This window comes from Candidatus Eisenbacteria bacterium, assembly GCA_018831195.1.
Taxonomy (GTDB): domain Bacteria; phylum Eisenbacteria; class RBG-16-71-46; order CAIMUX01; family JAHJDP01; genus JAHJDP01.
This window is the reverse complement of sequence record JAHJDP010000096.1, coordinates 1-47,182: the sequence shown is the minus strand read 5'-3', so window position 1 is coordinate 47,182 and position 47,182 is coordinate 1. Positions and strand designations below refer to the sequence as shown.

Sequence of the window (47,182 nt, the reverse complement as noted above, 5' to 3'; positions counted from 1 at the left end):
TTTTATAGCTCCACCCCTCCGGTTTCTTGTGATACCGGCAATGCGGATTGGGACAGTGCGGCGGCTTGAAATAGGTTCGACATTTCGACATACCCTGCTAGGTGAGCAGGAAACACGCCAAATGCAATCTTCGAAGCACAACCTAAAAATTATCAAGCCGCATCATCCAGCTGTTTCCCACCCAATAACCGCCGAAGGGCGGCTTTTGAGGCGCATGGTCCGGTGATCCTTCCAACGCGAGGATCGAGAGCTCATAGACACGGGCGATGTTGCGGGGCCGCAAATCGGGATCGGTCACGGCCACGTGAATCGGCAGGCGCCAGCTGATCACCCGGCCGAAGATATCACGCTCGGCCACTTGCCAAGGGCCGCGTACGCAGACATCGAGCACCTCGATCTTTTTGTCTTTGCGACCGCCCCATCCATCATGCGCCCGGAAGAAGCTCAAGGCCTCTTTGGCCAGAGCGCCGGTGTCACCGGGACCGGGAAAGCTCTGTACATTCCCCGCCCATGCCGCTGCGTTAATCTCCGCCTCCATCTGAAGCGATGCCCCACTGATCTGATCGTCGATTTCGGCCAGCATCGTACCCACTTTATCATTATTGGGATCAAGCTCATGGCCGACCACGAGCAGTTTTTTGACATCCTCGAGACGCTTCAAACGCGCGTCGGTGATGGGGCCGGAGTGGTTTCCCAGCAGGGTCTCGGCATTCTGGGCGCACGAAACAGCGCTCGCCTCACGCGATTTGCGCACCTTGCCGGTGGCCTCGATCAGGTAGGCCAAGCGGCCGCCCGGATCGCCGGAGATCTTCACGCCCTTGCTATGGAGATTGTTTCCGATCTCCATTGATTCGGTTCCATAGGTGTCGGCCAGGCGGCCCAACTCACTTGCAAATTCCGGCAGGAGCGCCTCTGCCGCCTCGACATCGGCGAGCGCCTTCTTGGCATCTGACTCCTGGATCCCATAAACAAGGGAATTGCCGTGGATCAGATCGAGCTGTGGATAGTATTTATCATAGAGCGCGATCATAAGCTCGGCATCGGCCTGCGCGGTGGCCCCGGCGGCCGCCGCGGCATCAGCGGCTTCGGTTTCCGGCGGACCTGCCGCCAGCGCTTCCTGATATCTCTTCTGAACCGCGGCGAGCCTTGCGGTCATAGGCCGAACAGCACGGTGGCGCGGGTCGGCGGTTTTGAGTTCCGCCAGCTTCTTCTCCGCCTCGGCGATCTTCTCTGCGGCAGGAGCCAGCTGGCCGGCAGTGATATCTTTATCCGCGGCGCGGAGAAGCTGCTCGACATCCTGGGCCAGTGTCTCGCCTCCACCGGCAGTTGCGGAGAAGGCCAGCCCCGCGATCATAAAAGTGATCACCCAGAGAGCGATCGGGATAGAAATCATGTTTGGATCGAAGATTGCCTTGACCCGCATAGTTGCCGTGTGAATCACCGCCCCTCCTCCTCTTCTTGACTGCCACTTGGCTAGATAATCATGAAAGCCGGATCGGTTGCAATCCGGCTTTTCATTCCCCACGGAAAATCGATCATGATGTCAAGGGTTTATGGTTTTGGCGATCCTGAAACCGACAATGTGAAAGCTAGCGTACGGGTTGCTATAGAAACGTCCGGCAGAACGCAGATTGCTCGCCGAGCTATACCAACAACCACCGCGCATCACCCGGTAGGTCCCGGTGGGTTGCCCGATGGGGTCAATTACAGGGGACGAGCCCAAGTTGCAGAGCCACCAATCGTTACACCATTCAAACACATTCCCCGCCATGTCCTCGAGGTTCATCGCCATTGGGGCGTCCGGATAACTTCCGACCGGTGAAGTCCAGCCGATACAGAGATCCGTTGGATTGCTGGGTCCGTAGTTTGCCCGGCCGCAATTAGTTTCTACAATTCCCCACGGATACGCCCGCTCATCATTCCACTGAGCCGCGTACTCCCACTCTGCGTCGGTCGGCAGACGGTAGCCTTCTGCGGCGTAGGGATCTCCTCCATTGCACGACCAATCACCGCTGTGCTCGTAAGCCCGGGATAACCCCATTTGAAGACTTAACCAATCACAATATCGAGCCGCTCCAAACCAACTTACCGCCTTGACTGGATGAAAAGTGGGATCGTACCCCTCGGGATAGGCGCTTTGAGCAAGCTCCGACGGCGCTTCCCGCAGGTAAAAGGTTCCAGCGCCATCGAACAAGATCTCTCCGTAATCGTTGTCAAAATCCAGAAGTATTTCAATACTTCCATCCAGATTATCCTGCACCGACATAGAAGTCACCGTGACATACCCGTTGTCATAGGCCCACTGGAGCGCCTCAAGAAACTCCTGGTTCGTTACCTCATGACGGCACAGCTGAAATCCGCGTGTGAGGGTGACTTCGAGTTGATTCGTCCCACAATAGGCGGCGCCATCACCCATTGTGAAAATTCCCGATGGAACAATCGTCATCAGCGGCGCGAGATCCTCGGTAAAGGAGAGGCTATCCATTGATGATATGCAAATGCGCTCAACATTCCCGTCCTGATGGATATCCATCTTCCAATCACCAGGACTCGGGGTTATGTTCGCTGTCAAAGCTAATCCTGCCAGTAGAAGAATGGTTTGTTTCATCTCTGTCTCCTATCCACTGTCGTTGATTGATCGTGTAAATAGTATATCGTAGCGCCGTTGATTTTGCTATCTATAAATATGGTGATGCGGACAGCGGCCACCTGAAACTCCAGAGATTCCATAAAGCGGGTCCAGATGCGTACTTACCTCGAATGCGTGGCTTGTTTCCTGCGGCAGGCGCTCGATGCATCCCGGATGGCCACCGACGATCCGGCGATTCATGAGCGGGTTCTTCGCGCGACTTTACAGTTGGCCGCCGATATGCCCTTTGACCGACCACCTCCTTGGATGGGACAGCAGATCCACCGTTTACTGCGCGAGGCCACTGGTAACCCGGATCCCTATCGCAAGATCAAGCAGGATTCCAATGACCTGGCCCTCTCGCTCTACCCCGATCTTCATAAGCGCGTCAACAGCTCATTGAACCCTTTAGCCACCGCCGTCTCGCTCGCCATCGCCGGTAATGTTATCGACTTCGGCTGCCTGACCAACCTGACCCAGGATGAGATCCGCCAGGCCATGGAGGATGCGCTCCATACCTCCCTCGACACAACCGCCGTCGAGAAACTTCGCCGCCGCGCCGCTGCGGCACGCGATATTCTCTATCTGGCCGACAACGCCGGTGAGATTGTCTTTGATCGACTGCTGATCGAGCAGTTGCCATGCGCGCGCATGACCCTCGTCGTCCGCGGCGCTCCCGTGATCAATGACGCCACACGAACCGATGCGGAAGTCGCCGGGCTGAGCGCCCTGGTTCCCGTGATCGACAACGGCAGTGATGCTCCGGGCACCATTCTCGAATCTTGCTCGGCTTCATTCCAAGCCCGCTTCGCGCAAAGCGATTTGGTGATCGCCAAGGGCCAGGGCAATTATGAAACCCTCAGTGGCGATCACTCCCATACAATCTTTCTATTCATGGCCAAGTGCCCCGTAGCGGCGGCGGATGCGGGATGCCGCGTCGGGGAACGCGTCATCGTTCATGATCGGCCGCATTGTTCCCGTTAGTATTTTCTTAGAATATTCTTCCCATTCTAACTCTTTCTTAATCACTTCCTCACATCCTCCTGATCTTATCCTATCCATCGTTTTCTATATTTTGACCTGGGTCGCTGAATGAGTGAGATCCAGGCCTTGATGACCTGGCAGCGCCCGCAACCGGTTTGGGCTTTGCAACCTCTACTCCGCTTCATCCAAGGAGGAGCATCATGAGACATTCTTTTGTCAGTAAGCTTCTACTGTCAGCGTCCGCTGTCGTGATTTTGACCGGCACGCCGGTCGTCGCACAGCACACACTTGATGGCTGCATATTTTATGACAACCTGCCCGTGAATGGCGAAGTCGGCGGCTGCGCCACTTTCGACGCAGCGACATTGATCAGCACATTTTTGTACAACGATGAAGCTGTGATCAATCCGCTGACCGGCGCCGCTTACAATGATCCATATAACACCCCTGGCATCCTGCCCGACTTTATGCCTCCCGCAGGAAGTATCGCTCTCGGCGCCTTTGATGACATTGCTTCACCGATTCTCTGGCAGCGCGAATGCGAGATCGAATGTGCGGGAACCCCACCCTGGATGCAGATAGAACCTGTCTGTTTTCGCGGCGCGATGGCCCCCGTATCCTTGGATCCCATTCACGGCGGTGACTGGACTGAAGGCTGGACCTATTACAATTACGACGGCGCCGATAGAACAGATCTCTCCGCCGCCCCGCCCGACACCCTGCGCGGTTCTTACTACACCCCCGTCACCATCGGTCCGGACAAAGCTTGGTGGCTGGACGGCAAAGTCCTGATTGAGCCCGGATCCAGCATTACGATTCTTCCGGGAACGGTTATCCGCGGCGTACCCTTCTCCGTCGGAACGCTGGTCATCAAGCGCGGCGCTCAGATCTTCGCCGAGGGGACGGCGGAAGAGCCGATCATTATCACGAGCGGTTTTGAGCCCGGCCTCATGGAGAACGGCGATATCGGCGGGTTGGTCGTGACCGGCCGTGCTATCTCAAACTGCGCCGACTGCTGGGCCGGCGATTCCTGCCTCGTCGAGGGATTCATTCCTCAGCTCGAGGACGTCTTCTACTGCGGCGACAACGACTGCGACAACAGCGGCGTCATCAAGTATTTGCGCGTCGAATACTCCGGTGAAGAGATCGAGCCGAATAATGAGCTCAACTGCATCGTTTTTGCAGGTGTCGGTTACGGCACTGAGGTCGATTACATTGAGGCATTCCGCGGCAGTGACGATCTTGTCGAGTGGTTCGGCGGTTGTGTCTACGTTAAACACATCTTTGCCGCCGGGGGCTGGGATGACGGGATTGATTGGCAGATGGGTTGGCGCGGTGGCGTCCAATTTGCGATTGTTCAACAATGGGCGGATGAGTCTTCTGAGCGTGGCATCGAGGCTGACAACAACGAAGACGGATATGACCGTCCCTGTCGTTCGAACCCAATCCTCGCCAACCTGACACTGGTACGCTCGACCCATGACGGGAACGCTGGAAGCGGTATCAAGCTTCGCCGCGGTACAGATGCTCAGATCTACAACAGCATTGTTATGGGCTGGAGCTCCAAGGGTCTGGACATCGACAACGACGCTACCTGTGCGCGTGGTTTCAATCCTCAGGGTCCGGCGATTAATTGCCAGGATGCTTCGAATGTCGATGAGATCGTCGCCTCGAGTCAGCTCAAGGTCGATACCTTTCCGAGTCCCATCACGAATAATGCGAGCTTCGCCTTTAGCCTGCAGAAGGCCTCCCATACAGCGTTGAGTATTTTTGACCCTGCGGGCCGTCAGATTGCTTCTTTGATTAACGAGAGCTTAAACGCTGGTCAGCACAGCGTGACCTGGAATCTTCCGCGTCACGCCGCTGCCGGAACTTATTTCTATAGCTTAACGAGTGGTGGCGAGACCAAGACAGGCCGTCTCATCGCCGTTCGGTAATTTGAACTCTATGCCGTCGTGATCGACGCCGTTCGAACCGGATCCCGTGCGCCGGTTCGAACGGTGAAACGACGCGAAGATTGTGGAGTCGGTACGATTGAGTCATCAAAGTTGAAACATGGGGGTTTCATACTATGAAAAGTCAGAAAGCCTTGGAATGGATTGCAGGGCACAGGTTATGGGTGATGACATCCATAATCCTTTTGTCAATCTTTCCTCTCCTTCATACACATCCTGCCATTGCCCAAGATCACTCAACAACTCAGATCATCGGTAAAATCGTCAGCTCTGAAACGGGTGATCCTCTCCCCTTCGCCAATATTATTTTGAAGCGTCTCGACTCCAAATCCGACACCATCGGAACAGCGGCCGGCGGCACCTTCGCCATGGATGATGGTATCTACCGGATCGCCACGACACCAGGCCTGTATATGATCCATGCGAGCTATATTGGATATCACCCAAAGAAGGTCATCGGCATCGAGATCAAGGAAGGGCAATCCATCACGGCCGAGATCACGCTGGTTCCATCTGCCATTAAAATCGAGACGGTAAAGGTTAGAAGTTACAAGGATGAAACAAGCGAGGCTTCTATCCTTCAGCAACAGAGAAAATCGCCGGCGGTCAGTGACGGCGTTAGCGCGGAGCAAATCGCTAAAACAAGTGATTCCAACGCCGGCGAGGCTTTGCAAAGGGTCACTGGTCTCACGCTCGTCAGCGGCCGCTATGTTTATGTCCGTGGTCTCGGTGAGCGGTACAGCTCCACGCAAGTCGACGGTTCAACTATCGGCACGCCGGAACCCAACAAGCGTGTCGTGCCACTTGATCTCTTTGCCGCCGGCCTGCTCGACAATATCGTCGTTCAGAAGACTTACACGCCGGACAAATCAGGCGATTTCGGCGGCGGTATTGTGAATATCAATATCCGTGATTTTCCAGGCCACAGGATCTGGAGTGTCTCGGCGTCGAGTGGCTACGCCAATATGACAACCGGTAAGAGCTTTATGTCCTATGCCGGCGGAAGGTATGATTTCCTCGGTATTGATGATGGGACCCGCGGTTTGCCCGATCTGGTGAAGGAAATCGCTCCTCACACAATTATCAGGGATCGCGGCGTCTTTTCCGCCGACACCCTTGAGTTGCTGGGCGAATCATTCAAGAACACTTGGAAGACAAAAAACAAAAAGGCGTTCGCGCCGTATAGTTTTCAAGGATCCTTCGGGAATGAAGTTCAGCTCTTTGGCCAACCTTTGGGTTTCCTCGGTTCTATCTCCTTGTCACAGAGTTTCAATTCAAGCACAGGCAAGGAAATCTCAAACGCCGTCGATTTAGGATATCTGGTACCGCAGCGAAATTATGACGCCAGAAGATCTCAGGCGAAGACACTCTGGGGTTTGATTGGAAATGCCAGCTATCGTCTCAACAGCCACAACACTATATCCCTGCGGACCATGTTGAATCGCAGCTCTGAAGATGAGGTCAGGCATCTGCAGGGTCCCAATTTCGACACCACCGGGGATGATTGGTTGAATGTCCGTTACCGCTATGTACAGAGAGGAATCTTGACCAACTCGATCGCCTCACATCACAATATCGCCCCTCTCGGCGGCATCTCCGTTGATACAAAATTCAGTTATTCCCGATCCACTCTGGATGAACCGGATCGAAGGGAATACAACTATGAGATCAAAGAGAAATACACCACGAATGACGACGGACAGATCATCGAAACCTACCATATCTGGCGTTTATCGACAAAAGATAACAGTCTGCGCCCGACCCGGCAATTCGGCTCGATGGTTGAAGATCAAAGAATTCCGGAGCTGACGGTGACGATTCCCTTTCGCCAGTGGGACAGCCTCGATTCCAAATTCAAGATGGGTGTGAGCTACGAAAACAGGGATAGAGATTTTTCTTGGCGCCGTTTCTATTACAAAGAACCCTCCCGTGTTTCGCCGGTGCTCAGCGATTCGCTCTATGCGCTCCCGCCCGAAATTCTTCTGTCGAATGAGTGGGTCGGGGGATCATCAAGCGACTTCCGATTGAACGAAAACACTTCTCCCGGCACTGATAACTACCGCGGCCACCAAGATATTACCGCCGCATACGCCATGGTGGATATGCCCCTTCATCACAAGCTAAGAATCGTCGGTGGATTCCGGGTTGAGGATGCCGATGTCGTTGTGGAAACATATAATCCATACGATGACACCGTGGGTCCCATCTATCGCAGTGAGCTGAAAAACACCGATTGGCTGCCGTCTATCAACTTGACTTATTCCCTTTCGAAGAAAACAAATCTCCGCCTGGCCGCCAGCAAAACGATCAATCGGCCGGAGTTTCGCGAAATCAGTCCCTTCAATATTCTGGATATCGAAGGCGGCTACACGCAGACCGGCAACACCAACTTGAAGCGGGCGCAAATCTACAACTACGACGCCCGCTTTGAAGCATTCCCCGGATTCAGCGAACTGGTCGCCTTCAGCCTCTTCTACAAGCATCTCAAGGATCCAATCGAGAGAACCATTGTCCCCGGCGCTCAACCCTTGATCCAGCCTCAGAATGTCAAGGTCGGAAAGCTCTATGGCGCCGAAATTGAAGCGCGGTATGGGCTCGGGCATATGGCGGGATCCTTCAGAAATTTCGCGCTGAGCGGCAACCTTACGCTTGTCAAATCCGAAACCGATGTCGGGGATCTTGGAATCCAGCACACATCCAAGCCGCCGCTGCAGGGCCAATCCCCCACCGTTGTGAACCTCGGTCTCACTTATGTCTCAAGCACGGGTCAAACGAGTGCGGCTCTCATCTACAATGCCTTTGGGAGAAGACTCGATGCTTTGGGCGCATTGGACGAACCGGATATTTATGAAGTGCCCCGCCATCTGGTCGATTTCACCATTCGTCGTCAGCTGGGCAGATACACATTTAAATTCGCGGTTGAAAACATCCTTGACGAGGATATTCGCTTTGAGCAAAAGCAGCCCATTGATGGAGCGGATAAACCCACAACCATCATCGAGATGGGGCGCGCCGTTTCCTTATCGGTCTCGCTCGGTTCTTGACGGGTTTGAAACAGAAGGATCAGGAGGGGAAAGAATATGCAATTTCGGAATCGCTTCAGAACCCGGATTAGCTGCAGTCCTTTGCTGCAGGCGCTTGCGGTCCTATTCCTGGCCGGCTGGCCGGCACAAGCCGACATGCGCGAGCCCCTGCCGGACCCGGCAGACTATGGTGATGAGTGGTTTGACAATCAGGTCCCCGAAGCAACGATGGGCATAGCAAAAGCCCGCGGCATGTCTCCGCGCACAGATGATCCGGAATGGGAATCTGTTATTACCGGCAAGCGGGAAGTGGCCGTTCATGATCGTGAATTCAACGGCGGTTCTACATCCCCTGTGGCGCTGGCCCGTCGAATTCTTGAACTGATGGAGGTTGATTCCCGTGATGGACTTCGGGATCTGGCCATCGATCGGTATGAATTCGGAACCCTATTCTGGCCTGAGTTTCCAGCGAGCCGGCCGATTACCAATTGGAAACCGGATGAGGCCTGGTTCTTCCATGCCGGCAAGGTGGAATCAGGGATCTCAGAAGGGCTGGATTACCGGGGCGTGAAACTTATTCTCGACCGCGTGACATGCGAGGGTGGGCACGCCCCCTACACAAACTTCGATCTTTACCATGGGATCCGGATTTATGCTCACAATGAAAAGACGGGAGAATCCGTCAAGTTGGATTTTGTGAAAACCTTCGCCTGCCGTTTAGGCAAGTGGAAGGTTTTCATCTACGACGATTGATCTTCCTCAATATGTTGGGAAGGGCTGATGCGTTTCGCATTCTCCTGTAACCCCCATGCGCATTGCCCTTCCCGCAATTACTACCTTATTCTCGTATGCCGACCCGTCACACTTCTTTCCGCCGTCGTAACCCGCACGAAGTAGACGCCCGCCGCCGTTTCTCCCCCGCTGTCATCGTGTCCGTCCCACGTAAGATTGTGGAAGCCCGCACCGAGCGCGCCGCGATACAGGTCCCGTACTCTGCGGCCGGCGGCGTCATAGACACCGACCTGTACATTGCCGCGGCCGTGCGTGCTGAATCGAATCACTGTCGATTGGGAACTCGGATTCGGGATGAAATGCAGGGGCATTTTGTTCATAAGCCCATCAAGCCCACCCAGCCCTTCAAAATCATCAACCGCCGAAGGCTCGACCTGCGCCGGCAGGATCTGAAATCCGCCGTAGATTCCGAGGTAGACATTCTCGCCTGAAACCGCCGCGCTGAAGCCGTAGGCCGGCGAGCCGGCGCTGCCTGTGATGCGGGGGTTTTGGGGATCGCTGATGTCGATCACATACAATCCGGAACCCCATTCCGCGACATAGGCATGGGTGCCTGAGATCACCACACCGTTGGCGTCACCGGGGGTTTTTACGCCGCCCACGATCTGGGGATTCTGCGGATCGGCAACCTGTATGACGATGAGACCCGAATCACGGTCGGCGATACAAACATAATCGCCGTAGAGGGCCACACCGCGGGCCTCCCCCGGCGTATCGGCGCCGCCGATTATCTGCGGATGCAAGGGGTCCGTTATCTCGATCACTTGAAGACCGCAGCTGCCATCCGCCACGTAAGCGATGGAACCGCAAACCACCACGTCATAAGCCTCCCCCGGTGTGTCGGCGCCGCCGACCGATTGAGGATCCAGGGGATTGGCAATATCGATGATCTGCAGCCCCGCATAGTGGTCCGCGACGAACGCATACGCGCCCGAAAGCGCGACAGCATAGGCCAAATCCGGCATGTTCTCGCTGCCGATAATCTGCGGCGTTTCAGGAATGCTCATGTCAATGACCTGAAGACCCTCCCCCCATTCCGCTACATAGGCGTAAGGACCTGAAACCGCCACACCATAGGCATCGCCCGGCATCGGCGCGGCGCCTATGACTTGAGGCGTCTGCGGGCTTGAGATATCGATCACCTGGAAGCCGGCATAGCCGGTCACGATAGCGGCATACTCTCCTGAAATCGCGACATCCAAGCCATCGCCCGATAGATCAACAGCGCCGATCGGCTGCGGGCTCTCGGGATTTGTGCTGTCGATCACATGCAGACCAAAGGCGCCGTCTGCGATGAAAGCATGGTTGCCGGACACGCAAACACCATAGGAATCCCCCGGCGTATCCACCCCACCCACAATTTGAGGATTCTCCGGATCCGCCACACTGACGACCTGCAGTCCGGCAGATTGATCCGCAATGTATAAATAGTCGCCTGAGACCGCCACGCCAAAAACCCAGCTCGGCATGCTGAGATGAGCCACACATTGTGGATTCTCGGGATCGGTGATCTCAATGACATAGAGACCCGAATAGACATCCGCGATGTAGGCATAGGCGCCTGAGATGGCCACGCCATAGGCATCAAGCGGCGCGTCCTCGCAACCCACGATCAGGGGATGCTCCGGATCGGTAATGTCAACAACCTGTAGACCGGAGCCAAAGTCTGCGATGTAAGCATGGGAACCCAAAATGGCGACGTCATTCGCGTCGGCCGGTGTGCTTACGCATCCAACGATTTGGGGATCTTCCGGATCCGTGATGTCGATCACTTGCAGGCCGCAGTTCCAGTCGGTGACGTAGGCATGGGTCCCTGAGACGGCCACGCCGTAGGAGTCGCCGGGCGTATCCGCGGAACCCACAATTTGGGGATTGAGGGGATCCGTTATCTCAACAACTTGGAGACCCATATAAAGATCCGCGACATAAGCATAAGCGCCGGATATCACAACGCCCCAGGCCTCCCCCGGCGTGTCGGTATACCCCACGATCTGCGGATGAAGCGGATCCGTAAAATCGACGACCTGCAATCCGGAAGCGCCGTCCGCCACATAGGCATAGGTACCGGATGCCGCCACACCATTGGCGATCTCCGGCGTATCCACGGCGCCCAGTCGATGTAGATATTCTCCGTAGTCGATGCTGTCGGCGCGGGTCGAACCGGGGGTGCAGGCGCTGTAAAGGCCGATAAACACATACATTACCGATAGCCGTCTCATGACCTACCCCTCCCATTGGCATCCAATGTTCACGGTGGACTAGACTCAACGAGCTATCTACTAGTACGAAAACAGATACAACAACGGTTCCTGCAATCGCAATTATAATAGCACAAAAGGAGGGTTTTGTCATGAAATCAAGGTCATAAAGCGTTCGATTCGCCCCCGCCCGTCATCTTCGCCGGATCGAGAATTTCCTCGATCTGCTGCCCGGTGAGAAGCCCCTTCTCTCTGACGAGTTCTACAATTCCGCGTCCGGTCTCAAGGGCCTCCTTGGCCAGTTTTGTAGAGGTCTCATACCCGAGGAGAGGATTCAGCGCCGTCACAAGGCCGATGCTGCGCTCCACCATCCCCCGGCAGATATCTTCGTTGGCCGTGATCCCGTCGATGCAGTGCTCACGAAGGGTGCGGGCGGAGTTCATGAACATTGTCTGCGAGCTGAGAATACACTCCGCGATGACCGGTTCCATGACGTTGAGCTGGAGCTGGCCCGCCGCGGCCGCCAGCGTCACGGTGAGATCGCTGCCGATAACGCGATAACAGACCTGGTTCACCACCTCCGGAATTACCGGATTGACCTTTCCCGGCATGATCGTTGAGCCCGGCTGTTTCCGCGGGAGATTGATCTCATTCAGTCCCGCCCGCGGTCCGGAAGAGAGAAGCCGGATGTCGCTGCAGATTTTGGAGAGCTTGATCGCCAGGCTCTTCAGTGTGCCCGAATAAAGGACGAAGGCCTGCGTGTCCTGTGTCGCTTCAACAAGATCCTTTGCCAAATAGAACGTCTTGCCGGCGATCGCCGCCAGGTGCTTTATACATTTCGCTGCGTAACCTTTGGGGGCATTCAACCCGGTGCCGATCGCGGTGCCTCCCATGTTGACTTCCAGAAGCCAGCCCTCCGCCTGTTTTAGGGCGTCCACCTCGTTGTCGAGACTCGCGGCCCAGGCTTCGAACTCCTGCCCGAGCGTCATCGGCACCGCGTCCTGAAGCTGCGTTCTACCCATCTTGATGATGTGGCTGAACTCCCGCCCCTTGGCGCGAAGTGATGCGACGAGCCGTTCCATTTCCAATATAAGATGATCATTGATAAAGACCATCGCGATATGAAGGGCTGTCGGATAGACATCGTTGGTCGACTGCGAGAGGTTCACATGGTCATGCGGATCGCAGAATCGATACTCGCCCATGGCGTGCCCCATCAGCTCCAGGGACCGATTCGCGATGACCTCATTGGCGTTCATATTCGTCGAGGTCCCCGCCCCGCCCTGGAACATGTCGACCAGAAATTCATCGTGCAGTTTTCCTTCGATGATTTCCTGACAAGCGCCCTCGATTCCCTTGAAGATCTCGTCTGGGAGCTGCCCGCAATCATGATTGGCGCGCGCCGCCGCCAGCTTGACCAAGGCCAGTGCGCGGATCAGGTCGGAGTAATGGCTGATCGGCACACCCGAGATGAGAAAATTCTCCATCGCCCGCGCGGTTTGGATGCCATAGTAGGCGGCGGATGGGATTTCTTTCGAACCGAGCAGGTCGTGTTCGGTGCGGGTTTTGTGCTCAGTGAACATATCTGGCTCCATTGATTCTTTGAATCGTGTCATAGGGGAAAGAAAATGGTACCCCGGATCAGTACGGAATCCAGAGTATAGGAGTTTTTGCCCCGGGGTCAAAGGGATGGATGCAGGCTGGGAATTCAGCTGGCGGAGGCTATAAACAGGGCTGGATAGCTACTGACCCAGCGTCGCGTCATGCTCGATCGTTTCCAATCTCATGTTGGTGGACAGCGTCGCCGGTTCAGGATATGTACCCCCAGGGAAGAACAACAGCCGGCCGCCCGGCACTTGCGCGTCATGTGCCGCCTGAACCGTATAAAATGGATAACCACGATCATCGGCATAGTTTTCATAGGACCGCGCAACCCAAATCGTGTGTTCCACATAGTCCGTTAGAAAGAGACCTCCCCACCCATAAACATTGTCTTCTCCGTCAACCCCCCAATCCCGCCAGAGGTCCGCTTGTCTTAGCGTGAGCCACCAAACGCCACGCTGAAGTAGTTGCGTGTCAGCCGACCAGAAAGCGCACATGGCCCCCGCGCAATTCGGCGTCGCGCAGCTTGTGCCACCGAATCCCTGAATGGGGTCGTCATAGGTAAAACCAATTGTATGTGTCGGGCCGCAAATATCGGGCAATGTCATACCGGAGTTGCTGGGGCCTTGACTACTATAACTCATTATAGTGTTAAATCCGTTTGGATAGTCGTATAATCCATGATGGACAGCACCGACCACAATGACGTTGGGGTGAGTGCAATTAGTGGGCGATATGGTTGATCCTGCTGCAATAATATGCTCATTCCAAGTTGCAGAACCTTTCATGAAGATTTCCATTTCCGTCGATCCGCCGCTTTCCCGTTCGATTCGCAATTCGACAACCCTATCCGAACCCGTGGAATTGTCGTAACTCACCTCCTCAAAGGTATTCCCACCAAAGTTCGAGTAGTCCAGCAACATGGAACCGCCATTTCCCCATAGTGACAAATCGTAGTCATAGACCTGCCCGTTTGTATGGTCCCATGACAAGAAAAAGGAGACGGTCTGACCGTCGGGAACCGTCACGCTGAGCATTTCGTCGCCATCGATCCAATCGTGCACATTGGGAGCATCAGGCCCGGCATTATAGAATCCTTGCCAATGCTCAGTTGCAGAGTTACCAGCGGCGGTGAAAAAGAATATTCCGGCTTCCGCCGCATTTCTTGCCTCATTGCAGGCATCCCCACTATCATCTTCCCATCCTGTATTGTACCAAGCGATTGAGTGAGAAATTATATCGACTCCATAGCCAATGGCGTCGTCTACCGCATTCCCAAGGTCCACCAGGGTATGGTATTTATATATTCTCCAAGTCGCACCAGGGCAGTGATCATAAGCTGCTTCAACACAACCAGTACCGTGCGTCCCATCATCCGGCTCTTCAAAATCGGTTGAGGTGAGGTTAATCCGGGTCGCCTGGCCTGGAGGCGGTGCGTCACCGTTATTCATCGCTTCGGTGAGGTTGTCAAACCCACCATCGAAGATGGCGATTGTAAGACCGGCGCCATCCGCACCCCCGTCACGGTATGACTGGGAATTTGTTTCCGCCGGCCCCTCCCCCATCACCGAAGTTGGCGTACCGTACATCGCCTTTTGCAACCTATAGTTTGGTGCAAGACGGCGCGCCAGATTGACAACCTGAGGGAGCGGAATCCAGGCGTCGGCGCGATTGCGCCAGGCATTCTCAAGTTCGGCGCCATAGGGTGTCAAAGCGGAGGCCGTAATGGCTGGCCCGCCCTCCGGTCCGATAATCTCTACATGAACCCGTCCGAGATCATCAAGGTAGACAGATCTACGGCGCATAACATTTTTCAATTCCGACCTTGAAAAGTCACCGGATGCTTCCATCTCGATCGCATCATAAAGTGCAGTATGGATTGTAAGATCCGGATCCTTGGGACGCATGGTCACAGCCTGGCCCAAGGTCGGAACGGTCACCATACAGAGACTTATCATGAAGCAGGCCAAAAGCATCCCTCCCATCATGACTCTGTATCCCTCATTTATCCGTCTGGTTGTCATTGTTCTACCCTCCCCGGTCTTGAGCAGCGAAACCTATCGGATACAGATAAGCCTCTGACTTTTCCTGTAACCCGGCGCATTCATTGCAACGAAATAGACTCCTGCGCCGACCGGTTTGCCCCAATCGTTCCTGCCATCCCAGACAATGCTGTGCTGTCCTGGTGTTTTTTGAGCATCGACAAGTGTCTTGATCCGCCTGCCGGTCACATTAAAGATATCGATTTTGACGGATCCACCCAGCGCCGGCACATCGTAACGAATCGTTGCCGATGGCGTGAAGGGATTGGGCATGATTCGTGATAGGGCAAAGCAAATTGGCAAAGGGATATCCGGATCGCCCACATCAGTCGTTGGTGTGCCGCCATGCCAAAATCCACTTCCAATAAAGAACTCATGATGCCTCGCCTCGCCGGCGACATCCTGGCTGAGCGTTGCAATCAGGCCATAGTTGGCAGAAACCGCCGCGCCGCCGCCTAATCCGAAAACATGGCGTGTGATCAATGTCGATGCCGAGGTGGGATGGCAAAGTATCAATGCCAGCAAGAGTGTCGGAATGACAAGCCTGTAACTTATCCTTCCAATTTTACGTTTCATGATTCCCTCCAATTAGAGATCCGGCTATTGCAGGCTGATAAGAACCAAAACCAGACCGGTTCCACTATCGAGGGAACTCATGGCTTTGCCGATGACCGCGCCGGTGCGTTTTCCCGTATCCGCCGCCTTCATCGCATGGCCGGGCATATCGGATGTCGTCAAGAGATCGCCGGGTCTTATCGATCCACGCGATGCATCCGCTTTCACATAAGCCCTGCCGGTTAGAGCGACATGCTGGCCGCCATTGACCTTGCCTTTCTGTTCCAACATCAGGCCGGGATTGATCCCGCCCGCGCCGCTGATGATTCCCGCGACCCGGCGATCATAGGCCCGGTCACTCAGCTTCAACTGACCCGGATGCTTTTCGTCGATGACTACCACAGAGCCCTCAGGTAGAAGTTTTGCGTCGCTCATCTCAAACGGTTCCGCAAGATCCAACCCAGCAGTGATCACGAGAGATTCTGTGCGGATCGTCCCCGTTTCAGGGAGCAGACGGATTCTATTGTCGTCGTTGGAATCGGCGATGAAGATGCCGCCGGAGGCTCGAAAACGAACAGAGTTGTCGCCCCAGGAATCAAAATCATTCGAATTGGACTTGTCCGCCCAAACAAAGGAACCCTCGGCAAGTGCCCGCGCCTTGTTGCCCGCGGCAAAAGCGCCATCGCCTAAAGCATGACAATAGTATCCACCAGGAACAGTGCTCGAAGTTCCGCCGGCCCTGTTGCCCAACCCACCGCCAACGGTCGCATAACTACCATCGGCTTCATTGGAGTACCCCCCGCCGACCGTGGAATTATGAGCGGCTTTATTGACAAAGCCGCCGCCGATGGCGCCTAAAACACCTGTCACTTCATTTCCATATCCTCCACCGATGGTGGCATGCGAATGCCCGGCTGTATTGTGCTCGCCGCCGCCAACGGTGGCGCTCTGTGCATCGTTATAGGTGGTATTTCCATCCCCCGCGGTATTGTCATACCCGCCCCCGACCGTCCCGAAGTTGTCGGTGACCCGGTTCGGTTGGTCGACATTCCCACCGCCGCCGATCGTCGCGCCGATCACACCATCCGTCACATTATTGTTAAAGCGGCCGCCGATGATATTTCCCGGATTCGGGACACCCTCGTCTTCTCCGGTCGGCTTCAGCCTGAGGATATTGCGCCCGCCGACCTTGATGCTGAGCTGGGTCTCGTCGGAGGTGCCCAGATAGTTCGTTCCCGGCGTGGTTCCGGCGTTCCCGCTGAGACTCCAGTAGGAACCCGCCGTCGTCGCCATGCTGTACAGGGCGCCGCCGATCGGCTGGTCGGTAAGCATCTCGTAACCATCCCCCGTGTCGACCCAAACGCGCAGGACCGGTTCATCCGATCCGGCCAGATTGGCGGGCACGAGCGGGACCATGGGCGACATCCCCAAAAAGACCGTGAAGACACCGTCGCCCACGGAAACGCTGACCGCCGCGGCCGGCTCGCCGCCATCGACACTCGATCCATCATTCGACCAAAGGCTGGCGCCTGTCGTGAGATCAACGATGGCGAACTTCATCTGGGCGGTCCCCGTATACGCCGCCCCGTCCTTTTCTAAAACCCCCTGGTAGCTTGTGAAAGTCGGCTCCGCCAAGACAGCGGACACCGCGCACAGAGTCAGGGTAAAAAAGATGGCGAACGCCATCAGCGCCGCCGCGACGCGGGCGCCCTCTGCTTTCTGTTTCAATTTCAAAGTCGCCATGTCCCATGCTCCTTTCATAACCTGCTTCCCCTGCCTCAGTGATCCATGCGGGATCCACCTGGACTTCTATCCTCCTACGCCTCCCAACGGTGAGTTCTCGTGGGCAAAACGCGCCTGGCGCCCGAAAATTGAATGGTCTATATTCCTTTGCGGAGAGGAGACTTTTAGATGCCGATAGAAAGGCCGCCGCAGAATCCCGAGGACGATCCCAAAATTAATCCTTCGAACCCAGAGCATCCCGAGCGGGACCCGTCGCTATCCGAGTTCCCCGAGTCCGAATCGCTCTTCATCGGCTCCGCGCAGCCACCATCCGGCAGCACGCCATCCGGCATTTCGCCTTCGGATGGTGCCAACGGCGTCATCGCCGGCTATCGCATCATCCGCAGAATCGGCGCCGGCGGTATGGGCGTGGTCTATGAGGCCGAACAGCAGAATCCCCGGCGCCGGGTGGCGCTCAAGGTGATCCGCGGCGGCGCGGTGGTCGATGAACACCATGTGAAACTCTTCCAGCGCGAGGCGCAGGCCCTGGCGCTCCTGAAGCACCCGAACATCGCCGCGATTCACGACGCCGGGCAAACCGAAAACGGACAACATTACTTCGCGATGGAGCTGATCACCGGCGTCCCGCTCGACGCCTATTTGCAATCGCGGCCCCTGGGAGATTCGCCCACCCGCCATCAGATCCGCGAACGCCTCGCGCTCTTCCTGCAGATCTGCCGTGCGATAGCCTATGCGCATCAGCGCAGCGTCATCCACCGCGATCTGAAGCCCTCGAATATATTTGTCATTCCGCCGGATGGTGAAGACGCGGGCGCCTCGCGGCGTGACGCGCAGGTGAAGATCCTCGACTTCGGCCTCGCCCGCCTGACCGATGCGGATGTCAGCTTGACAACCATGGTCTCCGAAGTGGGAAAGATCCGCGGGACGCTGGCCTATATGAGCCCCGAGCAGGCCCGCGGGAATCCTGATGCGATTGATCTGAGGAGCGATGTCTATTCGCTCGGCGTGATCCTTTACGAAATGCTCACCGGGCAGCGGCCCTACGACGTTCACAAGGCGATGATCCATGAGGCGATTCGCGTCATCTGTGAAGAGGATCCGGCAAAGCCAAGCGGTTCATTCAAATTGCTACGCGGTGACCTCGAAACTATCACCCTCAAAGCGCTGGAGAAAAATCCGGCGGATCGGTATCAGTCGGTCTCGGCCCTCGTCGACGATATCGAGCGACATCTTGCAAATCAACCGATCCTCGCTTCGCCCCCCAGCGCGGTTTATCAATTCCGGAAGCTGGTTTCTCGTCACCGGGGACCCTTCGCATTCGCTGCCACCCTCTTCATTCTCTCCATCGTTTTTGGGATCACAATGTCGGTACTGTTCGGCCAACAGCGGGTCCTGCGGGCGCGGGCGGAAGCGGAAGCTCAGAAGGCCGATCAGATCAATACCTTCCTTCGGGATATGTTGGGTTCGGTCAATCCCTCCGGCATGGGCAAAGATGTCACGGTTCGAGAGGTCCTCGATGAGGCGGCCAAGACGATCGATGAGGGCTTGGCTGATCAACCGGAAGTAAGAGCCGCGGTTCAAAGCACCATTGGGGATACTTATTTCGCACTGGGATTCATCGAAGAAGCGGCCCCCCATCTTGAAGGGGCTTATGCCGTCCAGCGGGAGATACTCGGCGAAACACATCCCGATGTCGCCATGAGCCTTTTCAGGCTGGCCAGGCTGCGCATGGCGCAGTCGAAGGAAGACAGCGCTGAGGTCCTGGCGCGGCAGGTCCTTGAAATCGAGCGCGCTCATTATGGCGAGGAACATCCGACGATCGCGACTCATCTGTGCTTTCTAGCCAGCGTCTTGGATGGGCGCGGGAAATACGAGGAGGCGGAACAATTATATCTTGAGGCCCTTGCCATGCAGGAAAAACTGCTCGGCAAGGAGCACCTTGATATGGTGCCGCTCCTCGAAAGCTATGCGATCTTTCTGGGGGGCCAGGGACATCCCAGCCAGGCGGAAAAGCGGATGCGGGCCGCGCTGGAAATCCAAAGAAAGCACCATGGTGATAACCATCCATCTTTGGCGACAAACCTTATTAATCTGGCCTATTTCCTTAGTTCTCAGGAGAAGTATGAAGAGGCGGAGGCAACGGCCCGGGAGGCGATCGATCTGTGGCGTGAACACATGGGGGAAGAACACGAGTCTTACCCAGCGCTCCTTAACATTTTGGGCAGCATCCTCTCCGGCCAGAACAAGAGAGACGAAGCCGAATCGGTATTTCGACAGGCCTTGGACCGGCGGATTCAATTGTATGGAGAAGAGGGGCACGTCTCCATTGCGGCAAGCCTTAACAACCTGGCATTATTCCTCTTTAAAGCAGGGAAATACCAGGATTCGGAGGATATGTACAAGAGGGCTGAAGTTATTTGGCGCGAACATTTTGGGGATGAGCACCTGCATATTGCATCGCTCATGGGAAATCTATCGCTGGTATTAAAGGCCGAGGGGAAACTACAAGAAGGCGAAGCTGCGTTGGCTGAGGCCGTTCGATTGAATGAAATACTTCTCGGGAATGATGCGATCAACACGATCTTCACGCGGATGGAACATGCCGTCTATGCCATCGATCGTGGTGAAGGAGATGGGTGCGAGTCGATGTTGCGCGACATTGCAGACTCCTTACGCGCGAAACTCCCTGAAAAAAGCTGGATCCCCTATCTCGCCGATAACATCTTGGCCAGCTGCCTGGCGGCGCAGCGGCGCCATGAAGAGGCTGATTCACTTTTTACCCGCAGCCGCCAACCAATCCTCGATTCAACCATTGCGGCCGCCCGAAAAGCCGACGCGCTCGACCGGATGGTCCGGCACTACACGGCATGGGAAAAGCCGGAGGAAGCGGCGCGGTATCAGGCCGAGATTGATTCCTTAATGAACTAAACCCCACGAGAACTCCACCCCTTGAAGCGTAGACCCCACAGAGGGGGGATTCCGGCTCTTCGCAGCGCAGACTTTTCGAGCCCCATCCCATGCGTTTGTACCCATTTGCCGTATCCAAATTTATTTCATGGAGGTGTACCATGTTGTCACTTCGTTCAATCTGCACCTTGGTCGTCCTTGTGATAATGGCCGTCTTACTCCAGACAGGGGCTCAGGCGGATATCTTCACAGTGACCGATCTGGCCGATTCCGGCCCCGGAACGCTGCGCGAGTGCTTGATCCAGGCCAGCAGCCACGTCGGCACACCACACAAGATCGTTTTCGATGTTGAAGGAGGGATCACCCTTACCTCACCACTACCCGCTATGACGGTCAATGAAACTGAAATACGGGGCGAAGAGAATTCGAGCGGCCCGGTTGCTTGCGATCCCGGCGATCCGCCGCGAGTAACGCTGCTTGGAATAGGAACGGCCGCCTGTCCTGGTCTCCAGCTCGCGGCAAACTTCTGCGTCATTACCGGTCTACGAATCATGCTCTTTGATCAAGCGGGAATCTTTATACATCCGGGCTATCACAATAATGAAATCGGGCAGCCGGGTTTTGAAGGATGCGAAAGGGTTGTCTTGAATAGCAATAATATTGGCATTGATATGGGTGGACAGGATACCAATTGGAACATTATCCGAAACTGCGATATTTATAACAACTCTGCAGATGGTATCTTTGTCCATTCGGGACCCAAATACAATGTTATAGGTGTAGACGCCGATGGAGAACGAAATTACATCTACAACAATGGAAACAACGGCATCCATTTCCTTGCAGATGAAACCGGGCCCGTTGAAGATGATTCCATCAATGGAAACCGCATTTATAATAATCAGGAAAACGGCATCTTCTTCAACACCAGCGGCAATGATGTCTTTAATTGCCTGATTTTCAAAAACCATGTCGGAATGGATTCCAACGTCTCCCCCGCAGGAAATCTAATTGACGGGATTCGCTGCGAGGGCTCCAGCCACGACAATGACATCCTGGATAATATTATTAATGGCAATGTTCATCATGGGATTAGCCTATGGCAGCAATCTGACAATGACTCGATTGCTGGAAATTTTGTCGGCGTACTGGAGTCCGGCGATCCAATGCCTAATGGCGATCACGGGATCTATATAGAGACCGCCCACAACACAATCGGCCCGGACAATGTTATTATGTACAACTGCCCCAATGGATCGTCTTTCGCCGGTCTTTCTTTTGAAAATGGCGCCGACCATAACGCTGCCTGGCATAATACGATTTCGGCTAATAGCGGCTATGGCGTTAAATTCACCGGTACCGGCACGAGTTTCAACAATCTCGGAGGCAATTATATCGGGACCGATGAATTTAACGGTGTTTTCGGAAACGCTGAGGATGGAATTGTTCTTGAATCGGACGCCGGCGGAAACACGATCCATCACAATGTCGTCGGATTTAATAATGCCCATGGGATTGGCGTCGCAATAACCGCGGGCAATCAGACAATCTACGGCAACAAGATCGGTACCGACTCCGCAATGACCGCTGATCTGGGCAATGGCCAGTCGGGCATTAAACTCTCATCGAGCAATAATACAATCGGTGGACTCTTTGAGGATGAAGAGAACATCATTGTGAATAATAGCAATTATGGCATCAACGCTGCATCTAGTTCACAGCAGGGCGGCAACTATATCGTCGGCAACTTCATCGGAACAAACGAAAACGGCGACGTTATGGGGAACGGGAGTTCTGGAATTCGTGTTGGCGGATACATGATAAACAATGATATCGGCGACTGGGCAGATATAGACGGCGCCGGGAACACAATCATGTACAATGCAGGACCGGGCGTCATTGTTGCGGGGCAGGGCACAGATCCCGCCAATCCGGTTCAAAACCGGATTCTGACAAACCGGATCTGCTCCAATCTTGCTTCACATGAAGAGCAAATTAAACTTCTCAACGAAGGAAACGATGATCTGCCGGCGCCGAACGTAGGCGCTGCTTACAATGCGATCCTGATCACAAGCGGCGAACTTATTGGCGTCGTTTCGGGAACGATCGGATATCCCCATCCACCAAATGTTTCGACACGCATTCAGGTCTTTTACGATACGGAAGACAGCTGTGGTCTCTACTACGGGCACGATCATGTGCTGACCAGCGAAACAACATGGTTGGTGCAGGGAGCCCCTCTTCGCTACACATCCAACGTTTATGCGACGGAAACAACCCGGGGCCCCGATGCCCCTCCAGAACCGGAATCGCAGACATCCCCCTATTCCGGGATGGAAGATGTGGGCTTGTTTTTCAATCTGGCGGACGCCTGCAGCTCTTCTGTTTGCCCTTGGTTGTGCACCGATGATTCGGGAGGTTCTTCAAGCTGGATCGATTACAACAACGACGGGCTTGAGGATCTCTTCATCTGCAATGCGGGCAGCGCGAACCTGCTGTTCGAGAATCTAGGCGATTATAACTTCGACCTTGATGACGCCCAGTGGCTGTCGGCAGCGGGTGACGTGACCTTCTCCTCCGCCTGGGCCGATTATGATAATGACGGGCTGCTGGATTGTTATCTGGTCAATAGCAATTCGTCCAACAAGCTGATCAGAAACACCGGATCGGGATTCGAGCCCGTTTCGATGCCTGTGATTGAAAATGACGGTCCCGGCCGCACGGCGGCATGGGCTGATATCGATCTCGACGGCGATCTCGATCTCTTCCTGGCGAATCACGGCACCGTGGACGGCCTATACCTTCAAGACGGCGCGGAGTTCGAGGAGATTATACATTCGATCTTGGGGTATGATTTCCCCGCACTGCCCACTACCTGCGCCGCCTTCGGTGACTATGACAATGATGGAGATCCAGACCTCTATCTCGGCGTCAGTGGCCAGGCCAACATGCTGCTCCGCAATAACGGCGATTTGACCTTCACCGACGTGACTTCCGGACTGCTGGGAGACACCGGAGAAACCCGGGCTGTCGTTTGGGGTGATTTCAACAATGACCAACACCTCGATCTCTTCTTCTGCAACTACGACGGGGGCAGCAAGCTGCTCTACGGCTCAGGCGACGGGGCCTTCGAGGATGTCACGCCGCAGTCGGTCGCCGATATCTTCTATATGGTGAGTGTCGACACGGGAGATCTCGATCAAAACGGCCACCTCGATCTCGTGACTTATGCCGAAGGGATGCCGAAGCCTATTGTTTGGTTCAGCGACGGCCTCACCTACATTCCGGAAGAAGGTCCAAGAGAGTCGTCGATTGTCTCTGGTCCGATGGGTGATATCGACGGTGATGGAGACTTGGATATTTTCACGGTCAGCAACCAGGTTGGCGAAGACAACAGTTTCCTTGTGAATACGCTGACGGAAGAGGAAGGCTGGGTGCTCTACAAGCTCGTCGGAACCCAATCCAACCGCTTCGGCATCGGTGCGCGGATTGAGGTGACAACCGGCCGCGGCACTCAGATCCGCGAAGTCCAGGCGGGTACCGGTTCGCGTGGCCAGAGCTCAATCAAAGCGGCGTTTGGCTTAAGCGATGTCGAGACGATCGATTTGGTGCGTGTCTACTGGCCCAGCGGCGCCATCAGTGAGTTGGAGGATGTCACGATCAATCAGGTCTACACGATCGTCGAACCAACGACGGATGCCGTGGAGCCCCTCCCCGCTCTCGTCACGGTGATCAGCCTGCATTGCGCGCCGAATCCCTTTACGGGACGCACGCAGGTGCAGTATCAGCTTGTGCAACCGCAGGAAGTCACACTGCGGATCTATGACTCGGCCGGTCGTGTCGTGAGAACACTGGTCAATGATCAACGATCTGCCGGCGTCCACCAAATACCCTGGGATGGACGGAACCAAGCGAACGAACCGGTGGCCGCCGGCGCCTACTTTATGAGCCTCGAATTCGGCGGAGGGCGAGTTCAGGAGAAAGTGATGTATTTGAAATAGAGATCCATAAGTTCATCGCGAGGTTGGAAGCGGCCCGCTCTCCGCTTTAACGTAGCCCCACATAATCCCCCCGGTCCCTAGGAGACCGGGGGGATGCTTATTGTTTGCGCTGTAACATTAATCCCTTAGGTGATTGCCCGCCGGTAGATTGGCCGGTTAAAAAATGACTTGTTGATAGTCCCTGCAGATTGTGTTATCTTTCCCCCGCATCGGAGATGAAGACATTATTCTTTCTGCTCCAGTTCATAAATATCCACGGACCCAGTATCAAAATCATGACAGGAGGGCAAGAAGATGAATCACCACGCCCGACTTCACGCTTTGATAATCACACTCATTTATAGTGGTTTACTTTGTACAATGTTCAGCCCTGCGGCGGCCTACACGTGGTATATCGACCCGCATGGCACGGGCGACTTTGCCACGATTCAGGATGCGATCGATTTTGCCGCGGAGGGCGACGTCATCGAACTCATTGACGGCACTTACCGCGGCGATGGAAACCGCGATCTCGATTACCTGGGCAAAGCGATCACGGTGCGATCCCTGAGCGATGATCCGTCTCTTTGCGTAATAAATTGTGAGGGGACGTACACCGATGCCCATCGGGGATTTTTCTTCCACTCGGGAGAAGGATCTTCGTCAGTTCTACAGGGGATCACCATAGAGAATGGATACGCCGCACACGATCCCTGGCCCTATGGAAACGGCGGCGCTATCTTCTGCGAGGGTTCTTCTCCCGTCATCAGCAATTGTGTCATGAAATACAACGAAGCCGCCGCGGAAGGCGGGGCGATCTATTGCTTTGATTCCGACATCGCGGTGAGTGCGTCCGTTATCCAAAACAACACGGCTCCCGATGGCGCCGGCGGCGTGCGAATCGAAGGTGGATCCCCCAGCTTCACCGACTGCCGAATTCTGTCGAACACCGTCACGGAAATGTATGGCGGAGGCGGGATCTATTGCGAAGCTTCGACCCCCACCCTTTTTGAATGCGAACTCAGTGACAATACGGCCTACTGGGCGGGCGGAATTGAACTCAGGGACAATAGCGATGCCGATATTACATTCTGCACCTTTTCCGGCAATGCCGCTACCAGTCCCTATGGTGGCGGCGGCTTGCTCTGTTTCGACTCTTCGCCGACATTGGACAATTGCACCTTCTTCCAAAACAGCGCGCCAAGTATGGGGGCCGGCATCGCCTGCTGGACTGTCTCCGCCCCTGTGCTCAACAACTGTATTATCGCTTTCTCGGATCATGGAGAAGCCGTCGGATGCGATGTCGACGCCGATCCCAGCTTGGCCTGTTGCGATCTTTTCGGCAATGCGGGCGGCGATTGGGTTGGCTGTCTCGCGAACCAGCAGAATGCAAACGATAATATCTGGATGAATCCCCGCTTTTGCGATCCGGGAAATCGGGATCTCACCTTACGCTTGGACTCCCCATGCGCACCCTTCTCCCCTCCCAATAATGATTGCGACTTGATCGGCGCCCGGCCCGTCGCCTGCGGGGCCGAGCTTTACTGCGGCGACTATGTCTGGGATTTCGATAGCTGCGAATTCTGCGGTTACGATGCCTACTTCGAGACCGGATTCACCGAAATGAATCACGATTGCTGGGTCGACCTCATTGATTACATCCTCTTCGTCGAGGCCTTCCAATCCCCGCTATATGATCCCAGCGGCGATTATAACGGCGACGGTGAGGTTACCGCTCAGGATGCCTTCATTTTTATGCAATCATATCATCAGCATGGTCCCGTCGAACCCTGTGAAACCTGCGGCGTCGTCGACGCCGGTTTCGGGGGTAAGATCAGGGTGAACTTCAGCGCAGATCCCAATGAGGATATCGATCGGATCGACATCGATCCCTTCGTCCCAACCGAAGGATACGCGGTTGTCGAGAATTGCGCGGGCCTCGCGGGGATAACCGCCTGCATCTGGGCGACGTGGAATATCGCCATCGATGACATCTGGTATGTGATGGGCCTAAGCCTAGGAGATGGCTCGGCCGTCATCACTTCGCCTCTAAATGGCGGAGCGCATTCGATTTTGGAAATAAGCTTTCACACTACCGACATCAATCCCGGCTACATTTGGTTCGACGCTTGCGGCGATCATGAACTCGGGTGGATCGAGTACTCGCAGCTGCGTCGCATGGGATTCGAGCTCATCAACGGCGGAGGCGTCAATGGCAACGCTCCCCCCGACTCGATCGCGGGCCCCGCGGCCGGCATCGAGGATTTACCGGAATCGCTTGAACCCCGCGCGATCATTTGCTGGCCCAATCCGGCCACAGGACAGTTCTCGCTGGCATTGGGGATCGAATCCGCAGAGCCGGCGACGGTTGCAATTTATGATGCCGCGGGACGGATCGTCCGGCGGCTCTATGACGGTCCCTTGCTGGCTCGTCAAAGACTTCAATGGGATGGCAGAGCAGACGCGGGGCACTTGGCGCCGTCGGGTATTTACTTTGTTCGGGTCGAGACTCCCAGCCTGTCTCGGAGCACGCGATTGGTGATGGTGAAATGATGTCGTGAAGTCAGCGCAAAAGGTGTCATCCGCCGGATGACTCTGTGCGGCGAGGAGTACCTGGGTGAAAATTAAGTTAGCTCGTCGGCCGCGCTATCTCCAATCCGACTGAAAACGGCCCATCCGGCACATTCTCGAATTCGGCGAGCCAGTAGGCCGCGCCTTCGACGGCCTCCAGCCGCAGCCGGCGTGGCGCGCCCGCGCCATCAACCGCAGCATCCAGCAGCCGCAGCACGGCGGTGGCCTGTGAAGTCCCCAGCAGAGCGGGATAAACCAGCACCGACACCAGCCGGCTCCGGGATTGAACGATCACCTCCCCTACAACATTCTCGCCTGAGATTAGATCGAGCTTGGCCGTCTCGCTGACGATCGGGTCGGTCTCGGAGATTTTCGCCAGTTTCTTCAGCGCCTCCTTGTCATCGGCCTGACCGCATTTCTCGGAGGCCTCCTCGGCCAGCCGGCGCGCGTCGGGATCGGTTTTAGCGTCGCCGACCCCGGTATAGGTCGGCACGAAAACAGCCTCGAGCACACGGCCGGCATCCGTCACATCCGCGAATTTTTCCGCGACTCGAACCATCGCCGCCGTGGCCAGCCGCCTGGAGCCGTTCAGAAACCCGCGAATCACCACGGCTGGGGCATATGACCCATCCGCCTGAGATTCGGCGGCAAATGCTTCCAGTCGCAGCTGGAACTCGGCGAGAAAGTCATCCCATGAATTGTCGAAGTCGCAGTGGATCTTCCGGAGGGCGAGGAAACGCTGGGTGCAGGGATCGCATTGGGCGAGATGGGCGTAGATGGTCATCGCCTCTTCGTCGCCGAGCTCCCCGGCCACAAACGCCGTGAGGCGCTCCTGCTCAGGATGCAACATTTCGCCTCCTTTGCGCCGGTGTCATCCGTGAGTCCTCATACCCTTCTACGCCCCCCGGAGCGGAGTTCTCGTGGCTTACTCCGTAAATGGAAGCGGGCTCCGCTTGCGGGACGACGGATGCAGATAGGCCTTCTTGACCCGCTCCTTCAGCGACCAGGTCCAGTCGGCCACCGAGCGCCGCTGATCCTTGCCGAAATACTCCCGCAGCGCCGACCCGGCGATGACGCGCTCGATGAGATGCGTGAAAAGCTTCAACGACGTCTTGTCTTTCTCGAAAAGCTCGCCCCCTTTAAGGACAAGACGCCGATCAAGCGGACGGCGGACCTGTTGTACATAGTCGGCATCGAGCCTCTGCACCCGCGTGATCTCCTCCAGCATCTCATCCGCGGCGGCGCTCAGCTCCAGCGGACCGACCTCGCGCACGACGCGGTCGGGATCGCCGGTCACGGGGGCCTTCCCGGCCAACGCGCCGGCCGCCTTCGCAGGACCCGCCGCTTCCCGCTTCGGCTTCCCCCATAGGAGAATGCTGTACCCAAACGAAATCTGCTGATGCGGATAGCCGCCGTAGCGCAGGAAGATCGCAAAGAGCTCCAGGAAGGTGCGGGATATGGGCGGATGGTCACCCGCCCGGCCGCTTCCGGCGGCGCCGAAGGGGTCGAACCGCCCCTTCCCCATGATCTCGGCGAGGGAAAGGGGATGATCCTGCAGCTCCAGCAGACTGAGTTCCCCCTGAGGATAGCTGCTTCCGTATAACGCCGAGTTCTCGGAATTATACTGCGGCGCCAAGTCACTCTTGCGGTGAAGGAATCGCTTGACCACATTCTTGGCGAGCCCGATGGCGAAAACGCGCAGGGGGTATTCAGGATTGAACCGGTCGAGGCGCCTATACAAATATATTCGGACTTCCTGCAACGCCTCGTCGACCGAGACATCGGACCGGGTTCTCAGCTGCCCCTGCAAAAACGATCGCAACGCCGGTTCGATTGGCTCCAACAATGTTTCAAAGGCGGATGCGTCTCCGGCCAAAACCTGCGCAACCAATGCTGCTTCCCTTTGTTGCTGCTCGGCGCTCACGCTTGGATTATTCCTCACTTCATTGGAATGGCCGGCCGATCATTCCCGCACCGATAAATCTTGCCGGCCGGGCCCGTCCGATTAAAGATGCCTGATCCCCGACAAGTTTACCTGAATTTCATCCCGCCGCCAGGCTGAATTCCCAGGCCGTGCGGCGAAATTCGGCAATAATCTTCAGTTGGCAGTCTGCCATGCTTGCAATTCCAGCCTCAGCCTATTTAGTCTGCTCTAAACAGTGTTTGGGGAGATGTGTATGTTTGGAAGAAGCAAAAAAAACCAGGTTCCGAGCGACGGGAAATTAGGCACTTTCCTGGGAGTCTTCACGCCGACAATTCTCACTATTCTCGGCGTGATCATGTATCTTCGATTCGGCTGGGTGACGGGACAGGTAGGTCTTGTCAAAACCCTCATCATCGTCGCCCTCGCCAACGGTATTACACTCATAACAACATTGTCATTTTCCGCCATTGCGACCAATATCCGATTGGGCGGCGGCGGCGCCTATTACATTATATCCAGAAGCCTCGGCCTGGAATTCGGCGGCGCCATCGGACTTCCCCTCTTCCTCTCACAAGTATTCTCCGTGACGCTTTACGCCTTTGGTTTGGCCGAATCGATGCGGATTCTTTGGCCCGACGTTCCTGTTCAACCAGCCGCATTTGTTATCGTGATCGCCGTCGGAGCTCTGGCCTACCGCGGGGCGCGCTTGGCCCTAAGCGTGCAGACGCCGATCCTTTTTTTCATCGCCCTATCCCTCGGCGCCTTGGTGTTCGGAGTCCTTTTCGGACCCGGCGTGACCGCGGTGAGCGATCTGCCGGCGCCTCGCTCTGATTTCTGGGTCGTCTTCGCCGTATTCTTCCCGGCGGTGACCGGCATTATGGCCGGTTTGGGACTTTCCGGCGATCTCAGAGATCCCATTAAATCGATTCCGCGCGGCGCCATCGGCGCAACCTTGGTCGGATTCATCGTCTATTTGTTGATCCCTTTCATATTGATCAAAGGCGCATCGTTTGAAGCCCTGCGGCAGGAGCCCCTGATCTGGACGAAAATAGCCCCCTTGGGCGCTATCCTGATTCTTCCCGGTTTGTGGGGCGCCATATTTTCATCCGCCGTCGGCTCAATACTCGGCGCTCCCCGCACCTTGCAGGCCATGGCTTCCGACGGATTGGTCTTGTCATTTCTCGGACGAGGATCCAAAGGAGGGTCCGAGCCGATTGTTGGACTTATCGTATCGATCATCATCGCGCTTGCCGCGGTCATGCTCGGCGATCTCAACGCGGTCGCTCCCGTCGTGACGATGTTCTTTCTGACCGTCTATGGGATGGTGAACCTTGTCGCCGCCGTTGAATCGATTTCGGGCGATCCTTCATGGCGCCCGCGTCTGCACGTTCATTGGGCTTTTTGCCTCCTTGGCGCGGTAGGCTGCTTTGCCGTGATGTTCCTTATCAATGCCAAGGCCGCCGTCGCGGCGATTATTATTGAAATTCTCCTCTGGGCCTTCTTGGCCCGCCGCGAACGTCAAGCCGGATGGGGTGACGTGAGGCGGGACATTTATGAAGCCCTCATCCGCTGGTCGCTCGTACGTCTTTCCCGCCGCCCGATGACCGCCCGCAATTGGAGGCCGCATGTCTTGGCCTTTGTCGACAGCGCCGAACGGCACCTCGATCTTATCCGCTTCGGCACCTGGTTCAGCCAGGGCCGCGGCGTGGTCACCGTTTGCGAGCTTGTCGTCGGCGATCTCATCATGGAAAAGATTGACTTCCGCGAAAAAGAAGAAAAGATCAGTCGAACTCTAAAACGCGAGCGTCTTGTCGCATTCGGTGAAGTGGACATTGTTCCCGATGTCATTTCCGGAATCACTGATGTTTCGCAGGCGAATGGCATCGCCGGCCTCAACAGCAATACCATTCTGCTGGGCTGGTCACGGAATCCGGAGAAAAGGGTCGATTTTCTGCGTGTCGTCAACCGACTCGAGAAACTCGGCAAGTCGGTCATTATCGGTCGGATTCAGCCCGGCCTCATTCCGCGGGAAAATGAAGAACGCATTATTCATGTTTGGTGGGGCGGTCTAAAGCACAACAGCGATCTCATGCTGTTGCTGGCGCATCTCATTACACGCAATCCGGAGTGGCGCAGCTCGCAAATCGTGATTCTCAGCGTGGCTTCAAATGAGCATATGAAGGCGAATACCGAACATTACCTTGAATCCCTCATCCCCGCTATTCGGATCGTGGCGGAAGTACAGGTAATGATTGCCGAAAAGGACAGGACCATTAAAGAAATCATCAGCGAGAAAAGCGCCGAGGCCGATATCGTCTTTCTAGGATTGGACCCTCCGGAAAACGACAAAGATATTATTAAATATGCGACATATTTGGAGGAATTTTCTGAACCACTTCGTACCGTCTTTTTTGTAAAGAATTCGAGCCTGTTTGTCGGTCAACTTGTACAGACGTGGGATGAGGTCGCGGCGGTGTCACCTGAAACAGAGAACAAAAACAGCGCACCACAAAATACAGATCCCGGGGTTTGAATTTGAGGCCGGCCCCAATTGCGACGGCATAACCGACCGGGGCAATGCGGACCGGATTTCATCATCGACGCTCCTCCTGATCCGCCTCAGGGCCCGGATCCTGCTCCGACTCACGGCCCAGGTCCGTGGCCGACCGCAGTGTCCGCGACTCGGTCATCTCGCCCGGACGCCGGAAGCGCCGGTGCAATGTCTCAATCGCCACCAGGTGCGGGCATCCCGCCGCTTCAAGAATCCGCCCCACATTGCGGCTGGGATTTTCGAGGATCGCCCAGAGCAGATCCGACTCGCGCACGACGGAGCTCCCCGCGATGCGCGCATTGGAGCGCGCCGTGTTGCGGCAGATCTCGGCATTGCGCGTGTCTTTACGGGAAACCGCTCCTTTACCCCCACTCTTGCCCCGTGGCAAATGTCTCGCGATGATCTCCCGCACGTTTTCCGCCGAGCTGCCGCACGATGCCATAAGCCAGCTCGTGATCTCCCCCTTCGCCGCGCAGAGACCGTACAGGATGTGGATCGTCTCCCCATGTTTCAGCGCAAACTCATCCGCCAAATCCCGCGCCTGCCCATAAGCCTGCCGCACCACCGGTTCGTCAGGAATCAGCATGGGTCGCACCGCGCCGTACGGCGGCCGCGCGGCGGCGATGTCAACGGCGTGAATCTCATCCGTCTTGTTAAAGAAATCCTGCGACCTCTTTTGTGCCGCCTCAAAATCGAGGCGGCGCGGCCCCTGGCAGACACCCGTCGATTCCAGCACGAGAATCTCGCCCCGCTCCACCCTCTCTTTCAAAGCGCGATGGCCGGTGAGAATCGGCCGGAAGCGATGCGTGCGCTCACGCCAGCATCCGAGGAAGCCGTGGTTCGGCGCCTCTTCGATGCCGCCGGTGAAGAATACCAGCGGCTTCAGCCCCAGCGCTTCAAGGACGGATGCGAGAAACACTGTCATGTCGAGGCAATTCGCGGCCCCTTGCAACTCCCACGGATGAGTGATCAGCCGGTGCGGCGGACGGATCTCCTGATAGCTCGCCTTGCACCATTCATCGAAGACCGGCCGCGGCGCGTCGTAGGCGATCGATGTGTTTTCAATGAGCCAGTCGTAGACGGCTTTCATGCTTGTGCGAGCGGCGTCCGGCTTGCCGGCGCCGATAAGATCTGAGAGTGGCGAGGATCCCGTCTTTTTTGTGTATGTGGCGGATGCCGCATTTGCGATGCGCTGGATCATCTCCTCCCCGGGCAGCACATGCGCCGCCACGGAGATTCTCGCCTCGCGGCTGTGCGGCCAATGCCAGCATGGGATAAGGGTGATGGGGAGTTTAACGAAGGTTTTATTGACGGATTGGAGTTCTAGCGTGGCGCGGGTCGGGGTTGTGAGGCGTTCGAGATAGACATCGAGGCCTTCGGGGAGTTCCGGGAACACGTCCAGGCCCAGAAGGCCGTTCTTCCAGCTGGTGGATGTGGAATAGCCGATCTCGCTGATCTTAAATTGCAGGACCGTATCAGAAGCCGACTGATCGAGTGAGTCATCGGTCTCGATTTTCAGAACCGGCCCCATCCCAGAAATGTATGCGCTGTAACCATACGCGGGCAGGTAGTGATAGGTGATGGGCTGATCAAAGGGAGTGTTTACGAGGCCCGCGGTCGTTATTCTCATGTTCCATTCCTAATCCAGCAGGATACACTTATCATATTGCATCAGAGCATATCATTAGCGGGTGGCATTATTAACCTTTTCTTAAATTCACCAATAATCTGCCTTTTTCTTATTAATCCAGTTACCTGGGATTTAATCTGCAGCCGATGGAACCTTCTCTTCATGGTTTCTCTGTCAATTTCTCCATCCATTAACGCCGCCCGTGTCCCGGGCCGTCTCTGAAACCGGTACACTTCTACATAGTCAAAGCGCAGATCATCCAGCAAGCTACAGGTCTCTTTAAAATCACGATCTGACTCAGTCGGAAATCCCACCATCAATTGTGTCCGGATGAGGATCTCAGGAAATTCACGGTTCAGTTGGCGAACAGCTTCTTTGTATTCGCTGATTCTGTAGCCCCTATTCATCAGCCCTAAAATCCTGTCACTCCCTGATTCCGCCGCCGTTCCGATATAGGATATCTTTCCCGTTCGCAAAATCTCCTTCAGCCCGGGCATCATCATGATGAGGAACCGCGGATTAATGTTGCGTAATCTCATCTTGAAATCGCCCGGCAATTTGACCAATTCTCTGAGGAGGACGAGAAGATCCATTCCTAAATCTCTGCCATAGGCCCCCACATCTGTTCCTATGAGTCCAAATTCCCTATAGTTGGAGTCGAGTCCCTTTTCGGCCTCTTCCATGATGCTGTCGATGGATTTGCTCTTCACATTTCCACGGCTGAGCTTCACGCCGCAATAGGAACAGGCGTTGAGGCAGCCCGTAGATACCTTTATAGGAAAGATCCCCGGCCCATAGACATTGACCGCGCCGGCAAGTTTGAGTCGCATCGAACCGAGAGAGTGCTTTTTTATAAATTTGAGGGTCTCTATTAAGACCCCTCTGCCCTTGGATGCCCTTCGATGGCCGCTCTCCTCATCAAAGCGGAATCCGGGGACCAGGAAATTGGCCTGGAGTTCTTTTGCCTTTGTTTCACAGGCAAACAATTCGTCAAGTTTTGTCAAGTCATCCGAACCAAAGGTGATTCCCTGGTAAACCTCACGGACCCGGCTTTCGTTGATCTTGGGCAGACAGCCCCATACAAACAGCTCCGCGGATGGCCTTTTCTTGTCCTGCAAATACTTGATTATTTTTATGGAGTATTCCTCAGCCTCTTGGGTGAGTCCACAGGCATTGAAAAAGATAAAATCCGCCTGCTGAAGATTGTCTGTGATAATCCATCCGTTCCGCTTGAAGAACTCGACCAACCTGGCAGAGTCGATACGATTCTCAGGGCAGCCATTGGTCGTGACGTAGACGGAAGAAGTGGAGTTCATCATCTGGTTCCGTTTAAATTTGGCATACTAGCTAGCTATCGGGTTCCGACTGCGGCGTCTCAGGAACATAGGGCGAGTCTAAAGGAATCACCTCCCATTTCGAACCGGGTGAAAAGACATGGTGGGCCGGAATGCGATCGGCGACCTCGTAGACCACCACATTCTGACCGGTAGAAGCGTCGCGAATCATCCAATCCCTCAAATAAGTTAATGCCAAAACCTCGCTGCTGACCATGAAATAGACTTCATTCAGCAGGTCGAGAACCGTTTTGTCGGGTCTAATCTGAATAAACTCGGTCAGATGATCGATAAAACCTCCATCGCTGTCAAAACGAAATGCATGCCCAATAGACCTAAAGTGCAGTGACTTCATAAACAACGCACATTTGAAGATTATAACATGAGTTGGGATTATTTGCGACTGCATGTAGGCGCCGGAACGCATCGTTATCGTCGCCCCGCGTATGCGTCATGCCGGCCGGTGCGCAAATCCGATCCTGAAGCTGTTCGGCATAGCTGGCGCCGCCGGCGCGTTCAATGATCAAACCCAGCAGGAAGTAGCCATATTTTTTGTTGGGAATTCCTGCAGCCAGTCGGACAACTTGTCTTCGAGAGTCAGCTTGCCGGGTTCCTCCAATTGATAGACAAGCAAAGTAGTGATCGGCTCACCTCCCACCGACACGAGCACCGTCCCCGAGAACTGTCCATTGGCGGCCAGGGCATTCATGACGGCCGCGATCTCAGCGCGCTGGCCATCTGAGACCACCTCGCTGGAGCGGCCCGGCCCGCTTGATAGTATCAGGAGCATGATGGCGGCCCCGATGGGGCCAAAGGCGGGAAAAATCGCGTGGAGTTTCTACTACGATTCATGAGCGTCTACAGTGGCCTATCGATCGAAGTTCGGACCCTTCCTTCCGTCGAATTATTTCTTCCGTTACAACCACTAGAATATGGAAGTTCTCGTCCTGAGGTCAAAGAATACCGAGCGGCTGAACAAATTTCTATTGCTGGAATTCTTTGATTTATTCTGACAGGAATAGCGGACATAATCAGGAGATGAGGAATCCATTCCCACTTCATCGGTATGAATTTTTGGAACCAGAACGGGACATCGGCATGTCAGCTCCTGACAACTCGAAGAATATCACTCCAGCAAGCACTCTCCCCCGCCGGACTTTTTTGGAGTTCCTGGCGATCGTGCCGCCGGCTCTGGCGCTTTCCCTCTGTTCTATTTCTGATGTCTTCGGCCAAGGGCATACCGATGCAGATCTCGAATACCAAATTGAGAGTTACATAAAAAAGCAGCGGGCCCGATCGGCCATCACCAGCGACGAGGAAACATCCTGGTCGATCTATGACTTCACGAAGTCCAAGAAACTCGTCTCGATTAATGAAGATGTCCCCCGGCAGGCGGCGAGCATGATCAAGCCTTTTGTCGCTTTGGCCTACTTCTACAAAGCGAGCGAGGACCGGAAACGCTATCCGTATAATTCAAGGATGCAAAATAGAATGCGGAATATGATTCAGCACAGCAACAACAGCGCGACCAATCAGGTGCTCGATATTCTCAGCAACAAGGGCCGCGGGCGTGGTCCCCAGGAAACGGAAGCCATTCTTAAAGCAAAAGCGCCCGGCATATTCCAGCAAACGAGAATAGTGGAACGCATCCCCGCCGAAGGATCCACGTACAGGAACATGGCCTCAGCCCATGATTACAGCCGATTTCTCTTTGCCCTCTGGCAGAATAGCTTTCCGTACTCTACCGAGCTGAAAAGATTAATGCTGCTGCCGAACAAGGACCGGATATACACCGGCGCCCGAAAGGTTCCTATCGGCACCCATGTCTACGATAAAACCGGAACAACGGCGCGCCTTTGCGGAAACATGGGTGTTCTCATCGCAAAAGGAAGGAACGGCAAAGAATATCCCTATTCATTGATCGGGATCATTGAAAAGAGAACGAGAACGAACAACCTAACCCGTTGGATTAAAAGCAGAGGTAATGTGATCCGCGAGGTTTCTAATATTACTTATGCCTACCTTCAACAAAAACACAACTTGATCTGAGACGGAACGCCGGCACCGATCACCGGCTACGGAATCCACTCATAGAACTTTGCCTTCGGAATCGGCTGAGACATCCAGGATTGATCGGGCTCCGGATCTTGAATAACCTCCTCGACCGATTTGAGCCGCGGCATCGGCTTGGAACTGACGTCACCCCGGCTCGTCACCCATCGGATCTGCCGAGCCTCCACGATCGCCTGAACGATGAGGTTGGTCATTTGGCAATCACCGAGGCAGTAGTCCATCACCTCCTGATGATGTCCCGCGCGCCATCGCTTGGGCGCGTCGGCGCCGTCCATGAGTTTCTCTTGTGCAATGTTCATCCCCTCGGCCACTTTCGCCAGCCCCACCGGAAAACCGGCCAGGTTGAAAAACTGGAACATGGGATCATAACTCTTCAGGGCGATCCGCGCGGCAAGGGCCATGTCCTCGGCTTGATGCCCGATCCATTTCAGATCGAAGCTCAGGCCATTCCAGGCGCAGACCATGAACTCCTTTTGCTGCATCTCATCGAGATACTCGAGCAGCTCATGCGCCCGTTCCCGCGTCAGATTCAGCGCCGGGCGCCCCTCCCCATCCTTCGAATACCAGATCCTTTCCTCACCGCCCATTATCGCCGTCGCCGCCACCGAAATGTGAAAGGGCGCATACTTCTCCATATCTTCATGCCTCTGCAGCTCGAAGATATCCGAGATCTCAATGTCAAAGCTTAGTAATTTCATGTCCCATCCAAATCTAGGAGGTCTTATCGATAAATTTCCGCCACTCATTGTGAGCATCATTGAGACGATTGGGAATCAGCAGCAGATCTTCAACATTGCGCATATAAGAAAGCCTCCCGGACCGCCTTTTGGATCTGATCTTCATCCCATTCGGGATGGATTTCTCGCAGCCAGGCTTCTTTTAACGCCCAGGCGGCGCGGTTCATGCCGAGGGCGATTTCGAGGCGCCGCTGGGGAGTCATCCGGCGCAGAATCTCAATTCTGATGCGTTCGACCTTGGCCCGCTCAATTTCCTGCTCTTTAAAGAGTTTCATCCGCATGGCCTTCTACTGTGCCCTATTCCGCTCCAATCAATGGCCCCTGGTCCGCCGGTCCGTTCTGGACCTTGAATTATAGAGCCTTTTGCCCAGAGGTCAAAGACTGCTCATCTTCCTGCGAATAACCGGCCTGATGCCATCACCGCAGCAACACCACCCGCCTCCCCACCTGCGCCTTCCCTGCCCTGGCAACGACAAAATAGACCCCGCTGGGCAGCTCCTCACCGTTATCATGGCACCGATCCCAGGTAAACCGATGCGGCCCGCCGTCGAAAAGGCCGTGTGCTACGACGCGCACAAGCCGGCCGGTCGTGTCATAGACGTAGACGCCGAGATTTTGAACCGCGCCCGAGTACACCTCTAACTTCAGGTCATTACAGACCGGATTCGGTCCCAGTTCGCTAATGTTGAGGATGCCCTTCGGATCCGAGGTTGTCGCAAATGTGAAGCAGCCGGAATAGTCTCCCACGTTGCCGCAGGGCGTCAGGGCGCAGACACGCCAGTAGTAGGTCGTCGACGGCTCCAAGAACCGGTACTTGTACTCGGTCCCCGAAATCTGGACCTCCTCCCCCTGACCGCAGGCCTTCCCGATCTGAATGCGGTACCCGCTAGCATGCTCCACCGGCTCCCAGCTCAAAACCCAAGACGTCCCCATTGAACCGGCTCCATCCGCCGGACTCAGCAGTACCGGCGGATCGATATCTTGGACATCCGTCATAAAGACATCACAAGCTGAAAATGCACCGGGAGTCTCGCACTCGTTCAGAGCTTTCACCCGCCAGTGATAATTGACGCCTGGATCAAGTCCCTCATAGGCAAATTGAGAAGAGGTAACCTCAACCTGTTCTCCGCCGCCACATTCTGGATCAAGCTGTACGACATAGGAGGTCGCGCCCGTGACCGGCAGCCATTCTAGAACGCCTGAGACGGGAACACAAATCGATCCGCTCTCCGGGGAACAGAGATGCGGTGCCGCCAGCGCCGCCGGACTGGCAATGAAGGAGCGGCACTCCGAATACTCCCCCCAGTCACTGCAGAGGCTGCGAGCGCATAACCGCCAATAGTAGGTTTCCCCAGAATCTAAATTCGTATACGGAAACCACCCCTCATTCGTGATGTATTCTGCACCGCTTCCACATTCGGTACCGATCTGCAGTCGATATTGGACGGCACGCTGGGCTGCCGCCCAATAGAGCCCAGCCCAAGATTGACAGATGAGTGCTCTATCCTCCGGAGAAGCAAGAGCCGGCGGCGAAGGCGCATCTGAGTCCGTCGAAAATAGAAAACAGTCGGAATAGTCTCCCCAATATCCGCATTCATTCTTTGCCTGCACATGCCACCAATGGCCAACGCCCGGCGTTAGTCCGGCCACGGGAAGCCGCGAGCTATTGACCACCGTCTCTGACCCTGCACCGCACTCCCATCCGATTTGTACGCGATAGCCAACGGCGCCCTCGACATCCGCCCAATCGAGGGTGAGCTCGGCGGGCAAACAGGAGGAATGATCCGGCGGTTGCAACAGGGTGGGGGCCGGCGTTTGGGGTTGGGTCATGAATTCGAAACAATCCGAGAACGGGCTCCAGTCGCCATTGTCACCTTGCACCCGCACACGCCATGAATAGACCTTCCCGGCCTCCAGAAACACGGCGGAAAATGGCGGCGCGCTCGCGGTATAAACCTGCCCTGCCCCACATCCCTCTCCGAACTGAACCTCGTAGCCCAACGCCCCATCCACGGGCCCCCAAACCAACGGAGTCCAATCGCCAATGCAATCTTGTCCATCGGGCGGATTGAGGAGGTCGGGTGGTGTAAGGCGGCTGTTTGCTGATAAACAGGGAGATACCAGAACTGGAATCAAAATTAGGGCCAGGATTGGTCTCGTCATCATTAGGCAACCTCATCCACCGGAAAGTGAACGATGGTGGTTTGGTTGGTGGGTGGTATGCAAATTACTGGAATCCAATCCAAAATGATAGGGTGTAATGTGAAACACGATCCAAACCCTCAGCCTGGGGAACGCTGGCGTAGTCGAATCTTCCGCCGATGCGGGAGAATTTTTCCGTTGAGCGGTCAACTCCAAAGCCCAGACCCCACGTGTCATCCGTGACTTCCCCCTCTTTATCGTCTATATATCCATGTCTTACCGTGAAAATACCCAAGATAGTCAACTCGGTGCCCCTGTAGTCGATTGCTCTATTGTAGTAACTCCCGTCGAAGTAGACATTCTCCCAATCGAGAGTAAGAACATTCCAACGAATCAAGTAGCCCAATGGCGGCATATGCATAAATCCCAATTCAAAAGCCAAACCGAGCCGGTCGAAGCGCATCAACGGATAACGCATATCCTCTGAAGGGAATTTGAGCGTGTGGTCTAGAACATTCTTCAGCATGTATCCGCCTCGGATTCCGATGAATGAGGGCGGCGTTCCCGCTGACGATCTCGATTGATTCCCATCCGCCCCCACATCCAGAGGTAGCCGTAGCACCATTAGAGTACCCAGATCCATGTCCCATGTACTGCAGGTGGCCGGCCCCTCCACCCCCCCTGCGCCAGCGGGCGCGAGGTCTAGATCGAAATACTTCAAATTTCCACCAATCCCCCAGCGAATATTCTTCTGCTCTGGGTTCATCAGTTGGATCACATCGATTCCCGCGCCCAACAAGGCCACAACTTCCCATGAATCGAAGGAACCAACTGCATGACCGTACCCGTCAACGATGGGCGATTCACCATAGGAGAGGTAGGCTACGTGGGCGCCGAGTCCAATCCCACGGTAGTGACCCGTTAGGCCGAAAGTCCGCATCCAAACATCATCCGCCAGATCCGGAACCAGCCGGGCAGCGGACCAAGGACTGAAATAAAAGGATCGGCTTATTCCCAGAGCTCCCGGATTCCACCAGTTGGCGGATGGCCCTTCTGCGATGGCGGTGAAAGCCCGTCCCATCCCCTGCGATCTGGCGTCTGGAGTGATGAATTGTGATACGGCGATGGTTGCACTCTGGCCGTGGACCCGAGGCGATGGAATCGAGAGCAAGATAAACACGGGTACCAACAGGTTGAGAATGTAGGTGCCGCGCCTCATACCCCCCCCTTCAGTTCATTTCACATAAAATTTGTTTATTTCGCACAATCACTGGGGTTTTCAGGAATCCGGTGAGATCATATCAGTCTGGGCGGTAAATTCAAGTCTTGTTGTAAGGCTTTTTGTAAGAATAGCGTTCCAATTGGGCCTTCCGCCATGGAGCAAACAAAAGCCAGGCGGAAGCCGGAATCCTCCGGCAGGCCGGGGTTAGCCTGAAGCAGATTGACCACGTTAAAAGCATCACGAGCAAATGTGCATTACAGCAATGCCGTGAATCTTCCAGCGGCCAGCTCCCGCAAGGACAGGGTGGTCACATCCACTGGGGCATCCTTCGGTAAGCGGGTCGGCAACCTTTGACCCGATTGGGTCCGCCCCGCTTCAGTCACGCTACGGGAGACGGGAGGGCCGCCAGTTTCACAACCCTCCCGTCCAAGAGCAAAAACAAGCCGATCCGCTAATCCTATCGACTTAGCACGATCTTTCTCGCCGCGACCCGGCCGCCGAACGAGAGCCGCGCGAAGTACACGCCTGCTGAAACCCGGGCGCCCTCGTCGTTGCATCCGTTCCATCGCGCCGTATGGCGGCCGACCTCGAGCTCCTCATCAACAAGATCCAAAACCACACGGCCCGACGCTTCGTAAATCGACAACCGCACCCGCCCGCGCTCGGATAATGTATAGGTGATCTCGGTCGCAGCCCCGAACGGATTCGGCGCGCCCGGCCCCATCCAGAGAACCGCCGCCGGGTTCATATCCGTCTCCACCGAGGAGACCACCCCGATCCTCACGTCCGCCTCGGCCGAATTGTTATCCGGCAGCGACAACCACGGCGATCGGGGAAAGAACGGCGACCTCGACATGGTTCGCACGCGCCAGTGGTAGAGAGTCGATGACGTCAACCCGCTCGCAAGCTCCGAGAGAGGTATCACGCTCCCCGCGCCGCTCGGGGTTCCTGTGTCGGTTAACGGACCGGTCAAAAGACCGGCGCCGTCAAAGGGTGTGCCGAAGGGCTTGATCTCGACCTGCAGGCAGACCATGCCGCGCCCGGCGGGTGTTCGACCGAGCGCCTTCAGCAGCACCGACGCGTCTGATAATGATAAACCAAGGATACAGATCGGCGCGGAGTCGTCGGGCCTGGCCTGGCGCGCGATCCGTTCGAGGCCGCCGCCTGAATTCCCATAGTAGACAAAAACCCGCCCCTCGTCCGTCTCACCGTTGTCGTAGCCTTCGGCGCCGATGATGACGTCCGAGTAGCCGTCGCCGTTCACATCGCCGGCCGTACCGACTGTCAGGGCGAAGCGAGCATCCGCCTGGTCGCTCTCCGCGATCCATGCGGCGATTGCGGCCAATCCAGCGGATGAACCGTGGTATACGTATGCACGCCCCTCGTCGGTTTGGCCGTTGTCATAACCGCAGCTGCCGACGATGACGTCGGAGTAGCCGTCACCATTCACATCACCGGCCGTACCGACCGAGCTGCCGAAAGACGCATAGTCCTGGTCGCTCTCAGCCATCCATGCGGGAGCCATACCGAGGCCCCCGGCGGAACCATGGTATACAAACGCACGCCCCTCGTCGGTCTGGCCGTTGTCGTAGCCGGCCGCGCCGATGATGACGTCAGAGTAGCCGTCGCCGTTCACGTCGCCGGCGGTACCGGCGGAACTGCCAAGGCGCGCATCCGCCTGGTCGCTCTCCGCCGTCCATGCGGCGCTGGCGGAAGGTCCACTGAAGGAGCCGTGGTATACATAGGCGCGGCCCTCGTCGACCTCGCCGTTATCGTACAACTCAGCACCGACAATGATATCCGAGTAACCGTCACCGTTCACATCGCCGGCCGTTGCGACAGAATGGCCGAAAGAGGCGTTCACCTGTTCCCCTTCCGCCATCCACGACACGCCGGCGACAAGACCAGCCTGTGTTCCGCGGTACAGGTAGACGCGACCCTCGTTCTCCTCGCCGTTGTCATAACCTTCCGCGCCGATGAGGACATCCGCAAAGCCGTCACCGTTGACGTCGCCGGCCGTACCGACGGAGCAACCCAGAAGCGCGCCGGCTTGGCCGCCATCCGCCATCCACGCGGCGCTCGCGGCCAGGCCATCCAGCGATCCGTTGTAAACGGTGGCGCGACCCTCGTCCTCCTCGCCGTTGTCATAGCCTTTCGCGCCGACAATCACATCCGCGTAACCATCACCGTTCACATCGCCGGCCGTACCGACGGAGCAGCCTAGAAACGCGCCGGCCTGATCACCATCCGCCGTCCAAGACGCGCTTGTGGCGAGGCCTCCCGGCAATCCGTGGTAGACATAGGCGCGCCCCTCGTTCTCCTCGCCGTTGTCGAACCATTCCGCGCCGACAATCACATCCGAGTAACCATCACCGTTTACATCGCCGGCTGTTGCGACAGAACGACCGAAGGAGGCGCCGGCATGGTCACTCTCGGCCGTCCACCCTGCATTCGCGGCAAGGCCCCCGGCCGATCCGTGGTAAACGTACGCACGCCCCTCGTCGCTTAGGTCGCTATCGTAGAAGACGGCACCAACGATGACGTCGGAGTAGCCATCACCGTTCACATCACCGGCCGTTCCGACAGATTGGCCGTAAAGCGCCGTCGCCTGGTCACCTTCCGCCGTCCACACTGCGCCTGCGGCCAAGCCCCCAGACGATCCGCAGTACACGTACGCCCGCCCCTCATCGGTCTGGCCGTTGTCGTAGGAGTCGGCGCCGACGATGACATCGGCATATCCGTCTCCATTCACATCACCGGCCGTTCCCACAGAGTTGCCGAAATGCGCACCCGTCTGGTCGCTCTCAGCTGTCCATGCCGCGTTCGCGGTCAGGCCCTCCAAGGAGCCGTGGTAAACATACGCGCGTCCTTCCGCAACTTGGCCGTTGTTGTAGAAGACGGCACTGACGATGACATCCGCGTAACCGTCACCGTTCACATCGCCGGCGGTCCCGACGGAGAAGCCGCACTGCGCGCCCGCCTGGTCGCTCTCCGCCGTCCACGCCGGACTCGCGGCCAAACCTGCCGAAGAGCCATGGTACACGAATACCCTTCCCTCATCGCCCTGGCCGTTCTCGTACAAAGGGGCGCCGACGATAACGTCCGCATAGCCGTCACCGTTCACATCGCCGGCCGTCCCGACCGACATGCCGAAATGGGCGGCCGCCTGGTTGTACTCCCCCATCCACGCCGCGCTCGCGGCGAGACCCCCAGGAGAGCCATGGTACACATAGGCCCGTCCCTCCGTGTTCTGCCCATTGGCGTACCAAGGAGCGCCGACGATGATGTCCCCATACCCGTCTCCATTGACATCCCCAGCTGTCCCGATAGAGGTGCCGTAGCGGGCGTTTTCTTGGTTGCTCTCCCCAGTCCATGCCGGGCTCGTGGCCAGACCGCCAGCCGATCCGTGATAGACAAACGCCCGCCCCTCATCGGTTTGGCCGTTGTCGTAGGGAGCCGCGCCGATAATGACATCCCCGTAGCCGTCGCCGTTCACGTCGCCGGCCGTTCCTACATGTTCCGCAAATGCAGCGCTCTGCTGGTTGCTTTCCCCCATCCACGCCGGGCTCGTGGCCAGACCGCCGGCGGATCCGTGATAGACAAACGCCCGCCCCTCATTGATCTGGCCGTTGTCGTATCCGTAGGCGCCGACGATCACATCCGAGTAGCCGTCGCCGTTCACATCGCCGGCCGTCCCGACCGAATAGCCGAAACGACAGCTCGCCTGGTTTCCCTCCGCCGTCCAGGACGGGGTCGAGAGCAGAGGATCCACGGTCAGCGGATAGTCCGCCTCCTCATCGGTGATCAGAATCGCGAGCTGGCGCCCCGAATGGACAAGCCGCGAGGGCAGCGTGGCGCCGGCCGCATCCGTCACATGCAATCCTCCGTAACGCAGTGCCCGCGCGCTGTTCTCGTCGAGAAAGTCAATCGCGCCGTCCTCGGCCGCGGGAGCGGCGTGGAGGTTCCCGCCCCACTCCCCGCGGATCACGAGGTCGCCATTCCCGCCGGGACGTGCATGAATTGTGAAACCCTGTTCCAGACCCTGTTTTCCGTTTTCGTACCACTCGTCGAGCCCTTGACGCCGATAGATCACTCGCGTTCCGTTCGCCTGCGGCTCGACCATCTCCGATGACACCTCCACGGGTCGATCCGCCCGGCCCCAGTGCGTCGATCGCCAGCTGAATCGCCAAGCCGGTTCGCTCTCCCCCATTCGCGGCACGAGCTCAATCCGATCGTTATGAAAGTATGTCCTCAGGTTCTGCGACCGGTTCGGAGCCTGAAGCCCCGCGGCGTTCACCGACGCGTGATATTCCTCCCGCTCGATGTTCGCGCACACGGTCCGCCACCAGGCCTCGTCCGCCCCCGCGCTCCTGACTGCGGCCTCGTCTGGACCGATCAGCCCGGTCACGTGAGGCGCGGATACCAAAATCATCAAAAACAGTAACCCCAGGCAGAGTTTCATGGATCTCCTCCTATTCAACGCATGTTGATGCATTATCCAACAACGCTCCCGGCAGCATTGTGAATTGGCCACCAATCTCCCTCGGCCTCACCGGATTCGCCTCAGGATACAAAGCAATGATGGCAAAGGTGCATTACGCGAAAATTACGCGGATCGCGCCCCAACCGATAAATCTCCATGCTGGAAACCCAAGCTGCGGCTGTCGTCCTTCAGTGGGTACGCACGGCCAAGCCTCCGTGTCGCTTGAGGGGAAATATTCTTGGGAGAGGAAGTTGGACAAAATTTGGGAAAATCATCCCACGAAGAGCGAGAACGGAGCGACAAAGTGAACGATGCGTTAGATTTTCAGGTTGGCAGGTGCTGCCATGGCTGCTCAGTCTATCTCCGCATCCTCATCACCCCCCATCCCACCCACCAGCGGATGCTGCAGCGCGCCCGTGTTCGGCCGCAGCGCGACGGTGCGCGCCGGGATCGATGCGGCGGATACCAGCGGCCCCGAAACCCGCAGGCGCATCAACAGCACCAGCGTCAAAATCCGCGCGATCCCCGACAGGCCGAAGATCTTGTGATAGGCCGCGGCCGTGCTGCCGAGCGCGCCGAGCAACAATCCGCCGATCAAGGCTCCGCCGACAAGGGCGGCGGCGTTGGTGAGATTGAAAAGGGTGAGGAGACTGGTCCGCTCGGAATGATCGATGCGCTCGAAGAAGAGCAGGAAGACGGCTAGCTCATAACCGCTCCAGATGATCCCGCCCACGACCTGCACGCACAGCAGATAGACGAGATTGTGCGAAAAGATCCAAAGCGCGGAGAGCGGAACAATGCCCGCGCCGCAGACAAGCAGCAGCTTCTGGCTCCCCCAGCGGCGCGCCAGGTTTCCCATATACGGATAGGCAGCCATCTTGGCGATGAAGGCCGTGGCGACAATGGTCAGGAAGCGCAGATACGAGAAGTGCAGCTCCCCGAGCATATACGGCGTGAAGAAGGGCCCCGCGATCTGCACGGCGGTTTGCAGGGCCAGCAGGTAGACCAGCAGCCGGCCGTCGGCGCCATGCCGCATCCGGCGGATGAGATCAGCGAGGCGCACATCCCGCTGATGATGCGGCATCGGATACGGCTCGCTCTGCCGCGCCAGAAACCAGGTCGACGCGCCCCGGCTCAATCCGGCCAGCGCGAACAAGACCGCGAAGACCGTCAGTTCAATCGAGGCCCCCAGATGCAACGCCAGCCCCGCTCCCACCGTTCCCAGCAGGGCCGCCGCCTGGCAGCTCCGCCCGCGCACCGCGAAGTAGCGCGCCCGGATCGTCCTCGGCACCAGCGTTTCCACCCAGGTGTTCCAGGCCGGCCCCGCCCCGAGGTTGGTGCCCCAGTAGAGCGCGGCGATCAGGAAAAGCAGCGCGTCGGGAATCCGGCCGGCGACGGCGGCGATGAAAAAGCCGAGGAAGCTCGCCGCCTGCAGTGAGGCGCAGATGACGACCCAGCGCTTGTGTGATCGCAGGCGCCGCACGGCCAGCGGCGAGACGAGCTGCAGCAGGGCGCCGGCCAGCATCGGAATGGCGACGATCCATCCGGCCGCGACCTCGCTCATGCCGATGGCTAGGGCGAAGGCCGGCACATAGGTCTCCCCCAGCCCCAGCATCAAGCTGTAGGTGACCCCGTCGCCGTAGACGTATCTTAGATCCCTGCGCAGGCAGGCGTCAGCTTCAGTCCTCATCTGGCGGATTCTATATCATTATCACGGATGCTGCAGGGGGGTGTATTTGTGAGCCGGCGACAACGGATTCTTTTGGTGCCGATATTAGCCTCAGTTGCTTGAGGAGCCGATCCAACCCATCCGTGCCAATCTATCCACCGCAAGTGCGATCTGACGTTCAGTGAACTGCCTTTTCCTGTCATTCCAGTCATAAGTCCTGCGCACAACTTCTTCAGGAGTCGTAGCGTGCTCTTTGCAGATAACCCAGTGAATCGTGGATAACAATTCTAGTCCGATGTATCGCACCCGGTTCTTTGGACACAAGAATTCCTTACGCAGCCTCTGCTTGAGCGCGGTCACGGCGCGCCTGAGCGGGACTGCGGAATCCCAACTTCTCGATCAACCAATCTTGGTTATAGCTTTCAATGAATGCCTG

29 protein-coding genes are annotated in these 47,182 nt (G+C 56.4%); 9 read left to right on the top strand and 20 right to left on the bottom strand.

Going from position 1 to position 47,182, the window contains the following annotated elements; all coding sequences use genetic code 11:
* Positions 1–142: 142 nt before the first annotated feature.
* Positions 143–1,441, bottom strand: coding sequence for a hypothetical protein (locus KJ970_16910; protein ID MBU2692597.1), 1,299 nt, complete (start codon positions 1,439–1,441; stop codon positions 143–145).
* A gap of 102 nt (positions 1,442–1,543) precedes the next feature.
* Positions 1,544–2,608 carry a formylglycine-generating enzyme family protein gene (locus KJ970_16905; protein ID MBU2692596.1) on the bottom strand — a complete coding sequence of 355 codons (1,065 nt, stop codon included), beginning with the start codon at positions 2,606–2,608 and terminating at the stop codon, positions 1,544–1,546.
* 135 nt (positions 2,609–2,743) lie between these two features.
* Between KJ970_16905 and KJ970_16900 the strand changes: the two genes are divergently transcribed.
* The 4 genes from KJ970_16900 (at position 2,744) to KJ970_16885 (ending at position 9,344) form a co-directional block, all read left to right on the top strand.
* Positions 2,744–3,613, top strand: a complete 870-nt coding sequence (locus KJ970_16900; protein MBU2692595.1) for a DUF89 family protein — start codon at positions 2,744–2,746, stop codon at positions 3,611–3,613.
* 200 nt (positions 3,614–3,813) lie between these two features.
* Positions 3,814–5,550: a T9SS type A sorting domain-containing protein gene (locus KJ970_16895; GenBank protein ID MBU2692594.1), complete on the top strand. Its 1,737-nt coding sequence runs from the start codon at positions 3,814–3,816 to the stop codon at positions 5,548–5,550.
* A gap of 134 nt (positions 5,551–5,684) precedes the next feature.
* Positions 5,685–8,612: a TonB-dependent receptor gene (locus KJ970_16890; protein MBU2692593.1), complete on the top strand. Its 2,928-nt coding sequence runs from the start codon at positions 5,685–5,687 to the stop codon at positions 8,610–8,612.
* A 36-nt stretch (positions 8,613–8,648) separates the two neighbouring features.
* A complete protein-coding gene (locus KJ970_16885) occupies positions 8,649–9,344 on the top strand; it encodes a hypothetical protein (GenBank protein MBU2692592.1) in 696 nt (231 codons plus the stop codon).
* Positions 9,345–9,424: 80 nt separating this feature from the next.
* Here KJ970_16885 and KJ970_16880 read toward each other — a convergent pair whose 3' ends face one another.
* The 5 genes from KJ970_16880 to KJ970_16860 all read right to left on the bottom strand — a co-directional run bounded on the left by KJ970_16880 (position 9,425) and on the right by KJ970_16860 (position 17,523).
* Positions 9,425–11,602 (bottom strand): T9SS type A sorting domain-containing protein, encoded by a 2,178-nt coding sequence (locus KJ970_16880; GenBank protein ID MBU2692591.1) that lies wholly within the window; start codon positions 11,600–11,602, stop codon positions 9,425–9,427.
* 143 nt (positions 11,603–11,745) lie between these two features.
* Complete coding sequence (locus tag KJ970_16875; protein MBU2692590.1) at positions 11,746–13,164, bottom strand: aspartate ammonia-lyase; 1,419 nt, start codon at positions 13,162–13,164, stop codon at positions 11,746–11,748.
* A gap of 159 nt (positions 13,165–13,323) precedes the next feature.
* Entirely contained in the window at positions 13,324–15,207 is a 1,884-nt protein-coding gene (locus KJ970_16870; protein ID MBU2692589.1) for a S8 family serine peptidase, read from the bottom strand.
* Positions 15,208–15,240: 33 nt separating this feature from the next.
* The gene (locus tag KJ970_16865) at positions 15,241–15,801 is read right to left on the bottom strand and encodes a T9SS type A sorting domain-containing protein (protein ID MBU2692588.1); all 561 of its coding nucleotides are present in this window, start codon (positions 15,799–15,801) and stop codon (positions 15,241–15,243) included.
* A gap of 24 nt (positions 15,802–15,825) precedes the next feature.
* Positions 15,826–17,523: a hypothetical protein gene (locus KJ970_16860; GenBank protein ID MBU2692587.1), complete on the bottom strand. Its 1,698-nt coding sequence runs from the start codon at positions 17,521–17,523 to the stop codon at positions 15,826–15,828.
* A gap of 168 nt (positions 17,524–17,691) precedes the next feature.
* Between KJ970_16860 and KJ970_16855 the strand changes: the two genes are divergently transcribed.
* The 3 genes from KJ970_16855 (at position 17,692) to KJ970_16845 (ending at position 26,963) form a co-directional block, all read left to right on the top strand.
* Positions 17,692–20,451, top strand: a complete 2,760-nt coding sequence (locus KJ970_16855; GenBank protein ID MBU2692586.1) for a serine/threonine-protein kinase — start codon at positions 17,692–17,694, stop codon at positions 20,449–20,451.
* A gap of 140 nt (positions 20,452–20,591) precedes the next feature.
* A complete protein-coding gene (locus KJ970_16850; protein ID MBU2692585.1) occupies positions 20,592–24,431 on the top strand; it encodes a VCBS repeat-containing protein in 3,840 nt (1,279 codons plus the stop codon).
* A gap of 294 nt (positions 24,432–24,725) precedes the next feature.
* On the top strand, positions 24,726–26,963 hold the full coding sequence (locus tag KJ970_16845) for a right-handed parallel beta-helix repeat-containing protein (protein ID MBU2692584.1): 2,238 nt from the start codon (positions 24,726–24,728) through the stop codon (positions 26,961–26,963).
* A 76-nt stretch (positions 26,964–27,039) separates the two neighbouring features.
* Here KJ970_16845 and KJ970_16840 read toward each other — a convergent pair whose 3' ends face one another.
* Together KJ970_16840 and KJ970_16835 are read right to left on the bottom strand one after the other, a co-directional pair.
* Positions 27,040–27,831: a zf-HC2 domain-containing protein gene (locus KJ970_16840; protein MBU2692583.1), complete on the bottom strand. Its 792-nt coding sequence runs from the start codon at positions 27,829–27,831 to the stop codon at positions 27,040–27,042.
* A gap of 75 nt (positions 27,832–27,906) precedes the next feature.
* The gene (locus KJ970_16835) at positions 27,907–28,905 is read right to left on the bottom strand and encodes a hypothetical protein (GenBank protein ID MBU2692582.1); all 999 of its coding nucleotides are present in this window, start codon (positions 28,903–28,905) and stop codon (positions 27,907–27,909) included.
* 253 nt (positions 28,906–29,158) lie between these two features.
* Here KJ970_16835 and KJ970_16830 point away from each other — a divergent pair, with 253 nt between their 5' ends.
* Positions 29,159–31,438, top strand: coding sequence for a Na-K-Cl cotransporter (locus KJ970_16830; protein MBU2692581.1), 2,280 nt, complete (start codon positions 29,159–29,161; stop codon positions 31,436–31,438).
* Between the two features lie 61 nt (positions 31,439–31,499).
* Here the strand turns inward: KJ970_16830 and KJ970_16825 are convergent, their stop codons facing one another.
* The 5 genes from KJ970_16825 to KJ970_16805 are packed head-to-tail and all read right to left on the bottom strand — an operon-like array spanning position 31,500 to position 35,210.
* The gene (locus KJ970_16825) at positions 31,500–33,086 is read right to left on the bottom strand and encodes a hypothetical protein (protein MBU2692580.1); all 1,587 of its coding nucleotides are present in this window, start codon (positions 33,084–33,086) and stop codon (positions 31,500–31,502) included.
* Between the two features lie 41 nt (positions 33,087–33,127).
* Positions 33,128–34,405, bottom strand: coding sequence for a radical SAM protein (locus tag KJ970_16820; GenBank protein ID MBU2692579.1), 1,278 nt, complete (start codon positions 34,403–34,405; stop codon positions 33,128–33,130).
* A gap of 28 nt (positions 34,406–34,433) precedes the next feature.
* A complete protein-coding gene (locus KJ970_16815; protein ID MBU2692578.1) occupies positions 34,434–34,775 on the bottom strand; it encodes a hypothetical protein in 342 nt (113 codons plus the stop codon).
* Positions 34,756–35,040, bottom strand: coding sequence for a serine hydrolase (locus KJ970_16810; protein ID MBU2692577.1), 285 nt, complete (start codon positions 35,038–35,040; stop codon positions 34,756–34,758). The genes KJ970_16815 and KJ970_16810 overlap by 20 nt, the downstream gene beginning before the upstream one ends.
* Positions 34,944–35,210 (bottom strand): hypothetical protein, encoded by a 267-nt coding sequence (locus tag KJ970_16805; protein ID MBU2692576.1) that lies wholly within the window; start codon positions 35,208–35,210, stop codon positions 34,944–34,946. Before KJ970_16805 ends, KJ970_16810 begins: the two co-directional genes overlap by 97 nt.
* A gap of 284 nt (positions 35,211–35,494) precedes the next feature.
* Between KJ970_16805 and KJ970_16800 the strand changes: the two genes are divergently transcribed.
* Positions 35,495–36,469: a class A beta-lactamase-related serine hydrolase gene (locus tag KJ970_16800; protein MBU2692575.1), complete on the top strand. Its 975-nt coding sequence runs from the start codon at positions 35,495–35,497 to the stop codon at positions 36,467–36,469.
* 26 nt (positions 36,470–36,495) lie between these two features.
* On the opposite strand, the gene KJ970_16795 is transcribed toward KJ970_16800, so the two are convergent.
* The 6 genes from KJ970_16795 to KJ970_16770 all read right to left on the bottom strand — a co-directional run bounded on the left by KJ970_16795 (position 36,496) and on the right by KJ970_16770 (position 46,767).
* Positions 36,496–37,191 carry a ribonuclease H-like domain-containing protein gene (locus tag KJ970_16795; protein ID MBU2692574.1) on the bottom strand — a complete coding sequence of 232 codons (696 nt, stop codon included), beginning with the start codon at positions 37,189–37,191 and terminating at the stop codon, positions 36,496–36,498.
* Between the two features lie 89 nt (positions 37,192–37,280).
* Complete coding sequence (locus KJ970_16790; protein MBU2692573.1) at positions 37,281–37,505, bottom strand: hypothetical protein; 225 nt, start codon at positions 37,503–37,505, stop codon at positions 37,281–37,283.
* A 142-nt stretch (positions 37,506–37,647) separates the two neighbouring features.
* Positions 37,648–39,396, bottom strand: coding sequence for a hypothetical protein (locus KJ970_16785; protein ID MBU2692572.1), 1,749 nt, complete (start codon positions 39,394–39,396; stop codon positions 37,648–37,650).
* 61 nt (positions 39,397–39,457) lie between these two features.
* Positions 39,458–40,591 carry a hypothetical protein gene (locus KJ970_16780; GenBank protein ID MBU2692571.1) on the bottom strand — a complete coding sequence of 378 codons (1,134 nt, stop codon included), beginning with the start codon at positions 40,589–40,591 and terminating at the stop codon, positions 39,458–39,460.
* Between the two features lie 460 nt (positions 40,592–41,051).
* Positions 41,052–45,056 (bottom strand): FG-GAP repeat protein, encoded by a 4,005-nt coding sequence (locus tag KJ970_16775; protein ID MBU2692570.1) that lies wholly within the window; start codon positions 45,054–45,056, stop codon positions 41,052–41,054.
* A gap of 373 nt (positions 45,057–45,429) precedes the next feature.
* Positions 45,430–46,767 carry an MFS transporter gene (locus KJ970_16770; GenBank protein ID MBU2692569.1) on the bottom strand — a complete coding sequence of 446 codons (1,338 nt, stop codon included), beginning with the start codon at positions 46,765–46,767 and terminating at the stop codon, positions 45,430–45,432.
* Positions 46,768–47,182 lie beyond the last annotated feature (415 nt).

What these genes read in the sequence shown, in the direction of transcription:
- KJ970_16850 (MBU2692585.1), top strand. Translation starts at nt 20,592, where the DNA reads ATGTTGTCACTTCGTTCAATCTGCACCTTGGTCGTCCTTGTGATAATG.
- KJ970_16900 (MBU2692595.1), top strand. Translation starts at nt 2,744, where the DNA reads ATGCGTACTTACCTCGAATGCGTGGCTTGTTTCCTGCGGCAGGCGCTC.
- KJ970_16830 (MBU2692581.1), top strand. Translation starts at nt 29,159, where the DNA reads ATGTTTGGAAGAAGCAAAAAAAACCAGGTTCCGAGCGACGGGAAATTA.
- KJ970_16865 (MBU2692588.1), bottom strand. Translation starts at nt 15,801, where the DNA reads ATGAAACGTAAAATTGGAAGGATAAGTTACAGGCTTGTCATTCCGACA.
- KJ970_16895 (MBU2692594.1), top strand. Translation starts at nt 3,814, where the DNA reads ATGAGACATTCTTTTGTCAGTAAGCTTCTACTGTCAGCGTCCGCTGTC.
- KJ970_16775 (MBU2692570.1), bottom strand. Translation starts at nt 45,056, where the DNA reads ATGAAACTCTGCCTGGGGTTACTGTTTTTGATGATTTTGGTATCCGCG.
- KJ970_16840 (MBU2692583.1), bottom strand. Translation starts at nt 27,831, where the DNA reads ATGTTGCATCCTGAGCAGGAGCGCCTCACGGCGTTTGTGGCCGGGGAG.
- KJ970_16815 (MBU2692578.1), bottom strand. Translation starts at nt 34,775, where the DNA reads ATGAAGTCACTGCACTTTAGGTCTATTGGGCATGCATTTCGTTTTGAC.
- KJ970_16780 (MBU2692571.1), bottom strand. Translation starts at nt 40,591, where the DNA reads ATGAGGCGCGGCACCTACATTCTCAACCTGTTGGTACCCGTGTTTATC.
- KJ970_16785 (MBU2692572.1), bottom strand. Translation starts at nt 39,396, where the DNA reads ATGATGACGAGACCAATCCTGGCCCTAATTTTGATTCCAGTTCTGGTA.
- KJ970_16880 (MBU2692591.1), bottom strand. Translation starts at nt 11,602, where the DNA reads ATGAGACGGCTATCGGTAATGTATGTGTTTATCGGCCTTTACAGCGCC.
- KJ970_16855 (MBU2692586.1), top strand. Translation starts at nt 17,692, where the DNA reads ATGCCGATAGAAAGGCCGCCGCAGAATCCCGAGGACGATCCCAAAATT.
- KJ970_16845 (MBU2692584.1), top strand. Translation starts at nt 24,726, where the DNA reads ATGAATCACCACGCCCGACTTCACGCTTTGATAATCACACTCATTTAT.
- KJ970_16885 (MBU2692592.1), top strand. Translation starts at nt 8,649, where the DNA reads ATGCAATTTCGGAATCGCTTCAGAACCCGGATTAGCTGCAGTCCTTTG.
- KJ970_16820 (MBU2692579.1), bottom strand. Translation starts at nt 34,405, where the DNA reads ATGATGAACTCCACTTCTTCCGTCTACGTCACGACCAATGGCTGCCCT.
- KJ970_16795 (MBU2692574.1), bottom strand. Translation starts at nt 37,191, where the DNA reads ATGAAATTACTAAGCTTTGACATTGAGATCTCGGATATCTTCGAGCTG.
- KJ970_16890 (MBU2692593.1), top strand. Translation starts at nt 5,685, where the DNA reads ATGAAAAGTCAGAAAGCCTTGGAATGGATTGCAGGGCACAGGTTATGG.
- KJ970_16805 (MBU2692576.1), bottom strand. Translation starts at nt 35,210, where the DNA reads ATGCTCCTGATACTATCAAGCGGGCCGGGCCGCTCCAGCGAGGTGGTC.
- KJ970_16870 (MBU2692589.1), bottom strand. Translation starts at nt 15,207, where the DNA reads ATGACAACCAGACGGATAAATGAGGGATACAGAGTCATGATGGGAGGG.
- KJ970_16825 (MBU2692580.1), bottom strand. Translation starts at nt 33,086, where the DNA reads ATGAGAATAACGACCGCGGGCCTCGTAAACACTCCCTTTGATCAGCCC.
- KJ970_16790 (MBU2692573.1), bottom strand. Translation starts at nt 37,505, where the DNA reads ATGAAACTCTTTAAAGAGCAGGAAATTGAGCGGGCCAAGGTCGAACGC.
- KJ970_16905 (MBU2692596.1), bottom strand. Translation starts at nt 2,608, where the DNA reads ATGAAACAAACCATTCTTCTACTGGCAGGATTAGCTTTGACAGCGAAC.
- KJ970_16875 (MBU2692590.1), bottom strand. Translation starts at nt 13,164, where the DNA reads ATGTTCACTGAGCACAAAACCCGCACCGAACACGACCTGCTCGGTTCG.
- KJ970_16860 (MBU2692587.1), bottom strand. Translation starts at nt 17,523, where the DNA reads ATGGCGACTTTGAAATTGAAACAGAAAGCAGAGGGCGCCCGCGTCGCG.
- KJ970_16770 (MBU2692569.1), bottom strand. Translation starts at nt 46,767, where the DNA reads ATGAGGACTGAAGCTGACGCCTGCCTGCGCAGGGATCTAAGATACGTC.